Below are 56,600 nucleotides of genomic sequence, written 5' to 3'. Positions count from 1 at the left end.
GCTGGTCGGGTACCGGCATCGTGATCGTTCGACCAGATGGATACGTCGGGTTTCGGAGCGGCTCCGACACTCAGGGGGCCGCCGAGTGGCTGGAACTGATCGGAGCGTCTCCGGCACGCTCGACGTGACGTTGCGGCATCTCCGGTCGGCGCCGGCTGAGGACCGCGATTGGCGACCAATGGCCCTGGAATGCCTGGGTCGGACGGAAGTAGGTTCGGAACAGGGCTGAGAATGTTCCGGCTCGAGGAGGTTCTGATGGAATTCGCCGATCGCGCCGATGCGGGACGACGCCTGGCCAGACGCCTGCGCGAGTTTCGAGGACGAGACGTCGTGGTGCTGGGGTTACCCCGAGGGGGTGTGCCGGTCGCATTCGAGGTCGCGAAGGCATTGCACGCCCCTCTCGACGTGATCGTGGTCCGCAAGCTCGGTGTCCCGTACCAGCCCGAACTGGCCTTCGGCGCGATCGGCGAGGGCGGCGTACGGGTGATCAACACCGATGTCGTCAGTCGGGTCGGTCTGACCGTCACCGATATCGCCGCCGTCGAACGCACCCAGTTGGCGGAACTTCGTCACCGCGCTGAACGAGTGCGGGAGGAGTTCGGCCGGATCCCGCTGGGGGGACGGATTGCGTTGATCGTCGACGACGGCGTGGCGACCGGTGCGACCGCGCGGGCCGCGTGCCAGGTCGCGCGCGCACAGGGCGCCGCGCGGGTCGTCATCGCAGTCCCGATAGGGTCGCCGCGCCGGATCGACGACCTCGCCGAGGACGCCGACGAGGTCGTGTGCATGCAGACCCCGAAAGGATTCTCCGCTGTCGGACAGGGGTACTACGAGTTTTCCCAGACCACCGACGAAGACGTGACCGAATTATTGCAGCGTGCACGCAGCGGCTTCGGAGAACCCGCCGCCACGGCACCGGACACCGGTGACGATCCGCCGATTCGCGACGACGACATCGAGGTCGACGTGGGCCGGGTCCGGCTTGCCGGGCACCTCGTCGTTCCGGAAAACGCCATCGGGATAGTCGTGTTCGCCCACGGCAGCGGCAGCAGCCGCCACAGCCCTCGCAACCGCTACGTCGCCCAGTTCCTGAACCGGGCCGGACTTGCCACCCTCCTGTTCGACCTACTCACCGCCGCAGAAGAAGGCGACCGCACGCTGGTATTCGACATCGACCTCCTCGCCGAGCGGCTCGTCGCGGCCACCCGGTGGCTCGGGACACGATCGGACACCGTCGGTCTGCCGATCGGATACTTCGGGGCCAGCACGGGCGCCGCAGCAGCACTGCGCGCGGGCACCGACTCCCACGTCGATATCAAGGCGATCGTCTCCCGCGGTGGCCGAGCCGACCTCGCCGGTGAGCGTCTGACCGAGGTCCGAACCCCCACGCTGTTGATCGTCGGCTCCCGCGATGAAACCGTCCTCGACCTCAATCGCCGCGCGCAGGCCGTGATCCCGGGCATGTGCCGGATCGAGATCGTGCCCGGTGCCACCCACCTGTTCGAAGAACCCGGCACCCTCGAACGGGCTGCAGTACTGGCCCGCGAATGGTTCACCACACACCTCCCGTCCACGCTGTCACCCCCTGCGCCGCAGTACGCAACGATAGAACCCGAATGCCCCCCTGGACCTCCCTCGAAGGCCACATGATCCGCGTCGAGGAACACCTCGACAAGGGCCGCTACACCCTGCGCGCCGAACTCCCCGGAGTCGACCCCGCCACAGACGTCGACATCGGCGTCCGCGACGGACACATGACGATCAAAGCCGAACTCACCGAACAACACATGGAAGGCTTGCACCCCGACCTTCCCGGCATTCCGCACAAAGGAACCGCAGCCCGCGGCATCCGAAAAGGGCAGTCTCTGAACGTAATTGCTCGTCCGGCCGCAGGCTCCGAACATCGGCCGTGCTCAGCTCTCCGGCAAGCCGGGTTGCGGTGCAGCCGCGTGTGGTGTCCGGATCAGCGATTGACGCAGACGGGACCACTGATGGGTCCAGCCCTGCAGGGGCGCCAGTGCCTGCTCGATTAGTTCCATCTGATGGTCGAAAGCCGACAGTTCTGCCTGCAATGCCTGCACTGTCAACCGCTGGGCGTGTAGTTCCTCGACCAGGACGTCGAACTCCGCGACCAACGGTGGGGCCAGCTCGACCAACTGCTGAAGCGACTCCAGCATCCGGGTCACCGGCACCGCAACGGGCTCAGGTATTGCGCTGACCGCCTCGCCTCCCATTGTTCCCATGAGGCGGGTCACGGCGCGTGTTCCCTCCAGCAATTCGTCCATCGCGGAGTGAAGCAAGCTGTATCGGTGCGTCTCTGCCTGTCCGGTCATCGGCACCACCTTCCTCCAGAATCCTTGTGATCCCTCCAGTTTCGCCCCGGGTCGTGGCGCGCTGGTCCCGTGCTTCGCCTGCCAGGTCGTCCGACCACTGCCGTCGGGCCCGCGCCGACACCGACAGGCCTACGTCGCGGAACTCGGGAGCACTGAACGGACGATGAGTAGGGGACACGTCACCGTGTGTAGCAGGGCTCTGCTGGTCGAGCCCAGCAGCATGCTCGCGAATCCACCTCGCCCACGGCTCCCGACCACCAGGAGTTGCGCCCGCTCGGCCTGCTCGCGCAGATTCCGAACAGGTTGGTCCATGACCACGACCGGCCGGACCTGCACGTCGGGGAAGTCCTCGGCGCGACCGGCCAGGCTCTCCGACAGTATCGCCCCCTCGCGGCTTTCGACCTGCGTCCAGTCGACGTCACTGGGGAACGGGGCGTGCAGCTCGACATCCGACCAGGCGTGTACCGCAACAAGTTCGACCTGACGCAATGCGGCCTCTTCGAACGCCGCCGAGATCGCCGGCTCGCTGTTCGCCGAGCCGTCGACACCGACCACGACGGGCCCTGCGACGTCGTTGATCTCGGTGTGCGGCAGGTCTCGCACGACAGCGACGGGCGCGTGCGCATGAGTCACGACCGCCGCACTGACCGATCCCAGCACGGTACGGTCGATGATTCCGTGTCGGTTCGCGCCGACAACCACCATCAGTGCAGACTTCGACCGCTCGACCAGCTCACCGGAGGGAGCGCCCATGCAGAACGCCGTGTCGATCTCGAGGGTGTGCCCCGGTACGGCCCGGGCGGCCACCTCCTCGGCCCGGACGAGCCGCGCCTTGCACTCGAGTTCCTCCTCCTCGAAAAAGCTGGCAGGCACCCCGACCGGCATACCGTAGGCGCCGGGGACGAACATGGTGGTCACCAAGGTCAGCGGAGCATTCCGCAATGCGGCTTCGTGCGCCGCCCATGACACGGCCTGGAGGGACGACTCCGATCCGTCTACTCCGGCGACGATCGGGCGGCGGGTGGTCATGATGTCTCCTCGGGATTACGCGGATCATCGAGTCCCCACCATCGTCGCCGCTGCCGTGATGGCGCCGTAGAGGAGAAGGTCATCACATTCCGTACCGTTCCAGAACTTTGCGCATATCCGCGACGGCCTTCTGGCGGTTCACCGGATCCGGGATCTGGGCAAGTTGACGCTTGAGGCTCACCGCGAAGTCGGCGTAGTCGTTCTGCCAGTCGCGCCCGATCAGTTGCGCAGCATCTGTGCGGGCGGTGCCGATCAGCTTCGCGGGGGTGCCGCACTGCAGTTGGTAGCTTTCCCCGATGTTCGGGGTGACGATCGAAAGGGAAGGGTCGTCTTCAGACGCCAGTTCGGTCAGCGCCGAGATTGCCCCCGGTTCGCCGTGGGTCAGGAACAGGCTGCCCGAGATAGGCTTCCGCTCCTTGATCCAGTCCAGCAGTTCGGCCTGATCTGCGTGGGCGGAATAGCTGTCGAGGCGCCGAATATGCGCTCGCACATTGACGTCGGTGCCCGAAATTTTCACTTGCCGTGCGCCTTCGAGGATGACGCGTCCCAGCGAGCCTTGGGCTTGGAATCCGACGAACAAGATCGTCGAATCCCGGCGATGCAGATTGTGTGCGAGGTGATGGCGGATGCGTCCCGCCTCGCACATCCCCGAAGCCGCGATGATGATGACCCCCGACATGCTGTTGATCCGCATCGAGGCGGAAGCATCATCGACATAGTGGATCGAGGGATGGTGGAAGATGTCCTTGCCCCCGAGATCCTCGAGCTCGCCTGCATGCCTGGCGAATACGCTGGTCGCGCGGTTGGCCAGCGGAGAGTCGACGAAGACCGGAACGTTGGGGATGCGGTTCGCGTCGGCGAGATACGCAATGTCGAGCAGCAGTTCCTGCGTTCGTTCCAGCGCGAAGGCAGGGATCACGAGATTTCCACCACGCGAAATGGCCTTGTTGATCTCCTCTTCCAGCAGGTCACGCCGCTGGTCGATGCTCAGTCGCACACGGGTTCGGCTGCCGTACGTCGATTCGCAGATGACGAAGTCCAACCCCGATGGACCCTCCGGATCGGCGTGAAACGCCTTGTACTGAGGACCGAGATCACCGGAACAGAGCATGCGCACGCCCCCGGCGTCGACCTCCGCCGATGTTGCGCCCAGAATATGACCGGCATTCCACAGCCGCGCTCGAAAGCCTGTAGCGGGCTCGAACCATTCCTCCAACGGCACAGGACGGGTCTGCCGCCACGCCGTGAGCCCATCGTGTTCGGTGTAGAGCGGGGTAATTGTCGCCTCTCCGGCACGATCGCGTCGTCGGTTTCGGTGTTGCGCCTCGAACTCCTGGATACGCCCGGCGTCGGCGAGCATGTATTGCAGCAGGTCGGAGGTTTGGTCGGTGCAGAAGATCGGCCCTTCGAAGCCTTGCGCCACCAACTTGGGTAACAGGCCGCAATGATCGATATGCGCGTGGGTGAGAACGACTGCATCAATCGTGTCCGGCGCGAAGGTGAAGGCACCGTAGTTCAAGGTCTCGAGGGTGCGCGATCCCTGAAACAGGCCGCAGTCCACCAGGATGCGCGTGCCCTCCGACTCGATCTCCATGCATGAGCCGGTCACTGTCTTCGCAGCACCGTGAAAAGTGAGGTTCACGTGATTCGCCATGCGAGGCTCCTCGTATTTGATCTGGCTTCCGGCCGAAGCGCGCGGGTGTCGAACGACGCGACGCTGCCCTGTCCGAGGCAGCGACGAAATCCAGACTCTGATGCACTCGCTCCCAGCATCCGGGTCCGGTGCCCTTGCCTGTATCGCACGGCTCTCACGATTCGAGTGAACATCGGAGGGCAGGCGGGCCGGTAGGGTCTCCCGTCACCTCCAGGCCGCGGGTGAGTTACTCGTAGTGGCGGCGGTGTGGCGTACCAGCAGCCGTCGAGCTCGCGCGAGGTGTCCCAGGTGCACCGGCGTTCAATCGAATGCGCGAGCCCGACCGCCGTCCCACAATCGTTCGGTGACGTCCTCGAAGCACACGAGCGTGATCGGATCGTCGTGCCTGAGCAGTACCGACCTGCTCACCAGTGCACGAACGACGAACCCGTCCTGATGCGCGAGTTCGATCACCTTCCCGGCGAAGTCGTGCAGGATGGCCACCGCCTCGGCATCGTTCGGCGACGACTGCGGATCGACGAAATCCGCGACCGAACCATCACCGAGCCCGCCCTCGCCGTAACCCAGCATCCGCTCCAGCGCCCAATTCGCATGCGAGATCACACCATGCCTGTCCACCGCGAGAGCGGGCACCGGTAGCCGTCGCAGCAATACGAGGGCGGGAAGTTGCTCGAGGTAGTCCTCCGCGGTCGCCGGATTCCGGCGTCGTCTGTCGTCTTTCGGCTCCGACCGTCGTGGGGTGCCGGAGGCGGCGAGCATCGCGTCGATGCGGGTCTTGATCTCCGCGCTACTGATCGATCGCAGGGGTGGCAGGAGTTGATCGAGCCGGTGTATCGGATGGTTGCTCATATGTTCAGGCCTCCGGGTCGGGGCGGTGCGCGAGGCACCACCGCGGGTGGGTCAGATCAGCACCGCGGCGAGCGCGACACAGCCCAACACGAGGACGGCGGCGCTGGCCGCCACACACGTTGATCCGGTGCCCGATGGTCGTCCGATGGTCGTCCGATGGTCGTCCGATGGTCGCGTCGGCCCTCGGGCGGCGCCGGAAGTTCGGTAATCGGATACTGCTCATCGCCCAGGACGGCATCTTTCAGATCGGCGCGTGGACGGGTGGGGCCGCCGGCCACCGACGGTTATCGGGGATACGGTGCTCCACCACCCTCTGCAAGGATTACGTGCAGGGGTCCCCGCTGCACAGGGCAATAAGTCACTGATTCGGCCCGCCTCTGGATGCGGGTCCACGCCCCGGCACTGCCCGGGTTCGGGGGTACGGCCCGGCTGCGCGACCCGGGCGCGGTGTGGGAGTCGCCCTCCTGGCCCGAACTGCGTCCCCGAACGGTCCCCCCTGCGATCTCTGCGCCAAGCCGGTCAGCAACGTTGACCGGGTCGCGGGACGATGGTGAGAACCGACTCGATCGGGCGGCGGGGTGTCTGTCGTGGAGGAACCTGAGTGCCGGTCGAACCGATGCGAATCAGGACTTGCGGTACACCCGAGTCCGGCAGCAGGCTGCCAATCATTCTTCGACTCTGCGGCAACTCGGTCATGTGGGTCAGCGGGCATGTTGCGTGTCCGGTGGCCGTGGCTTCGAGCAGTACGGCCGATAGGGCTTCGCCGGTGCGCACCCACGCTCCACGGTCGTCGCCGTCGGTGCTGAGGACGAGCACCGTCGCTTGGTCGGGATGGAGGATGGAACCGCTGTCGGAGCCGATGGGGAATCGGCGCCCGATGTCGACGCGGGCCTGATTGTCCGCGGTGGCCAGTGCCTCCGTCGGGATTCCGTCCTCGGGGAGGGAATGTCCTGCCCACCAGTAGAGTTCGGTTTGGTAGGTGGGGTCGAGCCGCCGGGAGGCGGCGGTGAGTTCGGTGGCGGCCGCAAGCACTGGTCGGGCGCTGTGCGGCAATACCGTCAGGTGAACGCCATGCCCGCGAACCATGTCCTTCAGCGAGGCCGGTGACAGTGTATTCGGATCGACCGGATCGAACGGGCCCCGATCCGAATAGCGGCGGCGAATCGCGGAAAGCAGATCGAGATCGTGCGACTGCGGGCTTCGGGCGTAATGGTGGAACCGGATCTGGGCGACATGGGACGGGCTCGCCTGGTCGGGTACGCGGCGTATGTCGGCCAACCAGCCCAGCGCGGTCAATGCGGTGCCCAGATGATGCAGGGCCGCTCCACAGCTGACCACCAGTTGCCGCTCCGACGGGTCCGCCGAGGCGAGTCGGCGGTGGGAATCGGCAGACAAATCGAGCACACCACCGTCATAGCGCCACCGCCACGGTTGGGTGTTGTGTACCGACGGCGCTCGGCAGGCAAGGCCGACGGCGATCCGAATGAGATCGTCATCGGGGACAGTAGGCTGCATTGTCGTCTCCTCGACCGCCTGCCCGAGTTGCTCTGACGGCCCGGGGCATTCCGTCTTCAGTGTTCGCCGGTTGGGAGTTCACGATTAGGGCCGATGGTCATCGAGTGACGACTGTGGGCGTTGACCTGTGACCCTATTTTCCCGCGCACTCCCGGATCGACACTGGTGGAAGGACGACACCTCGCGAGGCCGTGGTAGTCGTGGTCGGTCCGGGATCGACGTTCCTGCACTGATGGGGTGAGGCTCATGGAGCGGTTGACCGCACAGGACGTGATGACTCTGTGGCCGGACGAGGCCGGATGGTCGCAGGACATTGGTCTCGTGGCCCTGCTCGACGCCTGTGACCTCGTCGACACGGACGGGCGGATTCTGCTCGGGGACGTCCGGACATCGATCGAGGCGCGGTTGCCTCTGGCGCCGCGTCTGCGGCAGGTGGTCTACGTGCCTCGGTGGGGTCTGGGACGGCCACTGTGGGTGGATGCGGCAGCCTTCGATGTTCGAGACCACGTGTGTGCCGTCCCGCCGGTGCATCACGCTGACGAGGCGCGGCTACTCGAGGTGGTCGAGGAGTTGCGTCGGCGTCCGCTCGACCGCTCCCGGCCGCTGTGGAAGATGTGGTTCGTACCCGGCCTGGCGGGCGGCCGGACCGCGGTCTATCTCCGGGTCCACCACGTGATCGCCGACGGCCCGGCCGGGGTGGCGATGCTCGGTGCACTGTTCGACTCTGCGCCCGACGGTCCGGCTCCTCGGGTCGAGCCGTGGATGCCGGCCCCGGTGCCGGCGGCGAACGAGCTGATCGTCGACAACCTCCGGCGTCGCCGGGCCGCGGCGGCTCGTGTGCTGGCGGCGTGTACACGGCCGGCGACGATCGTGTGTCGTACCCGGCGTGCGTGGGCATCGGTGCGGAAGATGGTCTCCGGGGGACGGGCGCCGCGATGCAGCCTGAATCGGCCGATCGGTACTGCTCGTGAGTTCGCTGTCGTACGAACCGAACTCGCAACGATGCGGAGGATCTCCGATCGGTACGGTGTGAAGGTCAACGATGTGCTGCTTGCCGTCTTCGCCGGTGGCCTGCGTGAACTGTTACGCAGTCGAGGGGAACCTGTCGACAACCTCGCGTTGCGTGCGGTCGTGCCCGTGTCGCTGCATCGGGAGCTGCCGGGGCCGGCGCGCGGGAATCTGCTTGGGCAGATGATCGTGCCGCTCCCGCTCTCGATCGATGATCCCGTCCGCCGACTGGTGTCGATAGCCGCCGACACCGCCACCCGTAAGCGGGGTGTCCGTCCGCGCCGGGGGGCCGTGGTCGGCGGCCGGACCGTCCGGTGGATTGCCCTGACTCTGCTGTCTCGGCAACGAATGATGAACACGTACGTCGCCGACGTGCCCGGCCCGCCCGTCCCCCTCTACCTCTTCGGGGCCGCCGTGCGCGAGATCGTCCCGGTAGTGGCCCTGATGGGAAACATCGCGGTGGGTGCCGGCGCGTTCTCCTATGCGGGGCAGTTCACGATCACGGTTGTCGGTGACGGTGCCGTATGCCCCGAGGTCGACGTGGTCGCCCGCGGAATGGAACAGACGCTGCGGTCACTCGAGGCGTCACGGCACCGGGACTGATCCACTCGCGAGGAGTATTACCCCGGACGATGCGAGAGTTCGCCGATTCGCCGGCGATGTCCCGTCGTGCTGTGCCACGCTCGAACGATGCAGACGGAGCGAGACCAGCTGCTGCTCACGGTGCGCAACCTCGCACGGTTTCACCGGGAACACGAGAAGTTCTATTCCGAATCACCATTTCACGACGTGATCCGGCTGCAACGCAACTCACGGGCATTGAAGGCACTGGCCGAACGGTGGTCGGTGGTCGCACCGTCCGGTGAGACGTCCCTCAGCCCGTTCGCGGGCGCTTCCGACCTCAACGATGATCGCGCCACCGAGACGCTCGGGATCCTGTTCATGGAGGGCGGTGGCGAGCCCGCGGAGATCACGAATCTGAAACGTGATCTCAGCGCGTTAGGGGAGGCGAACCGGGCGATCGGGCAGTGGCTGGCGTCGGCGATGTCGGCGGCATGGGACATGTTGGAGGCATTGCTGAGCTACCCGGAACTTGCGGATCTGCTGGCCGAACGGCACCGTATCGTGAGCAACGACTGGCAGTGCGCGTCGATGGCCGAACTCATCGCCCGCAACCTCGACCGCGCGGTCGCGATCCTCGGGCGGGTCGACTTCACCCCGGCCGCCCTGCGTGCGGACCTCACTGCACACCGTGTCGTTCCGCGGTACCTGTTCTCGGCCTCGGAAATGCTCGATTATGCCGCGGATCTCGCGGCTCGCAGCGCGGTGCTCACGCACGAGAACGAGCGACGCTGGCGGATCTTCCACGAGCGGGTCGATCAGATAGTCGGGGCCGCCGACACCCCCGGCGGCAACGAAATCCGACCGGAGGGCAGGTAGAGACCGATTGCCACGGCGTGGGCTGTTGTGGGCCCTCATCGTCGTGGTGGGTTTCAGTGGCTGGGGAGGGCTTTCGGTGCGCAGATGGCTTCGACGAACGCGCCGACGGCGTGTTCGGGCAGGTGCCGGGCGATGTCGGCTTCGCTGATCATGCCGACGAGCCGGTGGTCGTCGAGGACGGGCAGGCGGCGGATCTGGTGTTCTTCCATCACGGTGACGACCTGTTCCACGGTGGCTGCGGTGTCGACGTGGTAGGTGCTGCCCTGGGCGAGGTCGCCGGCGGTCATCGTGTTGGGATCTGTGCCGGCGGCGACGCATTTGAGGACGATGTCCCGGTCGGTGATGATGCCGTGGAGGCGGTCGTCGTCCCCGCAGATCGGTAGCGCTCCGACGTCGAGCTCGCGCATGCGTTGCGCGGCGGTGGTGAGGGTGTCGTGTTCGCCGATGCAGGTTGCACCGGTGTGCATGATGTCACGTGCTGTGGTCATGAGTGGTGATCTCCAAAATGGTTGCAAACAATTGTTTCGATGGTCCGCGCTGAGGCTTCAGTGGCCGTTGGAACCGGTGACGGCACTGGCCAGCAGGTACGTGCCCAGGAGGACGGCGGCCGGCGCGGCGATCGCGAAGGCGATGGTGCTCCAGGCGCCGATCGCCGCGAGGACAAGCCACAGGGCTCCGATGACGGGGATGATCGTCTTGGGCATGCTGTCCTCGATGGGCCGCGGGTGGGTTCGAACCGGCGGTCAGGTGGTCTCTTCGCCGGTGGGGGTGGTTTTCGTGATTTCGACGTGTTTTTCCGGTGTCGGGGATTCGGTGACCGGCATCGTGACAGTCAGGATGCCGTCGGTGTAGGTGGCGTCGATGTCGTCTTCCTTGGCGCCGGGGGGCAGGGGCATGGATCGGTAGAAGCTGCCGTAATGGAATTCGGATCGGGCGCCTTCCTTGTGTTGTTCGGTGCGTTCGGCTTTGATCGTCATTTGTCCGTCGCGGACGCTGATGTCGACGTCTTTGGCAGGGTCGACTCCGGGGAGTTCGGCGCGCAGGGTGTAGCGGCCCTTGTCGAGGTGTTCCTCGACGCGGATCATGTGGCCTTCGAGGGAGGTCCAGGGGGGCATCGCCTCGAATCTGGCCATGAGGTCGGACCAGTCCGGCAGGGACGGGAGCAGGGCCTGGTGTGGGCGGCGGGGGGACAGAATGCTCATGGTTGACTCCAGAGGATTTGGAAGTGGTTGCTGGCGTCTTCGAGTCCACTCGTCATCGGGTGAAGCCAGTAGGGCCGACGGTCCTCAATTCGCGGACTGCGGTCGGCGGCCTGACCCTTGTCTCGCACACTCGGCTCAGAGCGACATCGCCTGCCGTGCCTCGTCGAGCACGTACTTCGGCGAAGTTGTGGCCGCGACTGTCGACACTCATGTCGACGATCCGCCAAACTGACCTCGCCGATCTGCGTAGCGGGTGGTGACAGGTGTGGCGAGTCCGAACCGAGGACCCTCGGCCCTACCGTCACCACCCGAGGCGAGTGGACTCTGAAGGGGGCCGGCCCCCACTACCTCACCCGCCTCGACAGCACCGTCACGGAAATCGCACGGACCAGGACGATCGAACTACGGCACACGCACGGGCCGCCCGGGTCGGATCGCGACGAATGGAGATCGACATGCATGCAGAACCAGGGGACTGGCTGGTGGTGAAAGGCACGGTCGTCGACAGCCCGGACGAGGTCGGGCACATCGTCGAGGTTCGCCGCGCCGACGGCACACCGCCGTACCTCGTCAGGTGGATACGGGACGATCACGAGGCGCTCGTGTTCCCCGGCCCGGACGCGCATGTGGTGACGGCCGCTGCGAAGAGCGAGGAGGACAGTCACGAGCGGCGGCGCATTTCCGCGCTCCAAGACGCCATTGCCGGGAAACCGCACATCGAGCAGCGGACTCTCCGAACCCGCCCCCGAAAGTCCTGATCTCGATCAGGACTGGGTGAGCTGAACGTCTGCGACGCCCGGCACGGTCTCGGCGAGGGCAGTCACTACCCCCCGTTCCGGATCGTCGAGCGCGAGCCCGGCGATCGTCACCTTGCCGTCTGCGATCCGCACCGTCCACCGCCGCGATCCCGCATACACATCGAGGCGGTGTTGCACTTCCCTCGCTATGTTCGTGTCGTCCATCGTCAGGATCTCGAGAAGATCACGCCGGGTGACGATTCCGATGACGTCGTGTTCGTGGACGATGGGGATCCCGCGCAGACCTGAGCGCAGCATCGCAGACGCGAGGTCGCTGACGTCGGTGTCCGCTGTCATAGCGACGACTGGGCTGGTCATCGTCTCGGCCGCTGTGACATCGGCTCTGGGGAGCGTAGCGAACTTTTCGCGGAGCAGATCGCCCTCGGAGACGATGCCCACCAGATGCTGCGACTCGTCGACGACCGGCAGGACGGTGAACCCCGAACTCGCAATGATGCGGAGGCATTCGTCGACCGGGGTCGACCGAGTCACAGTGGTGACCGGGCTACTCATGATCTGTTGCGCTTGCATGACAGCTCCTTCCTTTCGACAAACCGGCGTTGCAATCGGGCGCCGACAGGCGGCAGGGCCGACGCGTCGTTCTGGCCCGACCTACGTCAACGGCGGACGATCAGCAGCGGGCAGGTGATGGAGTGCAGAAGCGCCCGGCTGGTCGAACCGAGCAACAGTGAGGCGAAACCACCACGCCCCCGGCTGCCTGTCACCACCAACTGCGATTCCCGTGCTTGCTGGAGCAGGTGGTGAACCGGTCGATCTCGGACGACAACTTTGCGGACGGACACGTCCGGATACTTGTCCTTCCATCCGGCGAGGCTCTCCGACAGGACGGCCTGTTCGGCGGTTTCGATTGCCGACCAGGGAAGATCGTTGTCGCTGAGATCGGCGGGGGTAACGGTCAACAGGCTGAAGTCGCTCCACGCGTGCACCGCCACGAGATCGACGCCGCGCAGAGAGGCTTCCTCGAAGGCAGCCGCGATGGCCGGTTCGCTGTTCGGCGAACCGTCGACACCGACCACCACCGGACCGTCCAATGGCGGCGCATCCGTCTCGGGCATTCCGCGGATCACCGCCACCGGGCACGCTGCATGACTGGCGACCGCGGAGCTGACCGATCCCACCAGGCCGCCGGTGAACTCTCCGAGGCCACGGGAACCGACGACCAGCATGCGAGCCGACTTCGCGGCGTCGAGCAGGACCGTCACGGCCGAGCCGTGACGTAGCGCCGTCCGGAGGGTGAGATGGTTGCCGGGCACGCTCCGCCGGGCGAGTTCGGCGGCCGTGGCGAGCCGCTGGGTACCCCCGTATTCGACGCCGGTGAATGCGCCTGCGGACAGGTTGACAGCGTCGCCGAACGTGCCGGGCGCCTTCAGGAGGGACGACACCAGAAGTAGCGGGGCTCGGTGGTGGACGGCCGCGTCGGCTGCCCAGCGCACGGCGTCGAGCGATTGCGCCGATCCGTCCACACCTACGACGATCGGTGAATCTGTCTGCATGTCGATTCCTCGTCTCTGTTCGTTCGTGCAGGCCTGGTCGAGAATGTGCCACCGCCGCGTGACCGTCTCGAGAGGGCACACAGCCCTCTCCGGATCGCGGGGCGGCCGCTCACAGCGAGTTCACACCGTGGAGAAGTAGGGCGGGCAAACCCGGGACCATCAGTCCGACACCGACCGACACGATCGCGGCGCCGACGACACGGTGGTGTGGATTGCGGAAGATGCCGAGTCCGATGAAGACGATCGTTGCTGCGCCCCCGAGGACGGTGAGGGGAGACGTCACCGACAATGCCGCGAGGCCCACGACGGTGGCGGCGGCGACCCATGGCCATCGCAGGTCTCGGGCTTCGAGATATCTTGCTTGCATTGCTACGTCCCACCGGGAGATGTCGATTCGGGCGGGAAGTGCACCTCGGCGATGCCCGGCACGGTGTCGGCCAGGGCGGCGATGACATTTCGTTCCGGGTCGTGAGGCGTGACGCCGAAGATCGAGGCGGAGCCGTGGGCAACGTCTACGCGCCATCGGCCGGCTCCACCGTAGACGTCGAGGCGGTGCTGCACTTCCTTCGCGACCTGAGCGTCGTCGGTCGTGAGGACGGCGATGAGATCGGGACGGGTGACGATCCCGAGGATGTCGTGATCGTGGACGATGGGGATGCCGCGCAGCCGAGATCGAAGCATGGCGGATGCGAGTTCGCTGACCTCCGCGTCGGCCGTCATCGCCACCACGGGACTGGCCATCACGTCGCCTGCGGTCATCTCGTCCGGCTGCGAATCGGCCCCGCCCAGCTCACGGAATCGTGCACGGAGGAGATCACCCTCGGACACGATGCCCACGAGATGCTTCCGCTCGTCGACGACCGGAAGCACCGTGAAGCCCGAACTTCCGACCAACCGAAGGCATTCGTCCACCGAGGTGGATCGGTCCACCGTGGTGACCGGGCTGCTCATGACGTGTCGTGCCTGCATGACGACTCCTCTCCTCGTCCCTCAGCGTCGGCGTGCCACTGTCACCGGACAAGGGTCCTAGGACCTCACCTCGTCGCATTCCTCGGTGTTGGTTCGAACGATCCCCCGGAAGGGTCCAAATGCCCTGGTGACGAGATCGCCGGTGCGCGATTGTGGAGTGAGCACGGAGGTGGAAAGAATGGTCAAGCGTTGGCTGGTCATGGAGACCGAGAACGGCGACCTGCGAATGCCGTTCGCTACGCGTCTCGCCGGGGCCGGCCGGCATCTACCCGCGACACATCTCACGACCACGGACCTGATGTCGACCACCCGTCACTCGACTCACATCGACCTCGAGCGGCTCACCGGGATCCGCGAGCGCCGGGTGTCGGTGGGGGACGAGGACTCCTACACACTGGCGATCTCGGCGGCACTGGATTGCCTGGAACGGTCGAGCCGGGACGCCGGGTCGATCGACGTGGTGGTCAGTTGTAGCATCACCAAGTTTCACGGCGGTCTCACCCAATGGCTGGAACCGACGATGAGTAGTGCGGTCGCCCAGGCGATCGGCGCGCAGGGGGCGATGACCTTCGATCTCTCGAACGCGTGCGCCGGCATGTTGACCGGTGTGACGGTGATGAACAACTGGATCCGTCAGGGAATCGTCGAACGGGCACTCGTCGTCAGTGGTGAGTACATTTCGCAGCTCGGACAGAATGCTGCCCAGCACATCCGGAACATCATGAGCAAGGAGCTTGCGTCCCTCACGCTCGGCGACGCCGGGGCCGCGCTGCTCCTCGAACGTGCCCCCGCCGGATCGGCCGGGATCGGTTTGGCCGGATTCACCACCGTCGCCGACTACAGTCGGCTCTGTCTCGCGTACCCGAAGGGCGGCGACCCCGGCGCCCGGATGTTCACCAATTCGCGGGGGATCCAGCGGGCGGCGATCGCGGACACCCCGCTGTTGTTGCACGAGGTGCTCGACGCCGCCGGGATCTCCCTCCACGACATCGATCACGTGATCACACACCAAACCTCGGCGCGGGCGATCCGCAAAGGGATGGCCGAGGTGACCGCCACGCTGGGCGATTCTCCACGGCACGACGCGGTCATCACCGTCGACCGCTACGGAAATACGGCCTCGACGACCCACACCGTCGCGCTGGTCGAGGAACTCGAAGCAGGCCGCATCCGAGCGGGTGAGACCGTGGCGTTGATCGCCCTCGCATCGGGTTTGGAGATCGGCGTCGTTCTGTTGACCCTGGACGAGGAATTGGTGGCACGCTATGGGCACAGTCATTGATCGGCTCGACGTCACACGAGGCGGCTGGCGTACCCGCCACAGTGCATTGCATCTCGCGGTGTCGGCCGCCCAGACCTGCCTCGAACGGGCCGGTCGGAATGCCGACGACCTGGATCTGCTCGTCAACGTCGGGTTGTACCGCGACCGGAATCTGGGAGAGCCCGCCCTCGCGGCGCTCATCCAGGAAGATATCGGTGCCCACCCGGAGGACCCCCACGACGACACGCACGGGACCTTTTCCTTCGATGTCGCCAACGGATCCTGTGGGGCTCTCAACGGTCTGCAGATCGTCGACGGATTCCTGCGGTCGCACACGATCGACTGGGCGCTGGTGGTTGCCAGTGACGCCGATCCCGGACGTGGGATGAGCGAGCACTTTCCGTTCGCGCCGACGGGTGGAGCCATTCTCTGCCGCTGGACCGACGACGAATTCGGCCTGGGCCCCGTCCATTGGGTGAATCGCTACGATGCCGGTGAAAGTTTCTGCGCCACCGTCGGACTCGAGGACGCCCGGAACGTACTGCGGTTCCGGGAATCGGATTCGATGGACGAGCGATTCGCGACCGCCGGAGCGCAGGCGGCACGGGAATGCCTGGAAGCATCCTCCCTCGACCTCGCCGATGTCGATCTGATCGTGGCCGCTCCCGCCCGGCGGAAGTTCCGCGCGACGCTCGCCGAGCACCTGGGCGTCCCCGTGCCACGGATCGTGGTCGCGGACGACGAACGGATGCATACCGCGTCCCTCGTGGCGGCCCTGGACCGCCGGACGGGTGGTATCCCGGCCGGGAACCGAGTCCTGATCATCGCCGTGGGTGCAGGGGTCACCGCCGGCGCCGCCCTGTACAGCGAACACCCCTGAGCCCGGGCAAAGGCATCTGAGCCCGGGCAAAGGCATCGTCGGGTCAGCCGGCCGCGCCGTGCCCGACACCCTGCATCGCCGCGTGCTCGTGCAGCGCGAGCTCGGCCTCGTGGTGTGCCGGTTGGAGATCGAACACGACCTCGTGGACGGTCCCGGTGAACCGGTACGGGGCCTTGTCCTCGTAATCGCGGTCGACGACCAGGCCGTTGTCGCGGCCCACGTCCATTCCCGCGTACGAACTGAAGGCCACGGGCACCGTCCGGGGCATATCACCTTCCCCGATCAGTTCGTCGTTCGCCCACAAGGACACGTGACCACCGCTGCCCGGTTTGGGCTCGTCGGTCTCGAACAGCATCTTCACGGTGACATCACCGGTCGGAATCTTCTGCTCGGACGCCTGCCTGTAGGTCTCCACACCGAGGAAGGAATACGTGTGGTGGAGTATGCCGGTGCCGTCGACCCACAGTGCGAAGCCGCCGATGAAGTCGGCGTTGGCAACGACGACACCCTCGGCGCCGTCCTCGGGTACGTGAAGGTTCGCTTCGATGGCGTACGAGCGTCCCGCCACACGAGGGACCATGCCGCGCTGCACGTTCTGGACGTCGCCCTTGAAGGTGAATCGCGTGGTCGTCGGCATCGGCGGCAGCAGGCCGAAGAAGATCGACATTCCCCCGAGCAGGGGGAGAGCCCGGTTGCGTTCCGCCTCACGCCACCACAGCTGCTTCAGCTCCTCCAGTCTGTCGGGGTGATCGGCGGCGACGTTGTGGGCCTGAGAGAAGTCGTCGGGCAGGTAGTAGAGCTCCCAGACATCGTCGTCCGGGTTGTAGACACCCGGTGCGAACCGTTTGATGGTCTCCGGGGAGAAGTCCCAGGGGGCCTTGTCCAGGCGGGTGCACGCCCACCAGCCGTCCTCATAGATCGCGCGGCTGCCGAACATCTCGAAGTACTGCACCGTGTGCTGTTCGGCGGCGTCGGCGTCGGCGAATGTGGGGAGAAAGCTCGTTCCGTCCATGGGTTCCTGGTCGATCCCGTCGACGGTGGTCGGTTCGGGCAGCCCTATCGCGGCGAGCACGGTGGGGGCGATGTCGATGCAGTGGGTGAACTGCCCCCGCACCTGTGAGTCGGGGGTGATCCGGTTCGGCCACGCGATCACCATCGGGTCGCGGTCGCCACCGAGGTGGCTGGCCATCTGCTTGCCCCACTGGAACGGGGTGTTGTTCGCGTGCGCCCAAGCGGCGGCGAAGTGCGGAGCGGTGTGGTCGCCGCCGAGCGCCTCGATCCCACCGTATTCGTCGATCAGCTTCAACTGGTGTTCGGCGTCGAGTACCACCCCGTTGAGGAAGGTCATCTCGTTGAAGGAGCCGGTGATCGTCCCTTCCATGCTGGCGCCGTTGTCACCCCAGATATAGAAGACGAGCGTGTTGTCGAGGTCGCCCATGTCCTCGATCGAGTCGAGCAGCCGCCCGACGTTCCAGTCGGCGTTCTCGGAGTACCCGGCGAACACCTCCATCTGCCGGGCATAGAGCTTCTTCTGGGAGTCGGACAACGTATCCCAGGCGGGAAACAGGTCCGGTCGCTCGGTCAGTTCGGTGTCTGCGGGAACGATCCCGAGTACCTTCTGACGCTCGAGCGTCTTCTCGCGGTAGGTGTCCCAGCCGTCGTCGAATTGCCCCTTGTATTTGTCTGCCCATTCCTTGGCCACATGGTGCGGGGCGTGGCTGCACCCGGTGGAGTAGTACATGAACCACGGTTTCTGTGGGTCCTGAGCCTGGACACCGTGGAGCCACTCCACCGCCTTGTCGGTGAGGTCGTCGGGGAAGTAGTAGCCGTGACCGTCTTTGCCCTCCGGGACGCCGAGGACCGAGTTGTCCTGGGTGACGATCGGATCGTATTGTCCGGCCGCACCACTGAGGAATCCCCACCAGTGGTCGAAGCCCCACCCCTGCGGCCAGTTGTCGAAGGGTCCGGCGGCGCCCTGCACGTTGTCCGGGGTGAGATGCCACTTGCCGAAGCCGCCGGTCACGTACCCGTTCTCGCTGAGAATCCGGGGGAGTGCGGTGCAGCTTCTCGGCCGCACGGCCGTGTATCCGGGGAAGGGGCCCGGGTACTCGGCAATCGAGCCGAATCCCACGCGGTGGTGGTTGCGGCCGGTGAGAAGCCCCGCCCGGGTGGGCGAGCACACCGCGGTCACGTGAAAGCGGTTGTAGGTCAATCCCTGTTGCTGAACCCGGCTCAAGGTGGGGGTGCGGATAGCACCGCCGAAGGTGTCCGGGCCACCGAAACCGGCGTCGTCGATCAGCACGATCAGCACGTTCGGAGCACCGTCCGGTGGCTTCGGCCCGGGCACGATCGTCCAATCCGGTACGGAGTCCTGCACCGTGCGGCCGATGGTGCCCCCGAAGGTTCGGTTGGGGATCGGTAGCCGCGTGCGGTCCGGATCGAACTTTCCCATTGCCGCGGCCAGGGACGCCTCGAGGTCCCTCAGGCTCGAACCATCCAATTCCGCGACCGACTTCAGGGGGGCGCCGCCGAGCGCCTGCTCCACCGGCAGCCGGCTGCCCGACGGCAGGACCGCGATCACCACACATGTCCCGGAGGCCAGCGCCTCACCGATCTTGGTCTCGAGGCCGCTCGTGATGCGGTGTGAGGCGAACTTGCCTGCCAGCGCGCCGGCACCGGCGCCGACGGCGGCTGCAGCCAGCATCGGCGGGGCGAACAACCCCACCACCAGGCCGACCCCGGCACCCCAGCCGGCGCCTTTACGGCCCAGATGGTCGCCCGTGTCGATCATGGTGAGGTTCCCGTCCGGGTCCTTCGTTACCAGGACTGCACCCCGAAGGGTGATCTGCTTGCCGCGCACCTGAGCGGTGAGCGCGTCGAAGTCCTCACGGGCACGGTCGAGGTCCGGATAGCCGGCGACGAGGACCAGCGCGTTGTCTTCAGTCATGGGGGACTCTCCGTCATCGGTGTCGCCGGTTCTGTGTGGGCGGCCTGCTCTCGATGCTCGTCCGGCGGCAGACTCGGCGACAAGGATCTAAAGACCTCAGTTGCGCCACTCGTCCCGTTTGCGAACGGTGCCTGATCAGCCGCACTCGCGGCGGCGGCCGAGATCGATCCGTCGCGGGACGAAGCCACGCCTCGGGGGCCGTGGTCGTGCAGCTTCGGTGCCGGCGGCCGATGCGAGGGCCCGGATCGTGAGAAGCATCTTCCGGCTCATGACGAAGCCGATCGGCTCCATCAGCAGAGGCCCGAAGAAGAGACGGCTGACGAGTCCGGGGCCGCAGGAGCTGCAGCCCCGCTCGATCAACCGGGTGCGCCCAGCCTGGTCGCGAAGAAGATGAAACGCCCAGATGGAGGCGTCGCCGGTGCGGGGGTCGCGGGCATGGAGGACCAGGCGTGCATTCGGTTCGACCGACGCGACAGTCAGCGGGGGCGCTTTCGGGTGCAGCCGCACTTCGTCGCCGGTGTCCAGGTTCTGGTAGTCCCGAAGTACCTTGTCGGTGTTACGCACGCGACAACCGATGAGGTTCTCGAGTCCGACGTAACTGTAGAAGCCGCCGCGGCCCTGACCCAGCTGGACGATCCAGGGCCACACCACTTCCGGCGGCGCGTCGACCGTGACGGCGTGCGTGTAGCGCCATGCGGGGTGGGGGATCAGCTCGTCTCCCGGCAGCGCTGCCGCCGCCTCCGTTGCGGTCGCGCCCCACGTCGTGCGCCGCCGGCGCAGCGGTTTCGTCAGGATCACGTGCGTCGCAATCAACACCGCACCACCGAGGGACTGCCGGATGACGGCCGAGCGCGCCACGACGGTACCTCCTGTCGGTCGAGGTTACGTCCCATCATCGAGCCGCAGACCGGAGTTCGACAGGGTATTTCGGCCCCGCGCGAAGTGGCGGTGACTTTGGACCCTGTGCGGTCCGAAGTCGACGGTGTTCGCTGGACCATGACGACGAGGAGACCTCATGAACGTGCAACAGACGGTGGTCGAACACCGCTGGGTCAAGCCGATCGATCAACTCGGATTGGCGGACGCACCATCGGTAGGGGGCAAGGCGGCCAATCTCGGTGAGCTGACGCGCGCCCGCTATCCGGTCCCACCAGGATTTGCCGTCACCGCGGAAGGCTACCTGGGGGCGATGGACGAGGCGGGAGTGCGCGACACCCTTCGGGAACACGGGTTGCCGAAAGCCGGGACCGACGACAACACCCTCACCGCAGCGTCGCACGAGTTGCGGTCGACCGTACTCGGCGTTCCGATGCCTGCTGCCCTGCGGGCGGAAATTCTCGCTGCGTATCGTGAGCTCGGCGCGGGGGCGCCGAGGGTCGCGGTCCGCTCGTCCGCCCCCGCCGAAGACGCGGCCGACACCTCGTTCGCAGGTATCCACGACAGCTTCGTCGGCGTGTCCGGTGACGACGCGCTGATCGAGGCAATCGGCAAATGCTGGGCGTCGCTGTGGTCCGAGCGCGCACTCACCTATCGCAGCGTTCAGGGAGTGACCGACGAGCCGTCGATCGCGGTCGTCGTCCAGTTGATGGTGGACGCCGACCAGTCGGGCGTGGTCTTCACCGCAGATCCCAGAACCGGTGCACGCGATCGCATCGTCGTCGAAGCCGCGACCGGACTGGGCGAGGTCGTGGTGGGAGGCCAGGTGGAGCCGGACACCTATGTGGTGGCGAAGTCGGGATTCGCAGTGATCGACGCCCACATCGGGTCACAGTCCTTCTCCATCACCGCGGATGACGAAGGGGAGCATTCGGTAGAGATTCCCGCCACGGCACGAGGCCGACGCGTTCTCACCGACCAGCAACTCGAACGATTGGCGTTGCTCGCCGTCGCTGTCGAAGACCATTATCACGTCCCCCAGGACCTCGAATTCGCGTTCGCCGCAAATCGGTTGTGGATCGTCCAGACGCGCCCCATCACGACTCTGGGACAGCCCCGGGCTCGCACGGAGGAACATCGCGAATCGACGAGCAAGGCCCTCGTCCACGGGCTCGGCGCAGGCCCCGGAACCGCGACCGGCCGCGTCCGCATCCTGCGGTCCGTGTCCGACGCCCACCGGTTGTCCGACGGAGAGATACTCGTCGCACCCATGACACGCCCCGACTGGCTTCCCGTGCTGCGCCGTGCGGCGGCGATCGTCACGGACGGCGGCGGGATAACCTGTCACGCCGCCATCGTCGGTCGCGAGCTGGGACGTCCCGTGGTCGTCGGTACCCGGACCGCCACCACCGAACTGGTGGAGGGGGCGATCGTCACGGTCGACGGTGATTCGGGGGTGGTCTACGACGGAGCGGTATCCACCTCTGCACCGGAGTCGTCGGCGAAGGGTGCCGTTTCCGCACCGCGACCGGTGACGGAGCGGACCGGTACGGGGTCCGCACCGGAGGCGACGGCCACCTCCGTGTACGTCAACCTCGCCACACCGGACGCCGCCGACCGTGTGGCCGCTTCCGACGTCGACGGAGTGGGGTTGCTGCGCGCCGAGTTCATGATCATGGACGCGCTGGGTGGGACACACCCGGCAGCGATGATCGCGCAGGGACGCCGCGACGAGTACGTGGCCGAGATGGCGGCGGCGGTCGAACGCATCGCCGCCGCGTTCACGCCGCGCCCCGTCATCTACCGGGCGATCGATCTACGCACCAACGAATTCGCCAACCTTTCCGGTGGCGACGTGGAGCCGCACGAAGACAACCCGATGATCGGCTACCGCGGCTGCTTCCGCTACGTGCGCGAACCCGAACTGTTCCGCCTCGATCTCGACGTGCTGTTCACCGTCAGGAAGCGCTACCCGAACGTGCATCTGATGATCCCGTTCGTCCGCACCCGGTGGGAGCTCGCTCAGTGCCTTGCCGACCTCGACTCCCATCCACTGGGCGCGGATCGCCGCATGCACCGATGGATCATGGCGGAGGTCCCCTCCGTCGCGTACTGGATTCCGGAGTACGCGGCCCTCGGCATCGATGGCGTCTCCATCGGTACCAACGACCTCACCCAACTCGTGCTGGGAGTCGATCGGGATTCCGAGATCTGCCGGGATCTGTTCGACACCATGGACCCCGCCGTACTCGACGCCATCGACGTCATCATCGAGCGTGCCACACGTGCCGGGCTCACCACCTCCCTGTGCGGGCAGGCAGTGTCGACCAACCCCGCTCTGGCGGAACATCTCGTACGCAACGGCATCACCTCGGTGTCCGTGGCACCGGACGTCGCCGCCATTACGCGCCACAACATCGCGGCTGCGGAACGCAGGATCCTGCTCGACCGAGCGAGGTCAGACCTGCGAACGTCCGCGGATGGGGACCGGCGAGGAGGAACCCGATGAGCGAACCCGTCGCGACACTGATCAGCAGCACCGGCGACTCCGTCACCGTGCACGGTCCCGGTGGCACCGACACGGTGCTGCCGGTCGCCGTGTGGCAGCTGCCCGACGCCCGTCAGGTGGTCGTGGTGGGGGAGGGCGGTCCGCTCATCGTCGCCGATATCGACGGGGCGCAGCTCGCCGAGGCGATCCAGTCGAGATGGCGCGGCGCCACCATGCTGGAGCGCCGCACCCGTCCCATCGCATCGACAGGTGACCCACGAGCTTATGACGCCGTGTACTGTCAACTCGCGCTGGATGGTTCACGATGCGATCCGAACTACGCGGAACTGAGTGCGGCCGGTCTCCATCTCGCACACGCCTGACTATCCGACGATGGTGCCCGCGGCGGATCCGTCGGTGAGCAGTTGATAGAACCTCTCGACGTCGGATCGCCGGCACAGGGCGGTGCCCGGTGTCTGCAGCATGGCCGCCCCCGCGGCGATCCCGTACCGCACCGAGTCGCTCAACGAACGACCCTGTGCCAGGCCGCACACCACGCCGGCGACCATGCTGTCGCCCGCACCGACACCGCTGACCACCGGGACCTGGACCGACGGGAGATACTCGTCACGGTCCCGCGTGATCAGCAGAGCGCCATCGGCACCGAGCGAGAGGACGACGACCTGGGAGATCCCCCGGTCGATGACTTCCCGAGCCGCAGCCACCTGGTCGTCGATCGCCGACAACTCCCGCCCCGTCCAGTCCCGGAGTTCGCGAATGCTCGGTTTGACGAGAAACACACCACCCCGAAGTTGTCTCAGGGCCGGACCGGACGTATCGACGATGACTCGCGCACCGAGGTCGCCGACGACGTCTGCCACCTGCTGGTAGAAATCGGCGGGCACACCCGGTGGCAGACTTCCGCTCACCACCACATAGTCGGCGCCCGACGCGACCTCGATGACCAGGTCGAGACAGGCCACCTGTTCCCTTGCGGTCACTGTTGGTCCCGGCAGGACGAAACGGTACTGCAGACCCGTCTCGTTCTCGTTGATCGTCAGGCTCTCCCGTGTGGAACCGCGGATCGTCAGGCTCCGGATCCCGACACCCTCGGTGGCCACGAGATCCTCGAGGGCCCGGCCGGTATGGCCGCCCGAAGGAAACACCGCCGTCGCGGGAGTTCCGAGAACGTGCAGTACCCGGGCCACGTTCAGTCCGCCGCCGCCGGGATCGCGGCGAGGTGCGCCGCAGCGCACCTTGTCGGTCGGCACCACCCGATTCGTGCTCGTGGTGATGTCGAGCGCAGGATTCATCGTCAACGTCACGATGTCGGGCATGGGCTCTCCTGTCGTCGGGCACGCCGGGCCGTTACCGGCGAACGGTAGCTGTGACTACTCATCTCGCCACCCCGACGTGGAATGCCAGATCCGCTCCGCCGTCTGCACGCTGTCCCCGGCGGCCGTGTCCGTGTCGACCGCGGTGGCCGACGTCCACGCCGTGGCACTCGCGGCCATCGCGTCGTACACGACGGGGGTGGCGTCCGAGTCGCCGGTTGGACGGCTCCCGATTCTCGCGATCGCCACGGCGCGTGGTGCCCTGCATACGAGTTCGACGAGATCGCTGTGGGTGCAGGAAGCGACGAGCGCAGCGCGCTCCCGGAGCATCGGGTGGGTCCACGACGCATCCAGCACGACCGACCTTCCCGCCGTGAGATGGTCGCGAGCGCGCCGCAGCACCTCGGCGTAGGTGCGGTCGGTCATGGTGCCGCTGTACAGGCCCTCACCGAATCCGGCCACCTGACCGAAATGCGGATCGAGGCCGGCGAGTTCCTTGCGGACGCGGTCGCTGGAGATGACGACGGATCCGGTGACATCAGCCAATCCGCGTGACAGCGTCGACTTTCCGGTGCCGGGCAGCCCACCGACCAGAGCCATTCGCACGGTTCCGGCGCGCAGATGCCGCAAGGCCAGGCGGCAGTGCGCCCGGGCATCCTCGCGGGCAACGCGGGAGCCCTGCGTGTACCGCAAACAGGCCACCTTCGCGCGGACGAACGCCCGATAGGCGATGTAGTGATGCCGCAACGATGTCGGGGGCTGGTCGTGTGCCGCGGCGCAATATCGATCGAGGAACCGCAACCCGAGGTCCTCGCGTCCCAGGTACTCGAGATCCATGGCAAGGCATGCCGCGTCGTCGATACCGTCGACGTGGCGTAGGTGGTCGTCGAAGTCGAGACAGTCGAGAATGCGCGGCCCATCGTCGAGGCAGAAGATGTCGTCCGCCAGAAGATCGCCGTGACCATCGACTGTCCGGCCTTCCCGAATGCGGTTCTCGAACAGCTGTTTCCGCCCCTTCAGATACCTGAGGGCCCGTCGCTCCACCTCGTCGACGTCCGCAGCCGGGAGGACATCGCACCGGTAACTCGTCACCTCGGAGACGTTGGCGCACCACCGCGCGGCCACCGCGCCGGGCATGGCGTCACGATCGATGTCCGCGGACTGGTCCGCTCCGGCATGGAATCGGGCGACGACGGCGGCGATCGCATCCACGTGTGCGGTGGCGTCACCGCCCCCGCCGAGCAGCCGGGTCAGTCGTCGGTCCGACGGCATCCGGCGCATCTTGACCAGCGCTTCGGTCGGTCCTCCCGCCGGGTCCGTCAAATCGGCGACTCCGAGATACACGTCGGGGCACAGCCTGCGGTTCAATGTCACTTCACGCTCACAGGCCGCGCGACGCCTTTCGGCGGTGCCGAAGTCGGCGAACGCCGTCCGGATCGGCTTCTTCGCCTTGAAGACGACATCACCGACCATGACGACATAGGCCGTGTGCGTCTCGACTCCGTCCACCTCGAGGCCACCGACTGCCTGCGGTGGCGAACACCTCTGAGTTCTCTCGGTCGCCGACATGATGGTGCGTCACATCACGACGGGCCGGGGCAGCGCCGAAGGTCCGTCAGCCTGCGCGTCCTCATCGAGGTCGAGGTCGAGGTGAAGCGTGGTCCCGTCACGACGCAGCGCGTGGGCCCACCCCCGCTCTCGGATCACCTCGAGCATCACGGTGTTCTGCGCCAGCACCTCCGCCGTCATCCGCCCGATACCGTGCGCCCTCGCTGCGTCGACGAGCCGGGTCAGCAGCATCGTTCCGATTCCGTGCGATTGGTAATTGTGATCGACCACCAGCGCGAATTCGACCAACGGGGAGTCGTTGTCCAACTGGTGTACCGGGCTCGCGTAGTTCGCGACTCCTACCAGGACGCCACCGATGTAGGCGCCCAGTGCGCAATGCCCGGGGTCTTGCCGGCACAGTGACGCGGCCAGATCCCCGAGATGCGTCGGACGGGCGCCGAAGAACCTCAGGTACGCGTCGTGCTGGTCCATCCGCTCGTGCAGAGACTGCACGTCGTCTCGGTCGGTGGGTCGAAGGGAGCGCACGACGACACCCGTGGTGACCGCGCGTGGCATCCGGGCTTTCATGCACCGTCACCTCCGTCGTCGGCCGTCGGAATTCATTCAAGCGTGGGAGGCGGACGCGGCGTCAGAGCCTTTGGTCCTCGACTACGGTCCTTCGCCTCTATTGCCGGTGTCGGTGGGTTCGCGATGCTGAAGGAAACCAAGGACGCCCACCCGGCATCGAAGGATCCTCGAAACGCAATGACCAGCACGAACAGTGACACGGAGACCACGTCGATGGTGCATGCGCAGGCCCCGGTGGTGGAGCGGCTGATTCCCGAGTTCGGGGGGAGTTTCACGCGGGACGCGATTGCCCGGATAGTCGCGGGCAGCATTTCGGATCTCGCGGGGGTGCCGATCGCCGACATACCGGAACTGGCCGAGCGAGTTGCCCGGCAACGGCTCGTCACGGCACTCGAACGGCATCCTGAACGGTCGCCGTCCGAGCGTTGTGATCCCACACCGCGCAACCGAGTGATCGTGGCCCACCGATCCGGGGGACCGGGCCCCGTTACCGAGCGTCACCACACAGCAATCGAACAGGAGTGGCCATGACGGACCAGTGGCACGGGCGCGATGTGCAGGGGCCCGGAGCGGCGGTGACCAGACCGCTGCCCGCGACTATGTGGCCTGTGGAGATCGAGATATACGAACCCGACGCGGAGCCGACCCGTTCCCAGGCCAGGGCGCGCCTGCGTACACACGACAAGACCCTCCTCGAGGGACGGGGAGAGGCCGGCTGCCACTCTCGACACGGCACAGTACAGGTCAGCCGCGAGATGGCTGCTGCTCGTGCATTGACCGACTTGGCGCACCAATTGTTCGAGCTGGCAGCCACAGAGGACGCGGCTGCATGCGGACGCGGATTGTGATCAGCGGCCATGAGCATCACTCCCACATCGCCGCCCACCAGTGGGGTGGCACCGAACTTCACCGACTACGACGGTGAACGGTCCCGGTTTTCGTGGTCTGCCATCGAGCGTCGACTCGGGCCGGCCCCCGGTGGCTGCAACATCGCGTATTACGCGGTCGACCGCCACGACTGTGGGCCGCAGCGGGACAAGGTCGCGTTCCGGTTCGTGGGTCCGAACAAGGGCGCCGGCGAGCTACCCGTCACCGAGGTCACCTTCGGTGACTTCGCGCACCGAGTCCGCAAGTTCACCGCCGTGCTGCGCGGACTCGGCGTGGGGAAGGGCGACCCCGTCTTCGTGTTCACCGGTCGTATTCCGGAGCTGTACGTCAGCATCCTCGGGGCGTTGCGCAACGGAAGCGTGGTCTCCCCGTTGTTCTCCGCCTTCGGCCCCGAGCCGTTGGCCACGAGACTTCGGCTCGGCGACGCCCAAGTCCTGGTGACCACCGAGCAGCTGTATCGGCGGCGGGTGGAGAAGATCCGCGACTCGGTGCCGTCCTTGCGCCACGTGCTGGTGGTGGGGGATGCCGGTTCGATCACCGACGTTCCGGACACGCTCGACTTCCACAGCATGATGGTGGACGCCGACGGGGACTGCGATATCACCCCGACCTGCGCCGACGATGTTGCCCTGCTACATTTCACCAGCGGAACGACCGGTACCCCGAAGGGCGCGGTCCATGTCCACGGCGCCGTGGCCACCCATTATGCGACCGGGTTGTTCGCCCTGGACCTGCATCCATCGGACGTATTCTGGTGCACGGCGGATCCTGGCTGGGTCACCGGCACGTCGTACGGGGTGATCACACCGTTGCTGCACGGCGTGACGTCGATCGTCGACAGCAACGAATTCGATGCCGAACGGTGGTACCGCATCCTCGAGGAGCAGGCCGTCACGGTCTGGTACACCGCGCCGACCGCGATCCGCATGCTGATGAAGTCCGGGCCGGAGTTGGCGCACAAATACTCCTACCCCCACCTGCGGCTCATCGCCAGTGTCGGCGAACCACTCAACCCCGACGCCGTTCTGTGGGGACGAGACGTGCTCGGTCGGCCCATCCACGACAACTGGTGGCAAACCGAAACGGGCGGCATCATGATCGCCAACACACCCGGTTTCGCCATCAAACCCGGATCGATGGGACGACCCCTCCCGGGCATCGACGCCGCCATCGTCCGACGCACAGGGGACGGCGGCATCGAAACCGTCGAAACACCGAATGTGGAGGGGGAACTCGCGATACGCCGAGGCTGGCCCTCGATGTTCCGCGGTTACCTGCACAATGACGACCGGTACCGGCGCGCCTTCGCGGGCGACTGGTACCTGACCGGCGACTTGGCCAAGCGCGACGCGGACGGCTATTACTGGTTCGTGGGTCGGGCCGACGACGTTATCAAATCGGCGGGTCACCTCATCGGTCCGTTCGAGGTGGAGAACGTCCTCATGGAGCATCCCGCGGTCGCCGAAGCGGGAGTCATCGGCAAGCCGGATCCGATCGTGGGTGCCGTGGTCAAAGCCTTCGTGTCCGTGAAGACGGGCTGGAACGCGGACGACGCCCTGCGCCGTGAACTTCTCGGGTACTCCCGCAAGAAACTCGGCGCCTCGGTCGCCCCCAAGGAGATCGAGTTCGTGGAGGTTCTCCCGCACACACGGAGCGGCAAGATCATGCGCAGGCTGCTGAAGGCACGCGAACTGGGTCTGCCGGAGGGGGACACATCGACTTTGGAGGTGGGTGGATGACTGCCCCGGACTTTCCCTACGACAAGGCGTTCGCGGTCGAGTTGCTGACGGACATGCTGCGCATTCGACGCTTCGAGGAGAAGGCTGCGGAGCTGTACGGCGCCCAGAAGATCCGCGGGTTCCTGCATCTGTATGTGGGGGAGGAAGCGGTCGCGGTCGGGGCCTTGCATGCCCTGTCTCCGGGCGATGCGGTGGTCGCGACCTACCGCGAGCACGGCCACGCGCTGGTGCACGGTGTCCCGATGAACTCGATCATGGCCGAGATGTTCGGGAAACGCGAAGGCTGTTCGAGGGGGCGAGGCGGATCGATGCATCTGTTCGATGCCGCCACCCGGTTCTACGGGGGCAATGCGATCGTCGCCGGCGGTCTGCCGCTCGCGGCCGGTCTGGCGTTGGCCGACAAGATGCAGGGTAAGCGCCGAGTGACGGCCTGCTTCTTCGGCGAGGGCGCGATGGCGGAGGGCGCCTTTCACGAGACCATGAATCTCGCATCGCTGTGGCAGTTGCCGGTGCTGTTCTGCTGCGAAAACAACCTGTACGCCATGGGCACGGCCTTGTCCCGCTCGGAATCTCAAACGGATCTGTGCGTCAAAGCCGCGTCGTTCGACGTCCCGACGCTCAAGGCGGACGGCATGGATGTGATTGCTACCCTGCACGCGGCCCGCTCCGGCGCCGCGCACGTCCGCACGACCGGCGGCCCCTTCTTCATCGAATTCCAGACGTACCGATTTCGTGCCCATTCGATGTTCGACCCGGAACTGTATCGCGACAAGGCGGAAGTGGAGTCCTGGAAGGAGAGGGGTCCGATTCACACCTTCTCGGCGCGGCTCAAAGCGCTCGGGCTGTTCTCGGAGGAGGAGTTCCTCCGCATCGACGACCGCGTCATGTCGGAGGTCGATGCCGCGGTGAACTTCGCCGAGGCAGGCACCTGGGAGGCGCCCGGGGACCTCCTGCGCGACGTGCTCACGCCGGCGCGAACAGAGGAGGCGTCGTGAAGATCAGCTACCGGGACGCGATGCGGGAAGCGATCCGTGAGGCGATGCACTCCGATCCGCGGGTGTTCCTCATGGGTGAGGATGTCGGACGCTACGGCGGCACGTACGCGGTGTCCAAGGGCCTGCTCGCCGAATTCGGGGACGAGCGGATCCGCGACACCCCGCTCTCGGAGTTGGGTTTCGTGGGAGTGGGGATCGGGGCGGCCGTGGGCGGGATGCGCCCGATCATCGAGGTGATGACCGTCAACTTCAGCCTGCTCGCGCTCGACCAGATCGTAAACACCGCAGCGTCGCTCCGGCACATGTCGGGCGGACAATTCTCCGTCCCCGTGGTGGTGCGCATGGCGACCGGCGCCGGCAGGCAACTCGCCGCGCAGCATTCGCACAGCCTCGAGAACTGGTACGCCCACATCCCCGGAATCCGGGTCCTGGCGCCCGCGACAGTGGCGGACGCGCGCGGCATGCTCCGACCGGCCCTCGCGGACCCCGATCCGGTGATCATCTTCGAACACACCCAGCTGTACAACTCGTCGGAAGACCTCGAGGGGCCCGTCCCGGTCGACATCGACTCGGCAGCGGTACGCCGGGAGGGAAACCACATCAGCCTGATCACGTACGGCGGTTCGCTGCCCAAGGCCCTCGCCGCCGCCGACGTACTGGCAGAGAAGGGAATCGCCGCCGAGGTCGTCGACCTTCGGGTGCTGCGCCCCCTCGACACCGACACCATCGCCGCGTCGGTCCGGAAGACACACCGTGCCGTGGTGGTCGACGAGGGCTGGCGCACCGGCAGTCTCGCGGCGGAAGTCATGGCGCAGATAGTCGAACGCGAATTCTACGAGCTCGACGCGCCACCTCGCCGCGTGTGCAGCGCCGAGGTCCCGGTCCCGTACGCCAAGCATCTCGAATACGCGACCCTTCCTCAGGTCGAGACCATTGTGTCCACGGCGTGGAATGTGATCGGCGATCGGTAGGAACGAGGCATAGCCATGTTTGATTTCACGCTGCCTTCCCTGGGCGCCGACATGGATGAGGGAACGTTGACGGACTGGTTGGTCAAACCCGGTGACGAGGTCGAGCGCGGTCAGGCGATAGCGACGGTCGACACCGTGAAAGCGGCCGTGGACGTGGAGATCTGGCAGAGCGGCACCGTTCACCGGTTGCTCGTCGAGCCCGGAACGACCGTGTCGGTCGGAACCCCGTTGGCAACGCTGTCGAGTCCCGGAGAATCACCACCGCCCGAGCGACCGTCTGCCGATGCGGTGCCCGGCACCACCACGGTCGCCACCGCACCGGAACCAGCACCGGCACCAGCACCGGCACCGGCACCGGCACCACGGCGCAAGGTCTCGCCCAGGGCGCGCAGGGAAGCGGAAAGGACAGGGATCGATCTCGCCGGTGTCACCGGGACAGGCGCCGGTGCTGCGGTCACGCTCGACGATGTTCAGCGCGCGGCAGCCCACAGCATCGAGCCTGGACCGGCCGAGGCGAAGGCCAAGGCCGAGGCCAAGGCCAAGACCCGCGATATGCGTCGCGCGATCGCTGCTTCCATGAGCCGCTCCAAGCGGGAGATCCCGCACTACTACCTGATGGACGAGATTCCACTGCGGACGGCGACGGACTGGTTGCGCACCGAAAATGCCGCCCGTCCGATCACCGAACGAGTCCTCCTCGCCGCTGTGCAACTCAAGGCGGTGGCGCTCGCTGCCCGGCAGTTCCCGGACCTCAACGGGTTCTGGCTGGACGGCGAGTTCCGGCCGGCACCCCACATCCACCTCGGGGTGGCGATCTCTCTGAGAGACGGAGGTCTGGTCGCTCCCGCGGTCCACGACACCGCCGACAAACCCCTCTCCCAGCTGATGGTGGAACTCGGCGATCTGGTGACCCGGGCCCGTGCCGGTTCGCTGCGCAGTTCCGAGATGTCGGACCCGACGTTGACCGTGACGAACCTCGGGGAACGTGGGGTCACCTCGGTTTTCGGTGTGATCTATCCGCCTCAGGTGGCGTTGGTGGGTTTCGGGAGGCCCAGTGAACGCCCCTGGGTGTTCGACGGAGATCTGCAGGTCGCGACGGTCGTGACAGCTACCCTCGCCGCCGATCACCGTGCCAGCGACGGAACACGGGGCGCACAGTTCCTGACCAGAATCAACGAACTGCTCCAACAGCCGGACAAGTGGTGAGGACGACAGATGAACAGCGAGACGATCGACTCGAGAGTCATACGCGCATTGCGGGAGATCGCACCGGAGATCGAGGACGAGGAACTGTCCTCGGATGTGCCGTTGCGCGATCAGGTCGATCTGGATTCGATGGACTGGCTGAACTTCCTCGTGCGCCTGCATGCCGTGTTCGGCGTCGATATCCCGGAATCCGACTACGCGACACTGGTGACCGTGGAGGACATCGTCGAGTACATTGCCTCGCAAACACACACGTGAGGGCGACGCGGCTACTGCGGGACCTCGGCGGGCGACCGGGGCGCAACGCTCCCGGGTGTCCGTCGCCGGTGCCACCGCCACGCTTCGTCACATCCCCAGACGATGAACGGCAGCGGAAGGAGCCACAGCACCTGATGCCACTGCGGAATCACGGTTCCGAAGATATGTCGAAGCACCGGCACCGTGACGACCAGCGCGGCGAAACACACTTCGAAGGCGATTCCCCACAGCAACAGGGGGGTTGGACGCGACTCCAACCTTTGCGAGCGATGCGTGCTCGGTTCGCGAGGCGAACGCAGTGCCGATCTGGCAGGCGACGATGCCGAGGAAGCTCATCGTCGTCGCCGATTGCCAGGTGTGGTGCAGGATTCCGGCACCCACATCGGCACCCAGATACCAGCCACCTTCGAGAAGTGTCGCGAAGAAGAGCGTCATCACCAATACTGCCGACACACCTCCCAGCAGACCCCACGACCGGACGAGGAGTGCCGGTCTTGTCGGTACAGATGACGCTGGTGGAGCCGAGTGTTTCCACAGCGGAGAGACGTTTGACCAGGGCGCCCTGTCTGGCGAGAGTACGCACGCCCACCGCGAGAGCCAACGTGATCGTCGGCAGTAGGCCCTCCGGCACGTTGGCGACCAGGAGCCCGATCGAAATTGACCGAATCGTCGAGCGACAACCCCGCCATGAGCGTCCCCAGCGGGATGAACGCCAGACCCATCTCGAGCGATCCCGGCAGGAGTCGCGCATCGGCGGACACGCGGTCTCCTTCGGTCAGGAAGATCACGTCCCCCGGCACGAGCGACCGGACGTCGACCGTCTCCGTCGTTCCCTGACGGGCGACGCGCGCCCTGGTCGGCAGAAAGGCCGCCAATGCTTCGACCGCCTGCTCGGCGTGTCGTTCCTGCACGAACGCGAACGCGGCGTTGAGCAGGATCACGATGACAATCGCGACACCCAGCGGCGCTGAGCCGCTGAAGACGGCGAGTACGGCAGCCATCCACAAGAGCAGCGCCAACGGATGCGTGAATTGCCGCAGTAACTGCCGGGGCCAGGTGCGACCGCGATGCCGAATCAGTTCATTGGTCCCGTAGACGAGTGTTCGTCGCTCCGCTTCCCTCCGTGACAGTCCATCCCGTCTGGTGCGGAGGTCACGCAGTAGCCGGTCGGTCGACTCCTGAGGGTCCACGCGAGCTGTCTTCGTCGGCGTCACCATCGTGCGCTCCTGGTCGTCGGGTCGTTCCGGTACGGATCACGTGGGACGGGCCCGGCGGGGTTCTTCTCCGACGGTGCGCCATCGACGGTTGCGGGGAAAGGGACCTTGGTCCTCTCTTACGGTCGCACGCAGCCCGAACCGGGTCCGGGCTGCGACGATGGAGACACGCGTCCTCACGCGTCGGCCCTCGACGAGGGAAGGCATATGCACGACACACGAACCCGCGAAACGTGGAATGCGCGCCTGACGAGGCTGTTGGCACCCACCCTGCTCGCAGTCACGTCGGTGGCGCTCGTGTCCGGCGTGGTGGCCACTTCGCTCGGTCGGCCGAGCGTCGCGGACGCGTGCTGGGCGATCGGCACGGTGGTGTCCCTGGCGCCCGCTGTGGGCTGGGTCGTCGTGGCACTCCGTCAGCGCACAGCTGGTGTCGACCTCATCGCCGTGCTCGCCCTCGCGGGAACACTCGCGGTCGGCGAGTATCTGGCAGGTGCCCTCATCGGGTTCATGCTCGCGACGGGGCGCACGCTCGAATCCGCGGCGGAGCGGCGCGCGTCACGCGATCTGCGCGCCCTCCTCGAACACGCACCACGACGAGCACACAAACGGATCGGCCACGACGTCCTCCTCGTCCCCTTGGACGAGGTCGAGCCCACCGATCTGCTGGTCGTCGCGTCCGGAGAGGTTGTCCCCGTCGACGGCGTCGTCGTCGCCGACCGATCGGCCGTCCTGGACGAGTCCGCGCTCACCGGGGAGTCTCTCCACGTCGAGCGACGGGTCGGGGAGTCGGTGCGCAGTGGGGTGGTGAACGTCGGATCGACGATCGAGCTGCGCGCCACCGCGAGCGCCGCGGACAGCACCTATTCGGGCATCGTCCGACTGGCGCAGGAGGCCGCTGCCGACAAGGCACCGATCGTACGGATCGCGGACCGCTTCGCCGTCTGGTTCCTTCCCTTGACCCTCCTGGTGTCGTCCGTCGCATGGTGGCTGAGCGGCTCCGCCGTGCGCGCGGTCGCAGTTCTCGTGGTCGCGACCCCGTGTCCGTTGCTGCTCGCCGCCCCTGTCGCCATCGTGTCGGGGCTGTCCCGCGCCTCACGGATCGGTGTCGTCATCCGCGGTGGTGGAGCACTGGAAACACTCGGGCGAGCTCGGACCCTGGTGATGGACAAGACGGGAACCCTGACGACCGGCAGGCCATCGGGACTCGACGTCGCAACCGCCCCCGGCCACAATCCCGACGAGGTACTTCAACTCGCCGCAGCCGTCGACCAGCTGTCACCCCATGTTCTCGCCGAGTCGATCGTCCGCTTCGCGAGGGCACGGGGCTGTCCGCTTCCACTGCCCACCGATGTCAGCGAGCAGGCGGGGACCGGGGTCACCGGCATCGTGAACGGTCGTGCGGTGAAGGTCGGTTCGGATCACGGCGTGTTGCCGGACTGGGCGGAGGCCGTCTCGACGCGATCGGCCCTGGACGGCGCGGCGGTGGCCTGGGTCCAGGTCGACGACGCACTGGTAGGGGCGATCCTGCTGCGGGATCCTCTTCGTCGAGACGCGCCTCGCACCTTGCGGCGATTGCGGGCAGCCGGACTGGACCGACTGATCATGCTGACCGGAGACCGCCGGGCGCCCGCCCTCGAAATCGGATCCATCGTGGGACTCGACGCCGTGCTCGCGGAGCAAACTCCCATGGACAAGGTGGCAGCAGTTCAGGCGGAGAAGCGCAAGGCTGTGACGATCATGGTGGGGGACGGGATCAACGACGCCCCCGCCCTGGCGGCGGCGTCGGTCGGAGTGGCGATGGGGGCGCGGGGAGCCACGGCCAGTTCGGAGGCTGCCGATATCGTGCTGACGACCGATCACCTCGCCCGGTTGGCGGACGCGATGGAGATCGCACGACGGTCGAGGCGGATCGCGATCCAGAGTGCCGGGATCGGCATGACGCTGTCGCTGCTGGCGATGATCGCCGCGGCGTTCGGCTGGATCGCTCCCGCGCCCGGCGCCCTGCTGCAGGAAGGAATCGACGTGGCGGTCATCCTCAACGCTCTGCGCGCCCTTCGCGGCGGCCGCTCCTCCGAACTCACGGTGACGCGAGAAACCGGCCTGCTGTTGCAGCGTTTCGATCGTGAGCACGACGATCTGCGGGGAGCGCTGGCGCTGATACGTGACGCTGCAGAGCGGGTGACCGCCGAACCCGGAACCGAGACACTGGCGGCGGTGCGCAGAGCACACACCGTCCTGGTGGAGCAGGTCCTGCCCCATGAACGTGCCGAGGAGACCCAACTGTATCCCGCGTTGGCGGACGCCTTCGGAACGGCGGAAGCTACCGCCCCGATGAGTAGGGCTCATGCGGAGATCGATCGACTCAGTCGGCGCCTGGGAACTCACCTCGGCGCGGTCGAGGCGCACGGCGAGGTCCGCCCGGACCAGCGTGATGACCTTCTCGCCTGCCTGTACGGGCTGTATGCGGTGCTGCGTTTGCATTTCGCCCAGGAGGAAGAGGACTACTTCGCCCTCGCCCCGAGAGTCGACGACGATCACTGACAGCCGTCGGCGCTACCGGACGACGAGGAGTGGGCAGCGGACGGAGTGCATCAAGGCCCTGCTCGTGGATCCCAATAACATACTGGTGAAGCCGCCGCGTCCGCGGCTGCCCACGACGAGAAGTCGCGCGTTGTCGGCTTGTTCGCGCAGGTTGCGCACCGGTCGGTCCATCACGACCATCGTCCGAACCTTGACGTCCGGGAAATCCTCGGCCCGGCCGGCGAGACTCTCCGACAGGAGGGCCGTTTCCTGGGTGACGACCTGCTTCCACCCGGAGACGCTACCGCCCTCGTGGTGCACCGGGAGGTCGACGTCGGACCAGGCGTGAACGGCCACCAGTTCGCACTGCCGGAGGGCGGCCTCCTCGAACGCCATCGAAATGGCGGGCTCGCTGTGTGCCGACCCGTCCACACCCACGACGACGGGCCCCTCGAGTCGGGTGACCTCGGAATCGGGAAGCCCGCGGATGACCGCCACCGGGCACGGTGCGTGGGTGGCGACCGCGGCGCTGACCGATCCCAGGAAGCCGCGCTCGATGATGCCCTGCCGGTTCGAGCCGACGACGACCATCGCGGCGGATTTCGATCTTTCGAGGAGTTCACCGGCCGGCGTTCCGGTGCAGAGCGTGGTGTGAATGTCGAGGGAGTGTCCGGGTACCGCTCGGGCGGCGATTTCCGCCGCGGCAGCCAGCCGGTTCTTCCCGTTGCGTTCCTCGTCGTCGAAGAAGCTCTCCGGCATGCCGATCGGGACACCGTAGGCGCCGGGCACGAACGTGGTCGAGACCACCGACAGTGGGGCATTACGCAACGCCGCCTCCTGTGCGGCCCACGCGACGGCCTGGAGGGACGACGGTGAACCGTCTGTTCCGACAACGATCGGGCGGCGGGCGGTCATGGTGTTCTCCTCGGGGCAACGCGCGGCAGGAGTTGCCGCTACCTCTCATCGTTACGGTGCCTCCGACGCCGGCGTAGGGGAGAAGGTCCCCACCTCGGCGGACGGGCGAGCCGATCCCGGCTCAGGGCAGTGGAGCCGACCACCGGAGAGTGGTTCCGCCGCCGGGGGTGGTGTCGATGGTGAAGCGCCCGTTGACTTCCTGTGCTCGGGCAGCCAGATTGTCCAGGCCACTTCGGGAGACGCCCTCCGGAAACCCTTTGCCGTCGTCCGCGACCTCGATGACGAGATCGTCGTAGACGGAGATGCTGACGGTGACTGTGCCGGCCGCTGCGTGGCGCACCGCGTTGCTCAGTGCCTCACGCAGGACCGCCTCGGCATGTTCGGCGAGGACGGCATCGATGACCGACAGCGGCCCGGACATGTGCACGGTCGTGCGCAGCCCCGAATCCGCGGTGATCTCGGCGATGATCTCGTGCAACCGCCGCCGGAACTGGGTCACGGCACCCGAACCGCCGTGAAGGTCGAAGATCGCGGTACGGATGTCACGCACGATATCGTGAAGATCGTCGACCGACTGCACGAGTCGCTGCTTGACCTCGGGTGACTTCGCCCTCTGCAGAGTGCTCTGGAGCGACAGGCCGACCGCGAAGAGCCGCTGGATGACGTGGTCGTGGAGATCCCGCGCGATCCGATCCCGATCGGACAGCACGTCCAATTCGTGCATTCGGCGCTGACTGTTGGCGAGCTGCAGCGCGACGGCCGCCTGATCGGCGAAGCCCGACATCAACGCCAGCTGGTCCTCCGTGAACGCCGCTGCGTCGGCATGACGGAGCACCACCAGCACACCGGCCACCGATTGCGTTGCACGCAGCGGCAGCGCCAGCGCCGGACCGAACCCGGTTCCCGTCTCGAACCCGGGATCGAAGGCCAGAGCGTTGACGCGGAGCGGTGTCCGCTCACGGAAGGCTTCGCCGGACGTCGACCCTTCGAGTGGAATCGTTCGGCCGATGCGAGCCGACACCGTTCCGGCCGACGCGGTGACCACGAGTTCGGTGACCTCGTCCGATGGGATGTCGGGGTCGTCCGGCACCGCGAGAAAAGCGCTGTCGGCATCGGTGAGGGAGAGCGCGTCGTCGGTGATCACCTGCAACACCTCGGCGGTCTCGCTGCCCGCGAGTAGTTCGGTCGCTATCTCACGCGTCGCCTCGAGCCACGCCTGCCTCGTCCGGGACTCCTCGTACAGGCGGGCGTTCTCGATCGCGATCCCGGCGGCGGCCGCGAGTGCGCGGAGAAGGACCTCGTCGTCCTCGGTGAACTGTGCACCGTTCGCCTTCTCGGTGAGATACAGATTCCCGAACGCTTCGTCCCGGATCTGAATAGGAACGCCCAGAAAGGTTTTCATCGGCGGATGGTGGTCGGGGAATCCTACCGAGGCGGCGTGATGGGAGAGGTCCTTCAGTCGGACCGGCTTGGGATTGGTGATGAGGAAACCGAGGACCCCGCGACCGCGGGGCAGGTCGCCGATACGTCCGCGTGTCTCCTCGTCGATGCCCTCGAAGACGAACTCACTCAAGCCCTCGCCCGGGCTGACCACCCCCAGCGCACCGTACCGGGCATCCACGAGATTGATCGCGGCGTGGACGATGGTGCGGAGCGTGTTGTCGAGGTCGAGGCCAGACGTGACCGAGAGCATCGCCTCGAGGAGTCCGTCGACGTGCTCCCGGGCATCGACGATCTGCACGATGCGTTCCTGCACCTCGGTCAGGAGTTCACGGAGCCGGAGCTCGGAGAGGCTGCCGAGACGAGGTGCGCTGTCCCGCTCATCGGGTTGACGGGTCACGACACGTATTGTCCCACGTCGTGGAGGCGCGCCGGGGCGGAACCGCTACTGGGCTCGGGGCTTCGCCTGTGAGGTGTCGGACGGTCTCGACGGCATCTTCGTGGCAAGTACCGCTGCCTGAGTCCGGCGTTCGACTCCGAGTTTGGTCAGCAGCCGGGAGACGTAATTCTTGACGGTCTTCTCCGCGAGGAACATCCGTGCGGCGATCTGACGGTTGGTCAGCCCTTCACCGAGCAGGGCGAGGAGCGTCCGTTCCTGATTGGTCAGGTGCCCGAAGATTCCGTCCTTCTCACTGGCGTCCGCGCGGATCTTCATCATCAGGGCGGCGGCGGCGCGACTGTCGAGGAGCGACTTTCCTGCCCCGACGTCGTGGACCGCCTGGGTCAGTTCCATACCCCGGATGTCCTTCACGACGTATCCACTGGCCCCGGCGAGAATCGCGTCGAGCATCGCCTGGTCGTCCGTGAACGAGGTCAGGATGAGGCAGTGTAACTCCGGCATCAGCGAGTGCAGTTCGCGGCACAGTTCGATTCCGTTGCCGTCGGGGAGGCGGACGTCGAGGACCGCGACGTCGGGTTTCAGGGCCGGCACTCGTGCCATCGCCTGCGAGTAGGACGCGGCTTCACCGACGACCGTCAGATCGGGGTCGGCGGTGAGGAGATCGGCGATTCCGCGCCGGACGACCTCGTGGTCGTCCACGAGAAAGACGTTGATCATGCCGCAACCTCCAGTCTTGCTGTGTGATCGCTCCGGAAGATCAGACTACGCCGGGAGCAGCAGGCATCAGAAGCGTCGCCCGAGGAGCCCGGTGCTCATCGAGCAGCTGGACGGACCGGGCGCGCCCCGTGCCGGCGTGGTCGGTGGGGCATCAACATCGCCACGGCCAGGCCGACGGTGGCGACGAGTGTCGCGGCCGCGCCGACCCCGACCAGCGGGGTTGCGAGCCAGGCGCCGAGCAGGACGACCAGGCCTGCGGTCACTGCTCCCGACAACAGCGCCAGCACCAACCCGATCGGGTGGAGGTACAGGAACTCACCGGGTTCGTCGTCGGGCCGGTGACGGTCGTCGCGCAGCCGCGACGCAGTGGAGTCACATTCGAACATGAGGTCCTCGTTCCTTCGCCGACGGGTGGTTCCGATTTGTGCGTCGGCCTCTTCCACAACGGTGCGATAACGGAGCGCCCGATTCCAGGGCCGAAAGTCACTCCTGTCGATCTCTGCGGGAGGACGGCGAAGCATGGTGTGGCATCCGGCGTGCAGCGAAGCCTCGCTCCGATACCGGCCGATCGCAGAGTGACATTGCAGGACAGGGCAACCCCTGCCAATGACCTTGTGCCCTAGGCTGTCCTCCCTGTGCGCGGAAGACTCGGAACAGAAGGACGGTCCGAGGAGGCTGTGATGACCACTGATCAGGCATTGCGCTGGTGGCGGCTGGCGCCCTGGAGCCGAAATCCGCTCATGCGAGCCACGGACCGTTGCGACTCCGTCGTCGCGGCCGTCCTGATCACATTCGTCCTGATCGTGGTCCCGTTCGCCGCGGCGTTCGGAACCGTGACGTACACCGGCCTGAACGAACGGTCTCATGCCGAACTCCAGACCAGACATGCACAATCAGCCGTTCTCATCGATGATCCGCGACAAGTGGTGGTCGCCGACGCGCCCAGCCGCTCACCGGAAACGCAGGACCGTGCGACGGCTCAGTGGACTGCACCGGACGGCACCCTGCGCTCGACCGCCGTGGAAACCACACCCGGCACTCATAGCGGCGACACCGTTACCGTGTGGGTGGACACGAACGGCAACGTGGTCGACGAACCCCGGTCAGGGGTGCAGAACGCGGCGATCGCCGTGAGCGCGGCACTGACGGTCTGGGTCGCCGCGGCGGTCTGCTCCCTCCTGCTGTACTCAGGGGTGCGGTGGATGAACGGACGAAACCGGATGCGTCAGTGGGACCGAGAATGGAAGGATCTCGGCCGAACACCGGGATGGCCGGTCAGTTGACATCGTGATGCGCTGGTCCCGGACGGGCTACGCAGCCGCTAGCCCAGACTCCTAGCCCAGACTCACCGTGCACCCCGGCTCCAGTCGGACTATCTGGTCACGACACGAGATCTCGATCGCGCGTCGATTTCCGGCGCCCGCGCTGACCTGAACGCGTCGACCGTTAATCGTCAGCCACAACTGGTGCCCGCGATAGACGATCGGAAACTCCAGCGCACCGAGCGCGTTCGGCCATTCCGGGCTGAAGACGAGTCGATCACCACGCGTTTCAAGTCCGGTGAAACAGCGCTGAAGCAGGTCGAGGCTTCCCGCCATGGCTGCCAAGTGGATCCCCTCGGAAGTCGTACCTCCCTGGATGTCCGTGATGTCGGACGCGAGCACCTTTTCGAAGAATTCCATGGCCTTGTCACGATTGGCGCGGGCCAGCACCCAGGAATGCACCACCGCGCTCAGCGTCGAACCGTGCGAGGTCCGGGCGATGTAGTAATCGATGGTGCGCGGTATTGCCTCCGGTTCGAACTGATATCCGAGTCGCTCGAACAGATCTCGCAGTTCGTCGGCGGACAGCAGGTAGAACAGCATCAGAACGTCGGCCTGCTTCGACGCCCGGTACCGGTTGACGTCATCCCCCTCCGCCTCGAGGATGCGGTCGAGCCGTTGAATGTCGACGTACCGCTCCCGGTAGCCGGCCCAGTCCAGTTCCGCCAACTCTTCGTACCCCTCGAACTGACTGATGACCCGATCGTGGAAAGGAACGAACATTCGGCGGCTCACGTCCGCCCACCGCGCCATCTCGTGGGAATCCAAGCTCAGAGAGTCGACGAGATCGGACCGGTTCTGGGTCGGAATCGCATCGAGCGCCTCGATCGCCCGGAGGATCACCCACACGGCCATGACGTTGGTATACGCGTTGTTGTCGACTCCCTCGTGCGGTGCCTCGGGGTAGCCGGAATGAAACTCGTCCGGTCCCATCACTCCGCGGATCGTGTAGCGACCGCGGGTCCCCTCGTAGGAGGCGAGGCCGGCGAAGAATCGGGCTATCTCCACCAGCATCTCGGCGCCGAAATCACTGAGAAACTCCAGATCCCCGGTGACCTGGTAGTAGTGCCACACGTTATAGGCGATCGCGATGCCGATGTGGTGTTGACGCCAACTCGGGTCCGGGAGCCAGCGACCGGACCGCGGGTTGAGATGCACTTGCTGGCTTTCCTCCCGGCCGTCGCTACCCGACTGCCACGGGAACATCGCGCCGCGGTAGCCGGCCGCCCGCGCAGCGCGGCGGGCCTCCGGCAAGCGACGGTACCGGTAGCGCAGCAACGACCGGGTCAAGGTCGGCACCCGCAGGTTCAGGACCGGGAAAACAAACAATTCGTCCCAGAAGACGTGGCCCCGATACGCCTCGCCGTGCAATCCTCGGGCCGGCACACCGACGTCCAGGTCGGCAGTGTTCGGCGACACCGTCTGCAGCAGTTGCATCTGATGGAGCCTGGCGATGCGCAGGACGTCCTGGTAATCACCGAGGGTGATGCCGATACGGTCCCACAGGTGCTCCCAGGCCAGCACATGACCGTCCAGCACTTCCTCGAACCCGCCGATCGACGGCACCCAGCGTGCTGCTTCCTCGGCCGGCTCGGACAGCGCGTGATCGCGCCCCGTGAACACTGTCACCATCTTCTCGAACGTCACGGACTCACCCTCGCCGAGGTCTACCGTGATGTCGTGGCCTATGCGGCCGTCGCGGTCGAGCAGACGGTACGTGGACGCGCGGTGTCGGTCGTGGGGCGACAGCGTGGTTCGTGCCGCCATGGCCACCGGTATGCCCGATTGATTGGTCTGCATCGCCAGCAGGACGGAGTCCGCCGACAGCGCGCCGGAACGGAGTAGCACGAGATGTTCGGCGGCGAGATCACGGTACCGCTCGACGAGGGTGTTGCGCACCGAACCATCCAGAGCCGAACGCAATTCGAACGAGCCGGACCAGTTCTCCGCGATGATCGTCGTCTGCAGCGCACAGACGTGGGGTAAGTGCATGGCAACGAATCTCCGCTGGATGACCGACGTCGTGCGCCCGGCGTCGTCCCGGTACCGAAACCGGCGGGTGAGCACGGCGCGACGCAGATTGAGGTACTGGCGGTATTCGAGCAGGTCGACGGCATCGACGTCGAACCACGGCCCGCCCTCGATACGAAAGGTCGTCGTCAGCCAATTCGGTGCATTCACCATGCTTTCGTTCACGATCGCCATCCCGCCACGCTCGTCGCTCAAGCGGTTGTACACACCCGCGAGATACGTGCCCGGGTAGTGGACGGTGCCGGCGGTTGCTTCGGGGGCGCACCCGCGAGTGGCGAAGTAGCCGTTCCCCAGAGTGCAGATGGCCTCCCGTAGCTTCTCGGTCGCGGGTTCGTAGCCGTCGAAGAACAGCATCCATGCATCGGCCGCGGACGCGGTCTCGGGGTCGCGGCCGAGAAGATCCCCCAGCCGCTGCAACAGTTCGCGAACCTGAGCCGGATCGTTCACGGCGAATCTTGCCGCCGACCGTCGATCCCCGATCTCACTGCTGCGGACGACGATCCCGACCCCGGTCGCCGACACGGCGTCGAATGCGTCCTCGTCGGTGAGATCGTCACCGACGTAGATCGGAAGCAGGGATCTCGCGTCGTGGATGTGCTCGAGGACCCAGTTCAGTGCGCGTCCCTTGTCCCAATCGACGTCGGGACGGAGTTCGACTACTTTGCGCCCACCGATGACTCTGAGCCGGACCTCCCCGGACGTGGCGACGTCACGGACCGTGGCGACGACCTCGTCTATCCGGTCGGCGGCAACATTGCGATAGTGCACGGCGACGGTGTACTTCTTGGGCTCGATCAACACGCCCGGCACGTCGCGGAGGCGGTCGGTGAGCGCGCGGGTGGCGTGATGCAGTACCGGTACCGCGGCGAGAGCGTCAGGGTTCTCGTAGTACTGCCCCTGCGGCCCCGCCAACTCGAAGCCGTGGCTGCCCGCGTACCAGATCTCCGCCATGCCGACCCGTGCCTGCACATCCGCGAGGTCGCGTCCGCTGATCACGGCCACCGGGCATTCGCGTGTCAACCGGGCCAACTCGGCGGCCACACCGTCGACCAGAACGGCCGCCGACGGATCGGACACGATATCCGAGAGGGTGCCGTCGAAGTCGAGAAACACAGCGGGCCGGCGGACACGGAGGAAGGCGGTGAGTTCGTGCCGAGACGTCAGCGCGTCCGGAATCTCGGACAACCGGAGATCGCCTGCGCGGACCTGGATCTCGGAGGTGTCGGCGACGACGACGTCTGCTCCACATCGACTCAGCCTGTCGGCGCGACGGTCGGGAGCGACCCCGATGACGAGAGCGAAGCCGCCACGGCTGGCCGCGGCTGCCGTTGCTTCTGAGGTCGTGACGACCACCGCGCTGCCCGGACGCGCCCCCAGCCGATCGGCGGCGTCGGCCGGCGACGCGCCTGCGACCCGAACGGGAAACACCTCGGCGATCCCAGCGGAGTCGAGCATCGGCTGAACGTCGCGATCGGACGAGAAGATCGCTGTCGCCACCCCGAGACTCTGCAATCGACCGACGAGTGCCATCGTGGTGTCGGCCCCGGCGGACTCGGTCGTCACGACGTCGAGGTCGAGGATGACCGCATCGTGCCGACGCAGATCGATCGCAGTCTGTGCCATGGGCTCAGCTCCCGGGTGGCGAACGCGGTCGCAGTCACGGGCCGATAACGAGCCCGGTCGGCGCGGGATGTGCTAGGCGGGAGTGGAACTGACCTGTTGGGCGAGTGTCCGACCCCACTGCTCGGCGCGTGTCTCCTCGCCTTCCTCGAGCCGCGATTCCTTGTCGACGAGGAAACTCTCGGACTCGGCGACGAGATCGAACCCGCGCAGGCGCAGCTTTCGGCAGATACCTTTCGATGCTCGGCCGGTCAGGAGCGCAGGGCCGCCTGACCGAGTGTCGAAGGCCACCGCCTTCCCGTGGCTCGGGGGGAGCCCGTCGAGCCACTCGCGGAGGCCTTCGCTTTCCGCGTCGGGTTCCAAGGCCACGGTGCTGTCCGGTTTGTGGGCGGTCACGGCGGCCCCGTGGCGGGTCGACTCGCGACTCATCCCGTGGACGTGCGTCGGACCGCCGACGATCACGAGATCGTAACCGGACAAGTCTTCGTCGCCGGCTCGGGCGACCGGGATCGCCGTCACAGCGCCCGCGGACTCGAGACCGCGGGAGATCGCCTCTGCCACGTGCCGGGTATTTCCGAACATCGATTCGTAGACCACAAGTGTTCGCATGTCGACTCCTTCTATGGGTGGTACCGCTCGGTCCCGGCGCTCTGTGCACGAGGATGTTCCGGCCGATGGTGTCAAGTCGACTGGTGTGCACCGAACATCACGCGTGCCCACCAGTCGGCCAACGGACTCGGATCGGGCCATTCGATCCGATCGTCATCGGTATCGGGCGCGGATGGCTGTGTTTGTCTCGTCGTCGACCGACTTCCCTGTCGACGATGGTGAGGTGGGGGATTCATGGCGAACTCCGAGGTGTCGTGTCACTTCGGATTCAACCAACGATGTCGCCCACCGAGTAGGGTCTACCGTCACTTTCCGGGACGTTGCACGCCCCTGCCGCGTGCGCAGGCGTCGGGCACCGCCGCGTTGCAGGCAGATGACCTATGCCTCTACCGGCGCCGTTGCCGCGTCTGGGACCGTGACGGTGACCGGAGGAGTTGAGAATATGAGCGTTCTCGCGCAACGAAAGTCCATCGTCGTCGGTGTCGACGGTTCGGAACGAGCGATGAGAGCCGCTGTGTGGGCAGCGGCGGTCGCTCAGCGGAAGTCCGTGCCACTGCGAGTGGCTCACGTCCTGCCGAGTCCGGGATACCACTACAGCGAAGCCGCGCTTCTCTTCCAGAACGAGTTCGCCCAGGAAGTCGAGAAGTCTGCCCACGAGATCCTGGATCGGGCCGAACGGCACGTGAAGAGCGCGTTCCCCGACGTCACGGTCTCGTGCAGCACCCATCCCGGCCCTGCGGGACCGGCACTCGCAGGATTGAGCGCGCACGCCGAGATGGTGGTGGTGGGTTCCACCGGTGCGGGGGCGCTGGAAACGCTCGTCACCGGCTCCACCGTCATGCAGGTGGTCAACCGTGCGCACTGTCCGGTTACCGTGTTCCGATCGGAGGCACCGTCCCCGGTGCCCGACCACCGTCCTGTCGTCGTCGGAGTCGACGGCAGCGAACTGAGCTCACTCGCCATCACCACGGCCGTCGAATTCGCCACGTTCTTCGAGGTACCGCTCCTCGCGGTGCACGGCTGGGGCGCCGGCGACCTCTCGGAGCGCCCTGCCGCCCTGCCGATGGTGAACTGGGCCGTCGTCGAAGAAGAACAATCCGTTCTGATGGCGGAAAATCTCGCCGGCTGGCGCGAGAAGTGTCCGGATCTGCAACTGACCACCGTCGTCGAACAGGCCAATCCGGCCGAGCTGATCCTCGAATATGCCCGCGACGCGCAGCTGGTCGTCGTCGGCAGCCACGGCCACAACCGTCTGGCCGGCGCGTTTCTGGGATCGACCAGTCAGAATTTGCTTCATCACGTCGCCTGCCCGATCACGATCTGCCGCCGGGCGAGCTAGACCCACGGCTGCGGCACCACGCTTACAGTCGCCGAGCGATCGATTCTGCCTGCGCGCCCAGTTTCGCCAGGCGCAGGTCGGCGAGCGGGGTCAGTGCACCGCCCATCCTGTTCGTCACGAACGCCACCGACAGCCCCGTCTCCGGGTCCGCGAACGCACCGGAACCACCGAGTCCGTAGTGGCCGAATGCGTGTGGATACTGATTGCGGCTGGCGACGAACGCCGCGTGATAGCCCAGGCGCCAGTTCATCCGGATACCGAGCACATAGTCGCGTGCCGTCGTCTGCACCTCACCGATCTGCGCGAGAGTTTCCTCGGTCAGGAACCTCCTGCCGCCCACCATGCCCTTGTTCGCGATCGCCGCATACATGCGGGCGAGGGCGCGGGCACTGAAGACACCGTTCCAGCCGGGCATCACGTAGTCGTGAATGGCAGGATTGCGGACCAGTTCGTCGAACCCCTCCGGCATGCCTGCGTGTGCGATGTTCCGAAGCACAGGCAAGCACGACAGAGCAAAGGACGCCGTCTCCCAGGGCACCCCGAACGGAGTGATGCGAGGGAAGGACTTCGCGATGCGGTGGCGTTCCTCCGCGGGAACCTGGAACCAGAACTCGCGGATTCCGAGGGGTTCGGCGATCTCGGTGCGGACCAGGTCGGTGAACGACGAGCCGGTCGCCCGAGTGGTGAGTTCCGCGACCAGTGATCCGAACGTGACGGCGTGATAGCCCGGCATGACGGCGCGGCGGCGATCCGGTGCCGCGGATGCGAGAGCGCCGACGACGCTGTCGTGGTCGAACAGGGCCGACGGCCCCGGTACCAGTCCGCGCACACGGTGCAGCCCGGCCCGGTGGGTCAGCAGCTCCCGTACCGTCACCAACTCCTTGCCTGCACTCGCGAACTCCGGCCAATACGTGGCAACGGGTGCGTCGTAGTCGATCAGCCCGCGGTCCACCAGCCGGTGGAGCACCGTGCTCGCCACACCCTTGCCGGTGGAAAAGGACACCGACACGGTGTCGGATCGCCAGCGCGTATCGCGCGCCGCCCATCCCGACCAGATGTCGACCACCGGCTCACCGTGCAGGTAGAGCGCGAGAGCGCCACCCCCGTCGGTGGGCTGCCCGAACAGTCGGAAGAACTGACCGGCCAGCTCACCGAACCGGGGATCGACGAGCATCATGCTGGGCGTGGGCAGGTCCGGACGCGCCACCGTACGCTTGCGGGCCGGCGGATTTCCTGCGGCGAGTTCGCGAGGGTTCGTCATGGTGTGCACGTCTTCTATCCTTCGGCGGTCGCCCGATGCCACCACCAATGCTTGTATACAACGCCGGATACGGCGCCCTGATTCCGCCGGGGCGAAAACCACCGGAAACGGCCGAAAGACCCTGTGAACGACCCCTCGCACGGTTGGACACTGGTAGTACGGCGGACCGACCTGGACACACACCGCCGAACAGACCGTAGGAGGCCGCCCCGTGATGTACGACAACGATTTCGGCGGTTGGGGGTATGCACTGATGTTCACCGGGATGGCGCTGTTCTGGGGCCTACTGATCGTGGGGATCATCCTGCTGATCCGTTATGTGAGTCACCCGTTCCCGGCACCGCCCGGTGGGGCACCGCCGCTTCGCAGTGCCGAGGCGGTCCTTGCCGAGCGGTTCGCACGCGGTGAGATCGACGAGCAGGAATACCGGAGTCGCCTCTCCATTCTGCGCGCCGGGACGACACCCTGACATGAGCGCACGTCGAAGGAGGTGACCGTGATGGATGCGATGCCGATGTTCCACATGTTCATGATGTGGCTGCACAGCATGGGTGTTCTCCCACCCATGCACATGATGCCGATGTGACTCCGTCGCCCGCCGGGAACCACAGGGATCGAGTCCCCGGCGGCCACCCCGAGCCCATCGACCCAGACCGACCGCACACCCGAGCACGAGCGAGTTGACCGACGTGAGCACGACGCATCAGCGATACATGACCCAGACCGACTTCATGTCGTGGCGGATGGAGGAGGATCCGATCCTCCGCTCGACCATCGTGGCGGTCGCGCTACTCGACCGCAGTCCGGATCAGAGCCGATTCGTCGACATGATGCGGAGGGCGGTCGACCTGGTACCCCTCTTCCGGCGGGCGGCGATCGAGGCCCCGATGGGCTTGGCGCCGCCGAGGTGGGCAGACGATCCGGATTTCGATCTCAGCTGGCACCTGCGCCGCTACACCCTTCCCGAACCCCGAACATGGGACGGGGTTCTCGACTTCGCCCGGACCGCCGAGATGACCGCGTTCGACAAGCGCCGTCCGCTCTGGGAGTTCACCGTTCTCGACGGATTACACGACGGCAAGTCCGCCCTCGTGATGAAGGTGCATCACTCTCTCACCGACGGTGTCAGTGGAATGCAGATTGCCCGCGAGATCGTGGATTTCACCCGCGACGGGGGGGCACGGCCGGACCGGACCGAGCAACGGACCGCCACGCCGGACGGTGAATCGCCTGACCCGCCGGGCCGCCTCTCCTGGTACCGGGACACGGCCACGGACGTGGCCCGTCGGGCATCGAACACGCTCGGCCGCAACGGTGTTCGACTGTTCCGGACTCCGAGGGCCGCCTGGCGCGACGCAGTCGCCCTGGCCGGCTCCACACTGCGCCTCACGCGTCCCGTGGTCTCCACACTGTCCCCGGTGATGACGAAACGCAGCACGCGGCGTCACTGCGCGGTGCTCGACGTGCCGGTGGACGCCCTCGCTCAGGCGGCCGCGGCGGGTGCCTGTTCCCTCAACGACGCGTTTCTCGCTGCTGTCCTGCTGGGAATGGCGAAGTACCACCGACTGCACGGCGCCGAGATCAGTGAACTGCGGATGACGCTGCCGATCAGCCTGCGTGCCGAGACGGACCCGATGGGAGGCAACCGCATCACCCTGGCACGTTTTGCACTACCCACGGACGTCGACGACCCTGCCGAGTTGATGCGCCGGGTGCACGCCACGGTGGATGCCTGGCGCCACGAGTCCGCGATTCCGCTGTCACCGACGATCGCCGGCGCCTTGAACCTGCTTCCGGCCTCGACACTCGGAAACATGCTCAAACACGTCGACTTCGTCGCCTCGAACGTCGTCGGATCGCCGGTGCCACTGTTCATCGCAGGGTCGGAGATTCTGCACTACTACGCGTTCAGCCCCACACTCGGATCGGCGTTCAACGTCACCTTGATGTCCTACACCTCACGATGCTGTGTCGGGATCAACGCCGACGCCGATGCCGTCCCGGATCTCGCCGCCTTGACCGATTCGATAGCCGACGGGTTTCGCTCCGTCCTCGGGTTGTGCGCGAAGACAACCGATACGAGGGTGGTCGTGGCCTCGTGATCGCGGCACACCCCATACCCGAGAACCACATCGAGGGCGCGACACCGCGTCCACACCGAACGGAGGCCGATGAACATGAACGAGAAGAAGTGGTCCGTGGAGATCGTCATCGACGAACACGACGCCGACGAGGGCGGATCCAAGACCCGGGCACAGGCCCGGCTCCGAACCCGCGATACCCACACCCTCGTCGGGGTCGGGCTCGCACGCCGGAATCCCGCGGACACCGAGATCCCCGAGATCGGGGACGAACTGGCCACGGCACGTGCGTTGGCCGACCTTGCCCACCAATTGATCGAGCTCACCGCCGCCGATGTGGAAGCGGCCACTCACAGCAGCGTTCACCTCACCGAATAACCGGGCCCGCCGGGGCGGGCTTCGACACGAACCGAGGAAAGGCCGAACGGCCCTGGTTCCGGGGTGATGCGCCTGGCTCAATGGACGAAGGGCCCACACCCGCCGGGCCGGCAAAGGAGTGAGCGCATGGATGGGCAACCGACCGTGCACCCCGATGCGAGTGTTCTGGATCGCCGCGGCCTCGACCAACTGATCGAGACACTCCGCGCCCGCGGCTATTGCGTCGTCGGTCCCACCGTCGAGGACTCGGCCATCGTTCTCGCCGAACTCGAATCCGGCGCGCAGCTGCCGTCCGGCTGGGGTGTGACGACCGGACCCGGGACGTATCGGCTGCGTCGGCGGGACGACGCCGCGGTCTTCGGCCACTCGGCCGGCCCGCAGTCGTGGAAACGCTTCCTCCATCCGCCACGACAGCAGCAGTGGTCCGTCGACCGGGACGGTGCCTTCATCGCACCGGCACCCGACGAGCGGCCCTACGCATTCGTGGGGGTCCGAGGCTGTGATCTCGCGGCGATCGCGGTCCTGCGGCGGGTGCTGTGCCCGGACCCCGATTCCGACAGCACCACCGCCCGCAGGTTCCGGCAACTGTTCATCGTGGCCGCCCACTGCACCGAACCCGGAGGTGTGTGTTTCTGCGCCTCGATGGGGACCGGACCGGCGGCCGGGCCCGGATACGACCTGGCACTGACCGAGCGCATCGACGACAACGGTCACCGCTTCGTCGTCGAGGCCGGCACCGAATCCGGTGCCGCCGTCCTCGCCGAGGTCGCCCACCGCACCGCCGCGACCGCAGAGGTCGACGAGGCCCGGAACGCCGTGAGCACCGCAGCCGGCCGGATGGGACGGGCAATGCCCGAGGTGGATCTTCATGCCCTCCTCCGCGACGCGCGCGGAGCCGACGTCTGGGAGGACGTCGCCAGCCGGTGCCTGACCTGTGGAAACTGCACCATGGTGTGCCCCACCTGCTTCTGCACCACCAGTGAGGACGTCACCGATCTGACCGGCGAGCACGCCGAGCGCTGGCAGCACTGGTCGTCGTGTTTCGAACCCGATTTCAGCCACGTCCACGGCGGGAACGTCCGGACGTCAGGGGAGAGCCGGTACCGGCAGTGGATGTCCCACAAACTCGGCACGTGGTTCGACCAGTTCGGCAGCTCCGGGTGCGTGGGATGCGGACGGTGCATCGACTGGTGCCCAGTCGGTATCGACATCACCGAAGAGGCCGCACGGCTCGTCCAGCTCATGCCGGCGTATCGGCCGGAGGACGACCGGGAGCAACGGTGAACGCCGACGAAGCGCCGCTGCCCCCTGCCCTCGGCCACCTCGGCCACGGGCACCGGCTGCGGCTCGCAGAACTCAGCACACCGGTTCGATTCGCCGCGGGGGAATTCGTCTTCCGCGAGAACGAGCCGGCAACCCGGTGCTGGCTGCTCGGCACCGGAAGTGTCGTCCTGACCACGCTAATACCCGGCCGCGGCACCGTCGCACTCGAAACCCTGCACGGCGGTGACGTTCTCGGCTGGTCCTGGCTCGGCACCCGGCAGCTGTGGCAGTTCGATGCACAGGCCACCACGACCACCGACGCCACGGAAGTGGACGTCGCCGCGCTCGAGCAGATGGCGCTCTCCCAACCCGACTTCGGATACGCCGTCACCCGCGCGTTGTCCGGGGTGCTGATCGCCCGACTGCAGTCCACCCGCGCCCGCCTGCTCGATCTCTACGCGAACCGAGGGGAACGGTGACTGTCGTGCCCGCCGACCGCATGCTGCCGACCGGATACCGGGTCGTGTGCCGTTCGGTGGAGACACGCGACTCGGTCACCATGACCCTCGTCCCGGCTTCTGAACCTCCGATGCCGCTCCCGCGGTTCACCCCCGGCCAGTTCATGATGCTGTACGCCCACGGGGTCGGCGAGGTCGCCATCTCGGTGTCCGGAGACCCCTCCCGAACCGATGGGACCCTCGTCCACACGATCCGCGACGTCGGGGCCGTGAGCCGGGCACTCCACGACGCCCCGCTCGGCACGATCATCGGCGTGCGGGGCCCCTTCGGGCAGGGCTGGAACCTGCCGGCCGGCTCGGACCGCGACCTCGTGATCGTCGCCGGGGGAGTGGGGTTGGCGCCTCTGCGCCCCGTGGTGCTCGCCGCACTGGCCGCGCGGGAGAAGTTCCGCCGACTCACTCTCGTCGTCGGCGCGCGCAGCCCCGCCGACATCCTCTACCGCAGCGAACTCGCGGCATGGCAGGCCCGCACCGACCTCACCGTGGAGTTGACGATCGACCAGCCGATCGCGGGATGGACGGGAGGCGTCGGATTCGTCACAGAATCCCTGCACCGGGTGGATGTCGACCCCGAACACACCACCGCACTGTTGTGCGGGCCGGAGCCGATGATGCGGTTCTGCGCCCGGGCGTTGACGGACCACCGGGTGAGTCCGTGCGACATTCAAGTGTCGGTGGAACGGAACATGCAATGCGGCGTCGGGGCCTGCGGACACTGCCAGCTCGGCGAACTGCTGCTGTGCCGGGACGGTCCCGTCGTCGACTACGCCACCGCCGAACCACTCCTACGGGTACCGGAGCTGTGATGAGCGCACCCCCGAACACCAAGCCGAAACTCGCCGTCTGGAAGTTCGCCTCCTGCGACGGCTGTCAACTGACGTTGCTCGATTGCGAGGACGAGCTGCTCGCGCTGTCCGAGGCCGTGGAGATCTCCCACTTCCTGGAGTTGTCGAACACGATCACCGCGGGCCCGTACGATCTGTCGCTGGTCGAGGGGTCGATCACCACGGCCGCCGACCGGGACCGCATCCGCGCGGTGCGGGCGCAGTCCCGGTTTCTCGTCACGATCGGGGCCTGCGCGACGGCGGGCGGCATCCAAGCGTTACGCAACTTCGCCGACATCGACGACTTCCTGTCGGTGGTCTACGCGAGGCCTGAGTACATCGACACCCTCGCCACCTCGACCGCGATCTCGGCGCACGTCCCCGTCGACTTCGAGCTGCGCGGTTGCCCGATCGACCGGCGTCAGCTCCTCGAGGTCATCACCGCGTACCTGTCGGGCCGGCGACCGAACATCCCCGACACCAGCGTGTGCACCGAGTGCAAGCGGCGCGGACTGACGTGTGTGATGGTCGCCGACGGCACACCGTGCCTCGGCCCGGTGACCCACTCCGGGTGCGGGGCGCTGTGCCCGTCGGTCTCCCGCGGGTGCTACGGCTGCTTCGGTCCCACCACCGACCCGAATCTCGCCGCGATGAGCGGTTGGCTGCGCACGTGCGGGATGAACGAGGACGCCATCGGCCGCATCTTCGCCACGTTCAACGTGGCGGCGTACGGATCGGAAGGGCACGACCGTGGCGCCCCGGAATAGAGAACTGACCGTGCGCGCCCTCGCCAGGGTCGAGGGTGAGGGCCGGGTCGACGTAACCGTGCGCGAGGGGAGGGCCGAACGCGTCGAACTCAACATCTACGAGCCGCCCCGCTTCTTCGAATCCTTCCTCCGCGGCCGCCACTTTCTCGAACCCCCGGACATCACCTCGCGTATCTGCGGTATCTGCCCGGTCGCCTACCAGGTGAGCGCATGCAATGCCATCGAGCAGGCATGCGAACTCGAACTCGACGACGCGGTGAGGGATCTGCGGCGACTTCTGTACTGCGGCGAGTGGATTGCCAGTCACGTGCTGCACATCTACTTCCTGCACGCACCCGACTTTCTGGGGCTCCCGGATTCGATTGCCCTCGCCCGGCGCGATCGGGAGGCCGTCGAGCGGGGCCTGTCGTTGAAGAAGGCCGGAAACGCGATCCTCGATGTGATCGGTGGCAGACCGATCCACCCGGTCAACGTCCGAATCGGTGGGTTCCACCGGATGCCGACCACAGCCGAACTGATTCCCCTGTCCGACCTACTGCGCACGGCACTCGATCACGCCGTGGCCACCGTCCGATGGGTGTCGTCCTTCGACTTCCCCGACGTCGAACTCGACCACGACCTCCTCGCACTTCACGAGGACTCCCGCTACGCAATCGACGACGGCGAGATCTGGTCGTCGACCGGATTACGTTGCACCGCTGACGAATTCCCGAAACACGTGGTCGAGCGTCAGGTGCCGCACTCGACCGCACTCCACGCCGAGCTCGACGGCCGCCGCTACCTCACCGGACCACTGGCTCGATACTCACTCAATTCGTCGCAGCTTGCCGGAGTGTCGGCGCAGACCGCCGCCGACGCCGGGCTGGGCGCGCAGTGCCGGAACCCCTACCGCAGCATCGTCGTCCGCGCCGTCGAGGTCGTCTACGCCGTCGAGGAAGCCTTGCGGATCATCGACCGCTACGAGCGGCCTGCGGAGCCGTTCACCGCCGGGCCACCGATACGCACGGTCGGGCACGGGGTCAGCGAGGCACCCCGTGGACTGCTGTATCACCGATACGACTTCGATCCCACCGGATTGATCCGCGCCGCCACCATCATTCCTCCGACCTCGCAGAATCAGGCCGCCATCGAACACGATCTACGGCGCGCGGTGGACGGGAATCTCATGCTGGCCGATGACGATCTGACAACGCTGTGCGAACGAACCATCCGCAACTACGATCCGTGCATCTCCTGCGCCACCCACTTTCTCACCCTCACGGTCGACCGCCGATGACCATCGTGGTGATCGGGCTGGGAAACGATCTCCGCCGCGACGACGGGATCGGCCCGGCGGTTGCGCGGCAGGTCGCGGACCACGTCGCCCCGGACGTGTACGTGTCGGTGTCCGATGGGGACCCGGCCACTCTGCTCGAAGCGTGGACCGGTGCGCAGCTGGCCGTCATCGTGGACGCCGTCGTATGCGACCCGCCTCGACCCGGCACCGTCTATCGGCTCACTCCGGACGAACTCGGCGACGTTCGGGCGGGGACGTTCAGCACACACGGAATCGCGCTCGACCAGACAATCCGCCTCGGCGCCGTGCTCGATCGGCTGCCCCACAGAATGATTGTCCTGGCGGTGGAGGTCGCTGATCTGGGCGGTGGCCGCGGGCTCTCACCCGCGGTGGGTCGAGCTGTCGACACGGCGGTGTCGGCGGTGCTGTCGGTGATCGGTGAGCCCTCCGACCGAATGTCCTGACCGTGCGCAGGTGACGCCGGAATCGTCAACGAGCGGAGTGGCGGCGGCCGATCGAGAACACCGACTCGACGGGGCGTCGCGGAGTCTGCCGTGGCGGAGACTTCTTCTCAGTCGTGCCTACCCGAATCAGGGCCTGCGGGAAGCCGCCGTCGGGGAGTAGTCCGCGGATCATCTCCCGGCTCTGACGGAGTTCGGTCGTGTGCGTCAAGGGACACGTCGCGAGACCGCCGACGGTAGCCTCCAGCAGCACCGCGGACAGGGCCTCACCGGCCCGGAGCCACGCACCGCGGCCGTCGGTCTCGGTGCTCAACACGAGAACGGTCGAGCGGTCGATCGCCGTTCCCGCGTCGTTGTCGCGGCCTGCCGGGAAGCGGCGTCCGATGTCGACGCGGTCACGATTCTCCGCGGTTGCGAGGGAATCCGCCGGAATTCCACCCTGAGGAATGGAATGACCAGCCCACCAGTGGAGTTCGGCCTGGTAGGCGGAGTCGTATTTCCGTGCGGCCGCGGTCAGCTCCGTCGCCTTCGCGAGTGTCGGACGAGCGTCCTGCCCCAGCACCGTCAGGTGGACGTCCATGCCCCGCGCCAGATCGGTCAACGCGACGGGCAGCGGGGTTTTCAGACTGACCGGGCCGAAGGGCCGACGGTCGGAATATCGATGCCGGATCGCCGCAAGCAAATCGAAGTCGTGCGACTGAGGCCGGGCGTCGTGGCGGAACCGAATCGTCGCCAGGTGCCCCGAATGCGGACCCTCCGGGACGCGCCGAATGTCGACGGACCATTTGAGCCCGGTCAATGCCGTCTCGAGATGATTCAGCGCCGCACCACAACTGACGACCAGTTGCCGGCCCGACGGGTCCGTGGAAGCCAAGAGCCGGCCGCGTTCGGTGTAGAGGTCGAGCTGCCCGTCGGCGTACGTCCACTGCCACGGCTGACTGTTGTGTACCGACGGTGCCCGGCAGGCGAGGTCCACGGCAATGCGGACGACGTTCTCGTCGGGAATGGTGGTGTCCACGATCGCCTCCTCGGTGAATCGCACTCCGGGCCGCCCCAGGCTGGACAGTCGGTGCGTCCACCTCAATGTTCGCCTTCTGGGTGGCCTGGGGTTAGGGCCGATGGTCACTGCCGGACACCCGCAGACGATTCGGGTCGGAAGACCCTACTGACAGCAACTGCCCGCTGTAAGCCTGAGAAGATGTCCAGCGACATCGCCATTCGCACGGTCGGCCTCACCAAGCGGTTCGGCTCCGTGCTCGCCCTGGACGCGGTGGACCTGAATATTGTCGAGGGGGAGGTCTTCGGTTATCTCGGCCCCAATGGCGCCGGAAAGTCGACCACGCTGCGTCTGCTCG

At 66.5% G+C, this 56,600-nt stretch carries 56 protein-coding genes and 1 pseudogene (2 of these 57 cut by a window edge); 29 read left to right on the top strand and 28 right to left on the bottom strand.

The window, feature by feature from the left end:
* Both HGB39_RS17260 and HGB39_RS17255 read left to right on the top strand, forming a co-directional pair.
* Window positions 1-128, top strand: the final stretch of a protein-coding gene (locus tag HGB39_RS17260) for an FAD-dependent monooxygenase (RefSeq protein WP_005563443.1). The gene continues 1,417 nt to the left of window position 1, outside the view; 128 of the gene's 1,545 nt are visible here — the last part of the coding sequence; the start codon falls outside the window, past its left edge; the stop codon is at window positions 126-128.
* A gap of 124 nt (window positions 129-252) precedes the next feature.
* A complete protein-coding gene (locus tag HGB39_RS17255; protein WP_242323419.1) occupies window positions 253-1,650 on the top strand; it encodes an alpha/beta family hydrolase in 1,398 nt (465 codons plus the stop codon).
* A 263-nt stretch (window positions 1,651-1,913) separates the two neighbouring features.
* Here HGB39_RS17255 and HGB39_RS17245 read toward each other — a convergent pair whose 3' ends face one another.
* From HGB39_RS17245 to HGB39_RS17225, 5 genes are all read right to left on the bottom strand, one after another.
* The gene (locus HGB39_RS17245) at window positions 1,914-2,333 is read right to left on the bottom strand and encodes a hypothetical protein (protein ID WP_043788186.1); all 420 of its coding nucleotides are present in this window, start codon (window positions 2,331-2,333) and stop codon (window positions 1,914-1,916) included.
* 129 nt (window positions 2,334-2,462) lie between these two features.
* The gene (locus HGB39_RS17240) at window positions 2,463-3,362 is read right to left on the bottom strand and encodes a universal stress protein (protein WP_005563440.1); all 900 of its coding nucleotides are present in this window, start codon (window positions 3,360-3,362) and stop codon (window positions 2,463-2,465) included.
* An 82-nt stretch (window positions 3,363-3,444) separates the two neighbouring features.
* Complete coding sequence (locus HGB39_RS17235) at window positions 3,445-5,016, bottom strand: MBL fold metallo-hydrolase RNA specificity domain-containing protein (protein ID WP_005563439.1); 1,572 nt, start codon at window positions 5,014-5,016, stop codon at window positions 3,445-3,447.
* A 300-nt stretch (window positions 5,017-5,316) separates the two neighbouring features.
* Entirely contained in the window at window positions 5,317-5,865 is a 549-nt protein-coding gene (locus tag HGB39_RS17230; protein WP_005563437.1) for a PAS domain S-box protein, read from the bottom strand.
* Window positions 5,866-6,384: 519 nt separating this feature from the next.
* The gene (locus tag HGB39_RS17225) at window positions 6,385-7,380 is read right to left on the bottom strand and encodes an Acg family FMN-binding oxidoreductase (protein ID WP_005563433.1); all 996 of its coding nucleotides are present in this window, start codon (window positions 7,378-7,380) and stop codon (window positions 6,385-6,387) included.
* Window positions 7,381-7,626: 246 nt separating this feature from the next.
* Between HGB39_RS17225 and HGB39_RS17220 the strand changes: the two genes are divergently transcribed.
* On the top strand, window positions 7,627-8,991 hold the full coding sequence (locus HGB39_RS17220) for a wax ester/triacylglycerol synthase family O-acyltransferase (protein ID WP_043788185.1): 1,365 nt from the start codon (window positions 7,627-7,629) through the stop codon (window positions 8,989-8,991).
* 87 nt (window positions 8,992-9,078) lie between these two features.
* The gene (locus HGB39_RS17215) at window positions 9,079-9,828 is read left to right on the top strand and encodes a hypothetical protein (RefSeq protein WP_005563428.1); all 750 of its coding nucleotides are present in this window, start codon (window positions 9,079-9,081) and stop codon (window positions 9,826-9,828) included.
* 53 nt (window positions 9,829-9,881) lie between these two features.
* Here HGB39_RS17215 and HGB39_RS17210 read toward each other — a convergent pair whose 3' ends face one another.
* From HGB39_RS17210 to HGB39_RS17200, 3 genes are read right to left on the bottom strand one after another with little or no spacing between them, the layout of a single operon-like run.
* A complete protein-coding gene (locus HGB39_RS17210) occupies window positions 9,882-10,316 on the bottom strand; it encodes a CBS domain-containing protein (protein ID WP_005563426.1) in 435 nt (144 codons plus the stop codon).
* Window positions 10,317-10,373: 57 nt separating this feature from the next.
* A complete protein-coding gene (locus tag HGB39_RS17205; protein ID WP_037205825.1) occupies window positions 10,374-10,532 on the bottom strand; it encodes a hypothetical protein in 159 nt (52 codons plus the stop codon).
* Between the two features lie 39 nt (window positions 10,533-10,571).
* Window positions 10,572-11,030, bottom strand: a complete 459-nt coding sequence (locus HGB39_RS17200) for an Hsp20/alpha crystallin family protein (RefSeq protein ID WP_005563423.1) — start codon at window positions 11,028-11,030, stop codon at window positions 10,572-10,574.
* Between the two features lie 455 nt (window positions 11,031-11,485).
* Between HGB39_RS17200 and HGB39_RS17195 the strand changes: the two genes are divergently transcribed.
* Window positions 11,486-11,788 carry a DUF1918 domain-containing protein gene (locus HGB39_RS17195; RefSeq protein ID WP_240482675.1) on the top strand — a complete coding sequence of 101 codons (303 nt, stop codon included), beginning with the start codon at window positions 11,486-11,488 and terminating at the stop codon, window positions 11,786-11,788.
* A gap of 6 nt (window positions 11,789-11,794) precedes the next feature.
* Here HGB39_RS17195 and HGB39_RS17190 read toward each other — a convergent pair whose 3' ends face one another.
* The 4 genes from HGB39_RS17190 to HGB39_RS17175 form a co-directional block, all read right to left on the bottom strand.
* Window positions 11,795-12,358: a CBS domain-containing protein gene (locus HGB39_RS17190; protein WP_005563421.1), complete on the bottom strand. Its 564-nt coding sequence runs from the start codon at window positions 12,356-12,358 to the stop codon at window positions 11,795-11,797.
* 86 nt (window positions 12,359-12,444) lie between these two features.
* Window positions 12,445-13,341: a universal stress protein gene (locus tag HGB39_RS17185; protein ID WP_043788197.1), complete on the bottom strand. Its 897-nt coding sequence runs from the start codon at window positions 13,339-13,341 to the stop codon at window positions 12,445-12,447.
* 109 nt (window positions 13,342-13,450) lie between these two features.
* On the bottom strand, window positions 13,451-13,708 hold the full coding sequence (locus HGB39_RS17180; protein ID WP_005563417.1) for a hypothetical protein: 258 nt from the start codon (window positions 13,706-13,708) through the stop codon (window positions 13,451-13,453).
* Window positions 13,709-13,710: 2 nt separating this feature from the next.
* Window positions 13,711-14,310: a CBS domain-containing protein gene (locus HGB39_RS17175; protein ID WP_005563414.1), complete on the bottom strand. Its 600-nt coding sequence runs from the start codon at window positions 14,308-14,310 to the stop codon at window positions 13,711-13,713.
* 178 nt (window positions 14,311-14,488) lie between these two features.
* Between HGB39_RS17175 and HGB39_RS17170 the strand changes: the two genes are divergently transcribed.
* Window positions 14,489-15,592, top strand: a complete 1,104-nt coding sequence (locus HGB39_RS17170) for a 3-oxoacyl-ACP synthase III family protein (RefSeq protein ID WP_005563413.1) — start codon at window positions 14,489-14,491, stop codon at window positions 15,590-15,592.
* Window positions 15,576-16,451 (top strand): 3-oxoacyl-ACP synthase III family protein, encoded by an 876-nt coding sequence (locus tag HGB39_RS17165; RefSeq protein WP_005563410.1) that lies wholly within the window; start codon window positions 15,576-15,578, stop codon window positions 16,449-16,451. Before HGB39_RS17170 ends, HGB39_RS17165 begins: the two co-directional genes overlap by 17 nt.
* A gap of 43 nt (window positions 16,452-16,494) precedes the next feature.
* On the opposite strand, the gene HGB39_RS17160 is transcribed toward HGB39_RS17165, so the two are convergent.
* Together HGB39_RS17160 and HGB39_RS17155 are read right to left on the bottom strand one after the other, a co-directional pair.
* A complete protein-coding gene (locus tag HGB39_RS17160; RefSeq protein WP_005563408.1) occupies window positions 16,495-19,398 on the bottom strand; it encodes an arylsulfatase in 2,904 nt (967 codons plus the stop codon).
* 135 nt (window positions 19,399-19,533) lie between these two features.
* A complete protein-coding gene (locus HGB39_RS17155; RefSeq protein WP_005563406.1) occupies window positions 19,534-20,256 on the bottom strand; it encodes a hypothetical protein in 723 nt (240 codons plus the stop codon).
* Between the two features lie 157 nt (window positions 20,257-20,413).
* Between HGB39_RS17155 and ppsA the strand changes: the two genes are divergently transcribed.
* Entirely contained in the window at window positions 20,414-22,783 is a 2,370-nt protein-coding gene (gene ppsA / locus HGB39_RS17150; protein ID WP_005563405.1) for a phosphoenolpyruvate synthase, read from the top strand.
* Window positions 22,780-23,145 carry a hypothetical protein gene (locus HGB39_RS17145; RefSeq protein ID WP_005563404.1) on the top strand — a complete coding sequence of 122 codons (366 nt, stop codon included), beginning with the start codon at window positions 22,780-22,782 and terminating at the stop codon, window positions 23,143-23,145. Before ppsA ends, HGB39_RS17145 begins: the two co-directional genes overlap by 4 nt.
* Here HGB39_RS17145 and HGB39_RS17140 read toward each other — a convergent pair whose 3' ends face one another.
* From HGB39_RS17140 to HGB39_RS17130, 3 genes are read right to left on the bottom strand one after another with little or no spacing between them, the layout of a single operon-like run.
* Entirely contained in the window at window positions 23,146-24,099 is a 954-nt protein-coding gene (locus HGB39_RS17140; protein WP_005563403.1) for a 1-phosphofructokinase family hexose kinase, read from the bottom strand. It abuts the gene before it with no gap.
* A 54-nt stretch (window positions 24,100-24,153) separates the two neighbouring features.
* Entirely contained in the window at window positions 24,154-25,665 is a 1,512-nt protein-coding gene (locus HGB39_RS17135) for a bifunctional aminoglycoside phosphotransferase/ATP-binding protein (RefSeq protein WP_052023928.1), read from the bottom strand.
* A 9-nt stretch (window positions 25,666-25,674) separates the two neighbouring features.
* A complete protein-coding gene (locus tag HGB39_RS17130) occupies window positions 25,675-26,232 on the bottom strand; it encodes a GNAT family N-acetyltransferase (RefSeq protein WP_005563401.1) in 558 nt (185 codons plus the stop codon).
* Window positions 26,233-26,409: 177 nt separating this feature from the next.
* On the opposite strand from HGB39_RS17130, the gene HGB39_RS17125 reads away from it, so the two are divergent.
* From HGB39_RS17125 to HGB39_RS17095, 7 genes are read left to right on the top strand one after another with little or no spacing between them, the layout of a single operon-like run.
* The gene (locus HGB39_RS17125) at window positions 26,410-26,763 is read left to right on the top strand and encodes a three-helix bundle dimerization domain-containing protein (protein WP_005563400.1); all 354 of its coding nucleotides are present in this window, start codon (window positions 26,410-26,412) and stop codon (window positions 26,761-26,763) included.
* Window positions 26,760-27,080 carry a dsRBD fold-containing protein gene (locus HGB39_RS17120; RefSeq protein ID WP_169693337.1) on the top strand — a complete coding sequence of 107 codons (321 nt, stop codon included), beginning with the start codon at window positions 26,760-26,762 and terminating at the stop codon, window positions 27,078-27,080. Before HGB39_RS17125 ends, HGB39_RS17120 begins: the two co-directional genes overlap by 4 nt.
* A 9-nt stretch (window positions 27,081-27,089) precedes the next feature.
* Entirely contained in the window at window positions 27,090-28,859 is a 1,770-nt protein-coding gene (gene acsA / locus HGB39_RS17115) for an acetate--CoA ligase (protein WP_043788178.1), read from the top strand.
* On the top strand, window positions 28,856-29,854 hold the full coding sequence (pdhA, locus tag HGB39_RS17110; RefSeq protein ID WP_005563393.1) for a pyruvate dehydrogenase (acetyl-transferring) E1 component subunit alpha: 999 nt from the start codon (window positions 28,856-28,858) through the stop codon (window positions 29,852-29,854). The genes acsA and pdhA overlap by 4 nt, the downstream gene beginning before the upstream one ends.
* On the top strand, window positions 29,851-30,825 hold the full coding sequence (locus HGB39_RS17105) for an alpha-ketoacid dehydrogenase subunit beta (protein ID WP_005261633.1): 975 nt from the start codon (window positions 29,851-29,853) through the stop codon (window positions 30,823-30,825). Before pdhA ends, HGB39_RS17105 begins: the two co-directional genes overlap by 4 nt.
* Window positions 30,826-30,840: 15 nt before the next feature.
* Window positions 30,841-32,031, top strand: coding sequence for a dihydrolipoamide acetyltransferase family protein (locus tag HGB39_RS17100; RefSeq protein WP_005563392.1), 1,191 nt, complete (start codon window positions 30,841-30,843; stop codon window positions 32,029-32,031).
* 9 nt (window positions 32,032-32,040) lie between these two features.
* Window positions 32,041-32,289 carry an acyl carrier protein gene (locus tag HGB39_RS17095; RefSeq protein ID WP_005261629.1) on the top strand — a complete coding sequence of 83 codons (249 nt, stop codon included), beginning with the start codon at window positions 32,041-32,043 and terminating at the stop codon, window positions 32,287-32,289.
* A gap of 11 nt (window positions 32,290-32,300) precedes the next feature.
* Here HGB39_RS17095 and HGB39_RS39600 read toward each other — a convergent pair whose 3' ends face one another.
* The 3 genes and pseudogenes from HGB39_RS39600 to HGB39_RS38750 form a co-directional block, all read right to left on the bottom strand.
* Window positions 32,301-32,498: a cation transporting ATPase C-terminal domain-containing protein gene (locus tag HGB39_RS39600; protein WP_242323422.1), complete on the bottom strand. Its 198-nt coding sequence runs from the start codon at window positions 32,496-32,498 to the stop codon at window positions 32,301-32,303.
* Between the two features lie 109 nt (window positions 32,499-32,607).
* Window positions 32,608-32,724 (bottom strand): annotated as a pseudogene (locus HGB39_RS39595) (hypothetical protein); the annotation flags it as partial.
* Window positions 32,724-33,506 (bottom strand): cation-transporting P-type ATPase, encoded by a 783-nt coding sequence (locus HGB39_RS38750; RefSeq protein ID WP_247607433.1) that lies wholly within the window; start codon window positions 33,504-33,506, stop codon window positions 32,724-32,726. The pseudogene HGB39_RS39595 and the gene HGB39_RS38750, both read right to left, overlap by 1 nt.
* A 204-nt stretch (window positions 33,507-33,710) precedes the next feature.
* Here HGB39_RS38750 and HGB39_RS17085 point away from each other — a divergent pair, with 204 nt between their 5' ends.
* On the top strand, window positions 33,711-36,044 hold the full coding sequence (locus tag HGB39_RS17085) for a heavy metal translocating P-type ATPase (protein ID WP_005563391.1): 2,334 nt from the start codon (window positions 33,711-33,713) through the stop codon (window positions 36,042-36,044).
* A gap of 12 nt (window positions 36,045-36,056) precedes the next feature.
* On the opposite strand, the gene HGB39_RS17080 is transcribed toward HGB39_RS17085, so the two are convergent.
* The 4 genes from HGB39_RS17080 to HGB39_RS17065 form a co-directional block, all read right to left on the bottom strand.
* Entirely contained in the window at window positions 36,057-36,938 is an 882-nt protein-coding gene (locus HGB39_RS17080) for a universal stress protein (RefSeq protein WP_005257925.1), read from the bottom strand.
* 121 nt (window positions 36,939-37,059) lie between these two features.
* The gene (locus HGB39_RS17075; protein ID WP_005563390.1) at window positions 37,060-38,778 is read right to left on the bottom strand and encodes a sensor histidine kinase; all 1,719 of its coding nucleotides are present in this window, start codon (window positions 38,776-38,778) and stop codon (window positions 37,060-37,062) included.
* 45 nt (window positions 38,779-38,823) lie between these two features.
* Window positions 38,824-39,495, bottom strand: coding sequence for a response regulator transcription factor (locus HGB39_RS17070; RefSeq protein WP_054245540.1), 672 nt, complete (start codon window positions 39,493-39,495; stop codon window positions 38,824-38,826).
* A gap of 95 nt (window positions 39,496-39,590) precedes the next feature.
* Window positions 39,591-39,881 carry a hypothetical protein gene (locus HGB39_RS17065; protein WP_043793849.1) on the bottom strand — a complete coding sequence of 97 codons (291 nt, stop codon included), beginning with the start codon at window positions 39,879-39,881 and terminating at the stop codon, window positions 39,591-39,593.
* Between the two features lie 294 nt (window positions 39,882-40,175).
* Here HGB39_RS17065 and HGB39_RS17060 point away from each other — a divergent pair, with 294 nt between their 5' ends.
* Complete coding sequence (locus HGB39_RS17060; protein WP_043793847.1) at window positions 40,176-40,778, top strand: Rv1733c family protein; 603 nt, start codon at window positions 40,176-40,178, stop codon at window positions 40,776-40,778.
* Between the two features lie 51 nt (window positions 40,779-40,829).
* Here HGB39_RS17060 and otsB read toward each other — a convergent pair whose 3' ends face one another.
* Complete coding sequence (gene otsB, locus HGB39_RS17055) at window positions 40,830-44,471, bottom strand: trehalose-phosphatase (protein ID WP_005574435.1); 3,642 nt, start codon at window positions 44,469-44,471, stop codon at window positions 40,830-40,832.
* Between the two features lie 72 nt (window positions 44,472-44,543).
* Entirely contained in the window at window positions 44,544-45,077 is a 534-nt protein-coding gene (locus HGB39_RS17050; RefSeq protein WP_005257913.1) for a flavodoxin family protein, read from the bottom strand.
* 442 nt (window positions 45,078-45,519) lie between these two features.
* Here HGB39_RS17050 and HGB39_RS17045 point away from each other — a divergent pair, with 442 nt between their 5' ends.
* The gene (locus HGB39_RS17045) at window positions 45,520-46,416 is read left to right on the top strand and encodes a universal stress protein (protein WP_005574437.1); all 897 of its coding nucleotides are present in this window, start codon (window positions 45,520-45,522) and stop codon (window positions 46,414-46,416) included.
* Window positions 46,417-46,438: 22 nt separating this feature from the next.
* On the opposite strand, the gene HGB39_RS17040 is transcribed toward HGB39_RS17045, so the two are convergent.
* Window positions 46,439-47,677: a serine hydrolase domain-containing protein gene (locus HGB39_RS17040; protein ID WP_005574439.1), complete on the bottom strand. Its 1,239-nt coding sequence runs from the start codon at window positions 47,675-47,677 to the stop codon at window positions 46,439-46,441.
* A gap of 214 nt (window positions 47,678-47,891) precedes the next feature.
* On the opposite strand from HGB39_RS17040, the gene HGB39_RS17035 reads away from it, so the two are divergent.
* The 9 genes from HGB39_RS17035 to HGB39_RS16995 all read left to right on the top strand — a co-directional run bounded on the left by HGB39_RS17035 (window position 47,892) and on the right by HGB39_RS16995 (window position 55,248).
* A complete protein-coding gene (locus HGB39_RS17035; RefSeq protein WP_005257908.1) occupies window positions 47,892-48,146 on the top strand; it encodes an SHOCT domain-containing protein in 255 nt (84 codons plus the stop codon).
* Window positions 48,147-48,357: 211 nt separating this feature from the next.
* Window positions 48,358-49,779 (top strand): wax ester/triacylglycerol synthase domain-containing protein, encoded by a 1,422-nt coding sequence (locus HGB39_RS17030; protein WP_043792497.1) that lies wholly within the window; start codon window positions 48,358-48,360, stop codon window positions 49,777-49,779.
* Between the two features lie 69 nt (window positions 49,780-49,848).
* Entirely contained in the window at window positions 49,849-50,136 is a 288-nt protein-coding gene (locus HGB39_RS17025; protein WP_005257904.1) for a DUF1876 domain-containing protein, read from the top strand.
* A 126-nt stretch (window positions 50,137-50,262) separates the two neighbouring features.
* Entirely contained in the window at window positions 50,263-51,420 is a 1,158-nt protein-coding gene (locus tag HGB39_RS17020; protein WP_043792494.1) for a 4Fe-4S dicluster domain-containing protein, read from the top strand.
* Complete coding sequence (locus tag HGB39_RS17015; protein WP_005571455.1) at window positions 51,417-51,878, top strand: cyclic nucleotide-binding domain-containing protein; 462 nt, start codon at window positions 51,417-51,419, stop codon at window positions 51,876-51,878. Before HGB39_RS17020 ends, HGB39_RS17015 begins: the two co-directional genes overlap by 4 nt.
* Window positions 51,875-52,723 (top strand): FAD/NAD(P)-binding protein, encoded by an 849-nt coding sequence (locus HGB39_RS17010; RefSeq protein ID WP_005571454.1) that lies wholly within the window; start codon window positions 51,875-51,877, stop codon window positions 52,721-52,723. Before HGB39_RS17015 ends, HGB39_RS17010 begins: the two co-directional genes overlap by 4 nt.
* Entirely contained in the window at window positions 52,723-53,508 is a 786-nt protein-coding gene (locus HGB39_RS17005) for an NADH-quinone oxidoreductase subunit B family protein (protein WP_064080041.1), read from the top strand. Before HGB39_RS17010 ends, HGB39_RS17005 begins: the two co-directional genes overlap by 1 nt.
* Entirely contained in the window at window positions 53,492-54,784 is a 1,293-nt protein-coding gene (locus tag HGB39_RS17000) for a Ni/Fe hydrogenase subunit alpha (RefSeq protein ID WP_005565942.1), read from the top strand. The genes HGB39_RS17005 and HGB39_RS17000 overlap by 17 nt, the downstream gene beginning before the upstream one ends.
* Entirely contained in the window at window positions 54,781-55,248 is a 468-nt protein-coding gene (locus HGB39_RS16995; protein ID WP_005565944.1) for a hydrogenase maturation protease, read from the top strand. Before HGB39_RS17000 ends, HGB39_RS16995 begins: the two co-directional genes overlap by 4 nt.
* Before the next feature lie 25 nt (window positions 55,249-55,273).
* On the opposite strand, the gene HGB39_RS16990 is transcribed toward HGB39_RS16995, so the two are convergent.
* Window positions 55,274-56,287 carry an Acg family FMN-binding oxidoreductase gene (locus tag HGB39_RS16990; protein ID WP_005257891.1) on the bottom strand — a complete coding sequence of 338 codons (1,014 nt, stop codon included), beginning with the start codon at window positions 56,285-56,287 and terminating at the stop codon, window positions 55,274-55,276.
* A 156-nt stretch (window positions 56,288-56,443) separates the two neighbouring features.
* On the opposite strand from HGB39_RS16990, the gene HGB39_RS16985 reads away from it, so the two are divergent.
* On the top strand, window positions 56,444-56,600 hold the start of the coding sequence (locus tag HGB39_RS16985; protein ID WP_005257889.1) for an ABC transporter ATP-binding protein. 755 nt of this gene lie beyond the right edge of the window; only the first 157 of its 912 coding nucleotides appear in the window; its start codon is at window positions 56,444-56,446; its stop codon lies beyond the right edge, outside the window.

This window comes from Rhodococcus opacus, assembly GCF_012396235.1.
GTDB classification, from domain to species: domain Bacteria; phylum Actinomycetota; class Actinomycetes; order Mycobacteriales; family Mycobacteriaceae; genus Rhodococcus_F; species Rhodococcus_F opacus.
The sequence above is the reverse complement of the archived record's forward strand: the minus strand, read 5'-3'. Positions and strand labels throughout refer to the sequence as shown.

Coding starts and splice junctions, on each gene's coding strand:
- HGB39_RS17245 (WP_043788186.1), bottom strand. CDS start 2,333: ATGACCGGACAGGCAGAGACGCACCGATACAGCTTGCTTCACTCCGCG.
- HGB39_RS17240 (WP_005563440.1), bottom strand. CDS start 3,362: ATGACCACCCGCCGCCCGATCGTCGCCGGAGTAGACGGATCGGAGTCG.
- HGB39_RS17235 (WP_005563439.1), bottom strand. CDS start 5,016: ATGGCGAATCACGTGAACCTCACTTTTCACGGTGCTGCGAAGACAGTG.
- HGB39_RS17230 (WP_005563437.1), bottom strand. CDS start 5,865: ATGAGCAACCATCCGATACACCGGCTCGATCAACTCCTGCCACCCCTG.
- HGB39_RS17225 (WP_005563433.1), bottom strand. CDS start 7,380: ATGCAGCCTACTGTCCCCGATGACGATCTCATTCGGATCGCCGTCGGC.
- HGB39_RS17220 (WP_043788185.1), top strand. CDS start 7,627: ATGGAGCGGTTGACCGCACAGGACGTGATGACTCTGTGGCCGGACGAG.
- HGB39_RS17215 (WP_005563428.1), top strand. CDS start 9,079: ATGCAGACGGAGCGAGACCAGCTGCTGCTCACGGTGCGCAACCTCGCA.
- HGB39_RS17210 (WP_005563426.1), bottom strand. CDS start 10,316: ATGACCACAGCACGTGACATCATGCACACCGGTGCAACCTGCATCGGC.
- HGB39_RS17205 (WP_037205825.1), bottom strand. CDS start 10,532: ATGCCCAAGACGATCATCCCCGTCATCGGAGCCCTGTGGCTTGTCCTC.
- HGB39_RS17200 (WP_005563423.1), bottom strand. CDS start 11,030: ATGAGCATTCTGTCCCCCCGCCGCCCACACCAGGCCCTGCTCCCGTCC.
- HGB39_RS17195 (WP_240482675.1), top strand. CDS start 11,486: ATGCATGCAGAACCAGGGGACTGGCTGGTGGTGAAAGGCACGGTCGTC.
- HGB39_RS17190 (WP_005563421.1), bottom strand. CDS start 12,358: ATGCAAGCGCAACAGATCATGAGTAGCCCGGTCACCACTGTGACTCGG.
- HGB39_RS17185 (WP_043788197.1), bottom strand. CDS start 13,341: ATGCAGACAGATTCACCGATCGTCGTAGGTGTGGACGGATCGGCGCAA.
- HGB39_RS17180 (WP_005563417.1), bottom strand. CDS start 13,708: ATGCAAGCAAGATATCTCGAAGCCCGAGACCTGCGATGGCCATGGGTC.
- HGB39_RS17175 (WP_005563414.1), bottom strand. CDS start 14,310: ATGCAGGCACGACACGTCATGAGCAGCCCGGTCACCACGGTGGACCGA.
- HGB39_RS17170 (WP_005563413.1), top strand. CDS start 14,489: ATGGTCAAGCGTTGGCTGGTCATGGAGACCGAGAACGGCGACCTGCGA.
- HGB39_RS17165 (WP_005563410.1), top strand. CDS start 15,576: ATGGGCACAGTCATTGATCGGCTCGACGTCACACGAGGCGGCTGGCGT.
- HGB39_RS17160 (WP_005563408.1), bottom strand. CDS start 19,398: ATGACTGAAGACAACGCGCTGGTCCTCGTCGCCGGCTATCCGGACCTC.
- ppsA (WP_005563405.1), top strand. CDS start 20,414: ATGAACGTGCAACAGACGGTGGTCGAACACCGCTGGGTCAAGCCGATC.
- HGB39_RS17145 (WP_005563404.1), top strand. CDS start 22,780: ATGAGCGAACCCGTCGCGACACTGATCAGCAGCACCGGCGACTCCGTC.
- HGB39_RS17140 (WP_005563403.1), bottom strand. CDS start 24,099: ATGCCCGACATCGTGACGTTGACGATGAATCCTGCGCTCGACATCACC.
- HGB39_RS17135 (WP_052023928.1), bottom strand. CDS start 25,665: ATGTCGGCGACCGAGAGAACTCAGAGGTGTTCGCCACCGCAGGCAGTC.
- HGB39_RS17130 (WP_005563401.1), bottom strand. CDS start 26,232: ATGAAAGCCCGGATGCCACGCGCGGTCACCACGGGTGTCGTCGTGCGC.
- HGB39_RS17125 (WP_005563400.1), top strand. CDS start 26,410: ATGACCAGCACGAACAGTGACACGGAGACCACGTCGATGGTGCATGCG.
- HGB39_RS17120 (WP_169693337.1), top strand. CDS start 26,760: ATGACGGACCAGTGGCACGGGCGCGATGTGCAGGGGCCCGGAGCGGCG.
- acsA (WP_043788178.1), top strand. CDS start 27,090: ATGAGCATCACTCCCACATCGCCGCCCACCAGTGGGGTGGCACCGAAC.
- pdhA (WP_005563393.1), top strand. CDS start 28,856: ATGACTGCCCCGGACTTTCCCTACGACAAGGCGTTCGCGGTCGAGTTG.
- HGB39_RS17100 (WP_005563392.1), top strand. CDS start 30,841: ATGTTTGATTTCACGCTGCCTTCCCTGGGCGCCGACATGGATGAGGGA.
- HGB39_RS17095 (WP_005261629.1), top strand. CDS start 32,041: ATGAACAGCGAGACGATCGACTCGAGAGTCATACGCGCATTGCGGGAG.
- HGB39_RS38750 (WP_247607433.1), bottom strand. CDS start 33,506: ATGGTGACGCCGACGAAGACAGCTCGCGTGGACCCTCAGGAGTCGACC.
- HGB39_RS17085 (WP_005563391.1), top strand. CDS start 33,711: ATGCACGACACACGAACCCGCGAAACGTGGAATGCGCGCCTGACGAGG.
- HGB39_RS17080 (WP_005257925.1), bottom strand. CDS start 36,938: ATGACCGCCCGCCGCCCGATCGTTGTCGGAACAGACGGTTCACCGTCG.
- HGB39_RS17070 (WP_054245540.1), bottom strand. CDS start 39,495: ATGATCAACGTCTTTCTCGTGGACGACCACGAGGTCGTCCGGCGCGGA.
- HGB39_RS17065 (WP_043793849.1), bottom strand. CDS start 39,881: ATGTTCGAATGTGACTCCACTGCGTCGCGGCTGCGCGACGACCGTCAC.
- HGB39_RS17060 (WP_043793847.1), top strand. CDS start 40,176: ATGACCACTGATCAGGCATTGCGCTGGTGGCGGCTGGCGCCCTGGAGC.
- otsB (WP_005574435.1), bottom strand. CDS start 44,471: ATGGCACAGACTGCGATCGATCTGCGTCGGCACGATGCGGTCATCCTC.
- HGB39_RS17050 (WP_005257913.1), bottom strand. CDS start 45,077: ATGCGAACACTTGTGGTCTACGAATCGATGTTCGGAAATACCCGGCAC.
- HGB39_RS17045 (WP_005574437.1), top strand. CDS start 45,520: ATGAGCGTTCTCGCGCAACGAAAGTCCATCGTCGTCGGTGTCGACGGT.
- HGB39_RS17040 (WP_005574439.1), bottom strand. CDS start 47,677: ATGACGAACCCTCGCGAACTCGCCGCAGGAAATCCGCCGGCCCGCAAG.
- HGB39_RS17035 (WP_005257908.1), top strand. CDS start 47,892: ATGTACGACAACGATTTCGGCGGTTGGGGGTATGCACTGATGTTCACC.
- HGB39_RS17025 (WP_005257904.1), top strand. CDS start 49,849: ATGAACATGAACGAGAAGAAGTGGTCCGTGGAGATCGTCATCGACGAA.
- HGB39_RS17020 (WP_043792494.1), top strand. CDS start 50,263: ATGGATGGGCAACCGACCGTGCACCCCGATGCGAGTGTTCTGGATCGC.
- HGB39_RS17005 (WP_064080041.1), top strand. CDS start 52,723: ATGAGCGCACCCCCGAACACCAAGCCGAAACTCGCCGTCTGGAAGTTC.
- HGB39_RS16995 (WP_005565944.1), top strand. CDS start 54,781: ATGACCATCGTGGTGATCGGGCTGGGAAACGATCTCCGCCGCGACGAC.